General features: G+C 70.7%; 50 protein-coding genes and 1 pseudogene (1 of these 51 cut by a window edge). 28 read left to right on the top strand and 23 right to left on the bottom strand.

Features of this window, described 5'->3' with window-relative positions; all coding sequences use genetic code 11:
* Positions 1-258: 258 nt before the first annotated feature.
* On the bottom strand, positions 259-750 hold the full coding sequence (locus tag ACTRO_RS48335) for a hypothetical protein (RefSeq protein WP_034268555.1): 492 nt from the start codon (positions 748-750) through the stop codon (positions 259-261).
* A gap of 598 nt (positions 751-1,348) precedes the next feature.
* On the opposite strand from ACTRO_RS48335, the gene ACTRO_RS51540 reads away from it, so the two are divergent.
* Entirely contained in the window at positions 1,349-2,464 is a 1,116-nt protein-coding gene (locus tag ACTRO_RS51540; protein ID WP_425394892.1) for a pentapeptide repeat-containing protein, read from the top strand.
* A 929-nt stretch (positions 2,465-3,393) separates the two neighbouring features.
* Here the strand turns inward: ACTRO_RS51540 and ACTRO_RS30330 are convergent.
* Positions 3,394-3,912 (bottom strand): PH domain-containing protein, encoded by a 519-nt coding sequence (locus ACTRO_RS30330; RefSeq protein WP_051451626.1) that lies wholly within the window; start codon positions 3,910-3,912, stop codon positions 3,394-3,396.
* 124 nt (positions 3,913-4,036) lie between these two features.
* Positions 4,037-4,885, bottom strand: a complete 849-nt coding sequence (locus ACTRO_RS30325) for a biotin--[acetyl-CoA-carboxylase] ligase (RefSeq protein ID WP_034268553.1) — start codon at positions 4,883-4,885, stop codon at positions 4,037-4,039.
* 96 nt (positions 4,886-4,981) lie between these two features.
* Between ACTRO_RS30325 and ACTRO_RS30320 the strand changes: the two genes are divergently transcribed.
* The 7 genes from ACTRO_RS30320 to ACTRO_RS47625 all read left to right on the top strand — a co-directional run bounded on the left by ACTRO_RS30320 (position 4,982) and on the right by ACTRO_RS47625 (position 12,343).
* The gene (locus ACTRO_RS30320; protein WP_034268550.1) at positions 4,982-6,550 is read left to right on the top strand and encodes an acyl-CoA carboxylase subunit beta; all 1,569 of its coding nucleotides are present in this window, start codon (positions 4,982-4,984) and stop codon (positions 6,548-6,550) included.
* A gap of 260 nt (positions 6,551-6,810) precedes the next feature.
* Positions 6,811-7,122 carry an acyl-CoA carboxylase epsilon subunit gene (locus ACTRO_RS51140; RefSeq protein WP_425394865.1) on the top strand — a complete coding sequence of 104 codons (312 nt, stop codon included), beginning with the start codon at positions 6,811-6,813 and terminating at the stop codon, positions 7,120-7,122.
* Positions 7,123-7,341: 219 nt separating this feature from the next.
* The gene (locus ACTRO_RS30315; RefSeq protein ID WP_034268547.1) at positions 7,342-7,959 is read left to right on the top strand and encodes a Maf family protein; all 618 of its coding nucleotides are present in this window, start codon (positions 7,342-7,344) and stop codon (positions 7,957-7,959) included.
* Between the two features lie 234 nt (positions 7,960-8,193).
* Positions 8,194-9,120, top strand: coding sequence for a polysaccharide deacetylase family protein (locus tag ACTRO_RS44160; RefSeq protein ID WP_245594534.1), 927 nt, complete (start codon positions 8,194-8,196; stop codon positions 9,118-9,120).
* 57 nt (positions 9,121-9,177) lie between these two features.
* Positions 9,178-10,347, top strand: a complete 1,170-nt coding sequence (locus ACTRO_RS30305; RefSeq protein ID WP_034268544.1) for a YncE family protein — start codon at positions 9,178-9,180, stop codon at positions 10,345-10,347.
* A 105-nt stretch (positions 10,348-10,452) separates the two neighbouring features.
* Complete coding sequence (locus tag ACTRO_RS30300) at positions 10,453-11,904, top strand: threonine/serine exporter family protein (RefSeq protein ID WP_157436545.1); 1,452 nt, start codon at positions 10,453-10,455, stop codon at positions 11,902-11,904.
* Positions 11,905-12,184: 280 nt separating this feature from the next.
* Complete coding sequence (locus tag ACTRO_RS47625; protein ID WP_157436544.1) at positions 12,185-12,343, top strand: hypothetical protein; 159 nt, start codon at positions 12,185-12,187, stop codon at positions 12,341-12,343.
* A 56-nt stretch (positions 12,344-12,399) separates the two neighbouring features.
* Here the strand turns inward: ACTRO_RS47625 and ACTRO_RS51535 are convergent.
* Positions 12,400-12,615: pseudogene (locus ACTRO_RS51535) on the bottom strand (hypothetical protein); the annotation flags it as partial.
* Here ACTRO_RS51535 and ACTRO_RS30290 point away from each other — a divergent pair.
* Entirely contained in the window at positions 12,509-13,237 is a 729-nt protein-coding gene (locus tag ACTRO_RS30290; protein WP_034268539.1) for a hypothetical protein, read from the top strand. The pseudogene ACTRO_RS51535 and the gene ACTRO_RS30290 sit on opposite strands and share 107 nt — an antisense overlap.
* A gap of 58 nt (positions 13,238-13,295) precedes the next feature.
* Here the strand turns inward: ACTRO_RS30290 and ACTRO_RS30285 are convergent, their stop codons facing one another.
* The gene (locus ACTRO_RS30285; RefSeq protein WP_051451623.1) at positions 13,296-13,973 is read right to left on the bottom strand and encodes a rhomboid family intramembrane serine protease; all 678 of its coding nucleotides are present in this window, start codon (positions 13,971-13,973) and stop codon (positions 13,296-13,298) included.
* A 231-nt stretch (positions 13,974-14,204) separates the two neighbouring features.
* Here ACTRO_RS30285 and ACTRO_RS30280 point away from each other — a divergent pair, with 231 nt between their 5' ends.
* A complete protein-coding gene (locus ACTRO_RS30280) occupies positions 14,205-15,971 on the top strand; it encodes an acetyl/propionyl/methylcrotonyl-CoA carboxylase subunit alpha (RefSeq protein ID WP_034268537.1) in 1,767 nt (588 codons plus the stop codon).
* A gap of 51 nt (positions 15,972-16,022) precedes the next feature.
* Here the strand turns inward: ACTRO_RS30280 and ACTRO_RS30275 are convergent, their stop codons facing one another.
* A complete protein-coding gene (locus tag ACTRO_RS30275; protein ID WP_084316627.1) occupies positions 16,023-17,423 on the bottom strand; it encodes an NAD(P)H-quinone dehydrogenase in 1,401 nt (466 codons plus the stop codon).
* Positions 17,424-17,554: 131 nt separating this feature from the next.
* On the opposite strand from ACTRO_RS30275, the gene ACTRO_RS30270 reads away from it, so the two are divergent.
* The 3 genes from ACTRO_RS30270 to ACTRO_RS30260 are packed head-to-tail and all read left to right on the top strand — an operon-like array spanning position 17,555 to position 21,387.
* The gene (locus ACTRO_RS30270) at positions 17,555-18,838 is read left to right on the top strand and encodes an MFS transporter (protein WP_051451622.1); all 1,284 of its coding nucleotides are present in this window, start codon (positions 17,555-17,557) and stop codon (positions 18,836-18,838) included.
* Complete coding sequence (locus tag ACTRO_RS30265; protein ID WP_084316626.1) at positions 18,831-19,646, top strand: purine-nucleoside phosphorylase; 816 nt, start codon at positions 18,831-18,833, stop codon at positions 19,644-19,646. Before ACTRO_RS30270 ends, ACTRO_RS30265 begins: the two co-directional genes overlap by 8 nt.
* Before the next feature lie 13 nt (positions 19,647-19,659).
* Positions 19,660-21,387 carry a phospho-sugar mutase gene (locus ACTRO_RS30260; RefSeq protein ID WP_051451621.1) on the top strand — a complete coding sequence of 576 codons (1,728 nt, stop codon included), beginning with the start codon at positions 19,660-19,662 and terminating at the stop codon, positions 21,385-21,387.
* 73 nt (positions 21,388-21,460) lie between these two features.
* On the opposite strand, the gene ACTRO_RS44155 is transcribed toward ACTRO_RS30260, so the two are convergent.
* Positions 21,461-22,144, bottom strand: a complete 684-nt coding sequence (locus ACTRO_RS44155) for a PH domain-containing protein (protein WP_157436543.1) — start codon at positions 22,142-22,144, stop codon at positions 21,461-21,463.
* Between the two features lie 244 nt (positions 22,145-22,388).
* Between ACTRO_RS44155 and deoC the strand changes: the two genes are divergently transcribed.
* From deoC to ACTRO_RS30240, 3 genes are read left to right on the top strand one after another with little or no spacing between them, the layout of a single operon-like run.
* Positions 22,389-23,285, top strand: coding sequence for a deoxyribose-phosphate aldolase (gene deoC / locus ACTRO_RS30250; RefSeq protein WP_034277379.1), 897 nt, complete (start codon positions 22,389-22,391; stop codon positions 23,283-23,285).
* Between the two features lie 8 nt (positions 23,286-23,293).
* On the top strand, positions 23,294-24,727 hold the full coding sequence (locus tag ACTRO_RS30245; RefSeq protein WP_034268532.1) for an aldehyde dehydrogenase family protein: 1,434 nt from the start codon (positions 23,294-23,296) through the stop codon (positions 24,725-24,727).
* Positions 24,720-25,694 carry an aldehyde dehydrogenase family protein gene (locus ACTRO_RS30240; protein ID WP_034268529.1) on the top strand — a complete coding sequence of 325 codons (975 nt, stop codon included), beginning with the start codon at positions 24,720-24,722 and terminating at the stop codon, positions 25,692-25,694. The genes ACTRO_RS30245 and ACTRO_RS30240 overlap by 8 nt, the downstream gene beginning before the upstream one ends.
* Before the next feature lie 110 nt (positions 25,695-25,804).
* Here ACTRO_RS30240 and ACTRO_RS30235 read toward each other — a convergent pair whose 3' ends face one another.
* Together ACTRO_RS30235 and ACTRO_RS30230 are read right to left on the bottom strand one after the other, a co-directional pair.
* A complete protein-coding gene (locus ACTRO_RS30235; RefSeq protein ID WP_034268527.1) occupies positions 25,805-26,662 on the bottom strand; it encodes a hypothetical protein in 858 nt (285 codons plus the stop codon).
* 136 nt (positions 26,663-26,798) lie between these two features.
* Positions 26,799-27,431 (bottom strand): SigE family RNA polymerase sigma factor, encoded by a 633-nt coding sequence (locus tag ACTRO_RS30230; protein WP_051451619.1) that lies wholly within the window; start codon positions 27,429-27,431, stop codon positions 26,799-26,801.
* Positions 27,432-27,679: 248 nt separating this feature from the next.
* Here ACTRO_RS30230 and ACTRO_RS30225 point away from each other — a divergent pair, with 248 nt between their 5' ends.
* The 5 genes from ACTRO_RS30225 to ACTRO_RS44145 all read left to right on the top strand — a co-directional run bounded on the left by ACTRO_RS30225 (position 27,680) and on the right by ACTRO_RS44145 (position 33,934).
* Complete coding sequence (locus ACTRO_RS30225; RefSeq protein ID WP_034268524.1) at positions 27,680-28,366, top strand: response regulator transcription factor; 687 nt, start codon at positions 27,680-27,682, stop codon at positions 28,364-28,366.
* Between the two features lie 37 nt (positions 28,367-28,403).
* Positions 28,404-29,969: a sensor histidine kinase gene (locus ACTRO_RS30220; RefSeq protein WP_051451618.1), complete on the top strand. Its 1,566-nt coding sequence runs from the start codon at positions 28,404-28,406 to the stop codon at positions 29,967-29,969.
* A complete protein-coding gene (locus ACTRO_RS44150; RefSeq protein WP_169739966.1) occupies positions 29,966-30,580 on the top strand; it encodes a GerMN domain-containing protein in 615 nt (204 codons plus the stop codon). Before ACTRO_RS30220 ends, ACTRO_RS44150 begins: the two co-directional genes overlap by 4 nt.
* 39 nt (positions 30,581-30,619) lie before the next feature.
* Complete coding sequence (locus ACTRO_RS30210) at positions 30,620-31,750, top strand: adenosine deaminase (RefSeq protein ID WP_051451616.1); 1,131 nt, start codon at positions 30,620-30,622, stop codon at positions 31,748-31,750.
* 243 nt (positions 31,751-31,993) lie between these two features.
* A complete protein-coding gene (locus tag ACTRO_RS44145; protein WP_051451615.1) occupies positions 31,994-33,934 on the top strand; it encodes a cellulose-binding domain-containing protein in 1,941 nt (646 codons plus the stop codon).
* Between the two features lie 50 nt (positions 33,935-33,984).
* On the opposite strand, the gene ACTRO_RS30200 is transcribed toward ACTRO_RS44145, so the two are convergent.
* The 8 genes from ACTRO_RS30200 to ACTRO_RS30165 form a co-directional block, all read right to left on the bottom strand.
* The gene (locus ACTRO_RS30200; protein WP_034268521.1) at positions 33,985-35,643 is read right to left on the bottom strand and encodes an SWIM zinc finger family protein; all 1,659 of its coding nucleotides are present in this window, start codon (positions 35,641-35,643) and stop codon (positions 33,985-33,987) included.
* Between the two features lie 16 nt (positions 35,644-35,659).
* Positions 35,660-36,958 (bottom strand): thymidine phosphorylase, encoded by a 1,299-nt coding sequence (locus ACTRO_RS30195; RefSeq protein ID WP_034268518.1) that lies wholly within the window; start codon positions 36,956-36,958, stop codon positions 35,660-35,662.
* Between the two features lie 33 nt (positions 36,959-36,991).
* Positions 36,992-37,390, bottom strand: a complete 399-nt coding sequence (locus ACTRO_RS30190) for a cytidine deaminase (RefSeq protein WP_034268515.1) — start codon at positions 37,388-37,390, stop codon at positions 36,992-36,994.
* Between the two features lie 4 nt (positions 37,391-37,394).
* Positions 37,395-38,675, bottom strand: a complete 1,281-nt coding sequence (locus tag ACTRO_RS30185) for an ABC transporter permease (protein ID WP_034268512.1) — start codon at positions 38,673-38,675, stop codon at positions 37,395-37,397.
* Positions 38,672-39,946, bottom strand: a complete 1,275-nt coding sequence (locus tag ACTRO_RS30180; RefSeq protein WP_051451614.1) for an ABC transporter permease — start codon at positions 39,944-39,946, stop codon at positions 38,672-38,674. Before ACTRO_RS30180 ends, ACTRO_RS30185 begins: the two co-directional genes overlap by 4 nt.
* 70 nt (positions 39,947-40,016) lie before the next feature.
* Complete coding sequence (locus ACTRO_RS30175; RefSeq protein WP_034268509.1) at positions 40,017-41,603, bottom strand: ABC transporter ATP-binding protein; 1,587 nt, start codon at positions 41,601-41,603, stop codon at positions 40,017-40,019.
* A 127-nt stretch (positions 41,604-41,730) separates the two neighbouring features.
* The gene (locus tag ACTRO_RS30170) at positions 41,731-42,840 is read right to left on the bottom strand and encodes a BMP family lipoprotein (RefSeq protein ID WP_034268507.1); all 1,110 of its coding nucleotides are present in this window, start codon (positions 42,838-42,840) and stop codon (positions 41,731-41,733) included.
* Between the two features lie 634 nt (positions 42,841-43,474).
* Positions 43,475-44,704: an amidohydrolase gene (locus tag ACTRO_RS30165; protein WP_034268505.1), complete on the bottom strand. Its 1,230-nt coding sequence runs from the start codon at positions 44,702-44,704 to the stop codon at positions 43,475-43,477.
* 426 nt (positions 44,705-45,130) lie between these two features.
* On the opposite strand from ACTRO_RS30165, the gene ACTRO_RS30160 reads away from it, so the two are divergent.
* Positions 45,131-45,973: a trypsin-like serine peptidase gene (locus tag ACTRO_RS30160; RefSeq protein WP_051451613.1), complete on the top strand. Its 843-nt coding sequence runs from the start codon at positions 45,131-45,133 to the stop codon at positions 45,971-45,973.
* Positions 45,974-46,012: 39 nt separating this feature from the next.
* On the opposite strand, the gene ACTRO_RS30155 is transcribed toward ACTRO_RS30160, so the two are convergent.
* On the bottom strand, positions 46,013-47,599 hold the full coding sequence (locus ACTRO_RS30155) for an acyl-CoA mutase large subunit family protein (protein WP_034268502.1): 1,587 nt from the start codon (positions 47,597-47,599) through the stop codon (positions 46,013-46,015).
* Between the two features lie 282 nt (positions 47,600-47,881).
* Here ACTRO_RS30155 and sdhC point away from each other — a divergent pair, with 282 nt between their 5' ends.
* The 4 genes from sdhC to ACTRO_RS30135 all read left to right on the top strand — a co-directional run bounded on the left by sdhC (position 47,882) and on the right by ACTRO_RS30135 (position 51,377).
* Complete coding sequence (gene sdhC / locus ACTRO_RS30150) at positions 47,882-48,304, top strand: succinate dehydrogenase, cytochrome b556 subunit (RefSeq protein ID WP_084316625.1); 423 nt, start codon at positions 47,882-47,884, stop codon at positions 48,302-48,304.
* Positions 48,305-48,318: 14 nt separating this feature from the next.
* Positions 48,319-48,759: a succinate dehydrogenase hydrophobic membrane anchor subunit gene (locus ACTRO_RS30145; RefSeq protein WP_034268496.1), complete on the top strand. Its 441-nt coding sequence runs from the start codon at positions 48,319-48,321 to the stop codon at positions 48,757-48,759.
* A gap of 94 nt (positions 48,760-48,853) precedes the next feature.
* A complete protein-coding gene (gene sdhA, locus ACTRO_RS30140) occupies positions 48,854-50,644 on the top strand; it encodes a succinate dehydrogenase flavoprotein subunit (protein ID WP_051452535.1) in 1,791 nt (596 codons plus the stop codon).
* A 1-nt stretch (position 50,645) separates the two neighbouring features.
* Positions 50,646-51,377 carry a succinate dehydrogenase iron-sulfur subunit gene (locus ACTRO_RS30135; protein ID WP_034268495.1) on the top strand — a complete coding sequence of 244 codons (732 nt, stop codon included), beginning with the start codon at positions 50,646-50,648 and terminating at the stop codon, positions 51,375-51,377.
* A gap of 89 nt (positions 51,378-51,466) precedes the next feature.
* On the opposite strand, the gene ACTRO_RS30130 is transcribed toward ACTRO_RS30135, so the two are convergent.
* Positions 51,467-51,934, bottom strand: coding sequence for a hypothetical protein (locus ACTRO_RS30130; protein WP_034268494.1), 468 nt, complete (start codon positions 51,932-51,934; stop codon positions 51,467-51,469).
* 246 nt (positions 51,935-52,180) lie between these two features.
* Between ACTRO_RS30130 and ACTRO_RS30125 the strand changes: the two genes are divergently transcribed.
* A complete protein-coding gene (locus ACTRO_RS30125; RefSeq protein WP_034268491.1) occupies positions 52,181-52,630 on the top strand; it encodes a hypothetical protein in 450 nt (149 codons plus the stop codon).
* Between the two features lie 988 nt (positions 52,631-53,618).
* Here ACTRO_RS30125 and ACTRO_RS30120 read toward each other — a convergent pair.
* Positions 53,619-53,906, bottom strand: coding sequence for an SCO4848 family membrane protein (locus ACTRO_RS30120; RefSeq protein WP_034268488.1), 288 nt, complete (start codon positions 53,904-53,906; stop codon positions 53,619-53,621).
* Positions 53,907-53,916: 10 nt separating this feature from the next.
* Positions 53,917-54,729: an alpha/beta hydrolase gene (locus ACTRO_RS48325; protein WP_034268486.1), complete on the bottom strand. Its 813-nt coding sequence runs from the start codon at positions 54,727-54,729 to the stop codon at positions 53,917-53,919.
* 202 nt (positions 54,730-54,931) lie between these two features.
* On the opposite strand from ACTRO_RS48325, the gene ACTRO_RS48320 reads away from it, so the two are divergent.
* Positions 54,932-55,255: an LPXTG cell wall anchor domain-containing protein gene (locus ACTRO_RS48320; protein ID WP_034268483.1), complete on the top strand. Its 324-nt coding sequence runs from the start codon at positions 54,932-54,934 to the stop codon at positions 55,253-55,255.
* Positions 55,256-55,341: 86 nt separating this feature from the next.
* Here the strand turns inward: ACTRO_RS48320 and ACTRO_RS30105 are convergent, their stop codons facing one another.
* Positions 55,342-56,790: a choice-of-anchor A family protein gene (locus ACTRO_RS30105; protein WP_051451612.1), complete on the bottom strand. Its 1,449-nt coding sequence runs from the start codon at positions 56,788-56,790 to the stop codon at positions 55,342-55,344.
* 52 nt (positions 56,791-56,842) lie between these two features.
* On the bottom strand, positions 56,843-57,162 hold the final stretch of the coding sequence (locus ACTRO_RS30100; RefSeq protein ID WP_051451611.1) for a YihY/virulence factor BrkB family protein. 598 nt of this gene lie beyond the right edge of the window; only the last 320 of its 918 coding nucleotides appear in the window; the start codon falls outside the window, past its right edge; it ends in the stop codon at positions 56,843-56,845.

Genomic DNA, 57,162 nt, shown 5'->3' with positions numbered 1-57,162 from the left:
AAACAAACGGGGAGGGAGTGACATGAGAGCCGTAAGGCGCATCGGAATGTCGGGGGACGTGGGGTCCACCACCCAGGGGCGTGAGGTCGCCCGGCGGGTTCTGGGGCTGAGGGGTGTACCGGGCATCCTGGGGCTGGGCCCGGTACTGCGCGCCCAAGGGCTGCTGGGGCCCGGGACCCGGGTAGTCAAAGCGGGGATGGTGCGCGGCGTGACCAGGCGCGGATTCGCGTCCTGGAAACTCGGTCCGAGGATCGGGACCTACGAAGCCAGGCACAGGTTCGTGCGGCGGGTAGTCGGGGCGAAGATGGTGTGCCGGGTAGCCGGGCCCGGGCCCGGGGTCGGGTCCCCGGTACTCGGGCCGCGGGTCGTGGCCCGCAAAACCGGGTTGGAGCTCGCGTCCCGGGTAGTCAGGGCGAAATTCGCGGCCGGCAAAGCCAGGCCAGGGCTCGCCTCCTGCATCCACGGGGCGAGGTTCGAGGCCGCCCGCAAAGCCAGGCGCGGGCTCGACTCCCGGGTACGCGGGGCGAGGAGGGTCGGCCGCGAAGCCGGGCCCACGCTCGCTTCCCGCTTCCACAGGGCGAGGTTCGGGGCCCGCGACACCTGGCCCGGGTTCGCGTCCTGGGTAGTTCGCGCCAGGAAGGCCTCCGGCGTAGCCAGATCCGGGTTCGTAGACGGGGAACTCCGGGCGAGGCAGGGGCATAGCGCCTTGATCCGGCGGACGGTACTGCGCACCTGGAGGCTCAGCTCCACGCCGCGGATCCGGCGGCTGCAGGTACGGCTGCGGCTGCGGCCAAAACGCTGGGGCGGCCGGCCTCTGCAGTCCATCCGCACCATCGGCGGTCTGCGCCTCCGGAAAGGGAGGAGGCAACGGCTGGCTGTACGCGGACAGCTGAGGATTGTAAGGGGGCAACGGCGGCTGCAGGGCGAACGGAGGCCGCAGCGACGCATCGTCGAAGTTCAGCGGCGGGTGGGGGGCGAAGACTTGGTGCGCGTGCGAGGTGGATCCGAAAGGCGGTGGCGTGGCCGGCGCGCCTGGCAGGGCCGACGCACCATTCGGTGCTGCCGCGTCTTGCCCGCCCGCCGGCATGGGTCTGTACTGATCGGCGTCGCCCTCGCGTGGATCGTTCTGGCCTGTATCGCGCAACTCTGCATCCCGCGCCTCAAGTCCGCGCTGTCCGGAATCACGTCGGCTGACTGCATACTGCCCAGTATCACCATAGCCAGCCTGACGCTGGCCCGCGTCACCATTGGCAAACTCTCTACCTTGAATCCCATAACCGGGCTCACGCCAGCCGGATTCGATTCCCGCCGACAGAAGCCGTCCAAGATCGGACTCGGTTGGGTGGTGATGCTCAAGACGGCCGTCGCTGGCACGCTGCTGATGTGGATCGCCGCTGTTCGGCTCGCGCGGACCTGGGTCGGCCCAGACCGGCGGACGCTCGCTCTCGACCTGGTCGCCATGTGCCGACTGAGATCCGCTGGGATCGCCAGGGCCTGGTTGACGCTGTCCCGAGTTGCGGGAGTCTGGCTCGTACAGTCCCAGACCTCGACGACTGATTCCCTGATCCTTCGCGTCGGGTATGCGGACGTCGAAGCGGACGGTGTCGAACACGCTCGCATCCAGCTGCCCTGCCCCCGCGGATCCATATACGGGTTCCCGACGGGCTGCGTCACGCGCGCTCGCGTCGCGACCAGCGTCCCGCTGATCTGTGACGGCCGGCTCGGTGGCAGTAAGGCGGCGTTCCATCTCGCGCCGACCGACCTCGAAGTGGTCCATCTCGCGTGGGTCCGCAGCTCGTTGATTGCCGACGTCATGACCGTGCTGACGCGGCAACACCTGTCGTATTCGAGGGGCCGGCGAGGCCCCGCCTCGCGGTCCCGACTCTCGCGGTCCCGACTCTCGCGGTCCCGACTCTCGCGGTCCCGACTCTCGCGGTCCCGACTCTCGCGGTCCCGACTCTCGCGGTCCCGACTCTCGCGGTCCCGACTCTCGCGGTCCCGACTCTCGCGGTCCCGACTCTCGCGGTCCCGACTCTCGCGGTCCCGACTCTCGCGGTCCCGACTCTCGCGGTCCCGACTCTCGCGGTCCCGACTCTCGCGGTTCTTGTTCCCGTGGGCTGGGCTTCCACAGATCGGCATCGCGCGATCCTGCGTCACGCCGTCTGGGGTCTCCGGCAGACCACGAAGGCACGGCGCGCTCGGGCCTCGGCACGCCCTGGTCGCCCAGAGCACTGCCCCGCCCCTCGGTATCGCCGCGGCCCGACCGGTTCACCCGCCCGCCCCTGCCTTCCGCGCTCGGCCACCACCGAGCACGCTAGGTCTTTCACATCCCGCGCGCCGCCGGGCAGATCGCCCTGCCGCGCACCCCACCGCTCATCCCGGCTTTCTCGCGACGCCCGGGTGCGGCAACACGTCCTCAATTCTGCGCGTCCGCGATGGACCGCTCACGTCACTCGGAGTGTGAGCTCTGTTACACCTACGATACGGCACCGTCCGCCTTGATCGTCACCGGCCCTGCGGTCGCGCGGCGGCAACGCATGTGCGGAGGACATCAGAGGTCGAATAGTTCCAGGTCGGGGTCGCTCGGCTGGACAGACAGCGCGGCCAGCCAAACAGCCGGAGAGCACGCGCGGGAAGATCGCACGTCTTTGCGAGAAGAAGTGCAGGCCGGGAGACGACCCGGCTGGACCGACGGCGCGGGTGAACGGGAGGACGGCGCGAGCTGGAGGACGTTCGGGCCGGGAGGGAGGACGGCAGGCGGGCCGGAGACAAGCGGGTGAGACGGCAACGACGGTGGACCGGCAACGGTGCCCGAGGGTCCCAGCGCGAGACCAACGCTCGTCGCGGCTGCGGGCGGTCGAGTGGTCAAGCGGTCGACCAGTTGAGCGGACGAGCGGTCGAGCAGCCGACGCGGCGGAGGTCGGAGAGACCACGGCGCCACGGCGCCACGAGGCTGCGACGCTTCGGGGCTGCAGGGTTGCGAGACTGCGGGACTGCGGGACTGCGGGACTGCGGGACTGCGCGACTGCGCGACTGCGCGACTGCGAGGCACAGCTCATCGGACTAACAGAAAGCCACAGCGGCCACAGACCGTGGACAGCGCCCCCTGCGCTGCCGCTTCTTGGTCCATGACCGCTGAGGCCAGGTGGCGAGGCCGCCGAACGTCGTCGGCCACACCTTATGTCTTATGCCGCTATGCCTTCGTGCCACAGTGCCAGCCGCCACAGTGCTGGATGCCTCCGCGCCGGATGCCGCAGTGGCGGATGCCACTTCGCCGGCCGGCTCTGGGCTGGAACCCGTCGCGCTGGGGGCGATGGCCCTCTCGTCCTGGGGGGCGTGCCCAGTCCTCGGGGCCTCGGGGCTCCAGACCTCGGCTCCAGCCGCGGGCTTCGGTCAGCTGTGCCGGGCGTCCGCGGCCGGGTCGCCCGATATCAGCGTGCTGATCTCGCGCTGGGTCTCCTCGACGCGCGGGATGTCGTTGAGGAGGACCTGGCCGTGCTCGCCCGCCGACTCGACGACCAGGGTGCCGCAGCCGAGCATCCGGTCGAGGAGGGAGTCGTGACGGAAGGAGACGTCGTTGATCTTCTCCAGCGGCAGGTCGCGGCCGACACGGTGGACGAAGCCGAGGCGGATGATCAGGCGGCGGTTGGTCACCACGTAGTTGCTGAACAGCCAGTGCAGCCAGGGACGCACGACGAAGTAGATGATCACACCGAGCGCCACCACGCCGACGGCTATCCAGCTCGCTTCGCCTGAGGTCTTACTCGGGCTCGGCAGGATCGTCAGCAGGAAGCCCGCCGCGCCGCACGTGATCACGAGCGTGATGATCGGCAGCACCAGCGCCTTCCAATGCGGGCGCAGCTCGAGGTCGATACGCTCGCCCTCACTCAGAAGTCGAGTCGGGTAACTCATCTTGTGATTCCTCTCCCCCTCGAGTCGGTTCGACCCAGGTGACCATGGCTATGGTGATACGTGTGCGCCCCATCCTGGCATGGCCGAGCATTAAATATCCATGGCCAGCCTTATGATCTGATGATCAGTTAGCGTCCTCCGGCCGCAGGTGGACCACGTCTCCGGCGCCGATGGCCACTTCCTCCTGGTCAGCCGTGGTCACTAGGAGCGCGCCGGCCGGATCCAGGCCGGTCGCGACGCCGATGACGTCGCGCTGGCCGGGGAGTTCGGCGCGGACGCGGCGGCCGAGCGTGGCGCAGGATTCGCGGTAGGCCTCGGCGAGGCCGGCGGCTCGAGCGTCGCCTCCGGCCTCCGCCCAGCGGCCGTACCAGGTGCCGAAGGACCGAAGCAGCGCGCGCAACAGCGGGTCACGGTCGGTCGACTCGGCGCCGGCGAGCGCGAGGGAGCCGGCTTGCGGCACCGGCAGCTCGTTCTCGCGCAGGGTCACGTTCAGGCCGATCCCGACCACTATCGCGTTCTGCCCGGAGACGGTCTCGCACAGGATCCCGCCGAGCTTCCGGTCTTCCGCCTCGCCCTGCGCGACCACGATGTCGTTGGGCCATTTGAGCGCGACCTCGAGTCCGGCGGTGCGGCCCACGGCCTCGTGGGCGGCCACGCCGGCCAGCAGCGGCAGCCAGGTCCAGGCGCCCAACGGCACCTCGGGGCGCAGCAGGATCGAGACGAACAGACCCGAGCGCGGCGGGGCGCTCCACGTTCGGCCGAGCCGTCCGCGGCCGGCCGTCTGTTCCTCGGCCACCACCACGCTCGCGTGCGGGGCGCCGTCCTCGGCCGCGGCGGCGAGCGCGGTGTTCGTCGACTCGACGCTCGGCAGCACCCGCAGGGCCGAGACGAACCCGCCCGGCGCCATGAGCGCGCGCTGCAGGCTTCGTTCGTCCAACGGTGGTCGGTCGAGATCGTTGTAGGCAGAGACCATGCGTCGAGCCTACGACGGCAGGATAGATTGACGGCGAAGGCGCTGTTCGTTTCTCGAGGGAACCCTCGAGGGCAACCCCGGGAGTCTCAACCAGCCATGACTGAGCACATCGACATCCACACGACCGCGGGCAAGCTCGCCGCGCTGCAGGCCCGGCTCGACGAGGCGGTGCATGCCGGGTCCGCTCGGGCGGTGGAGAAGCAGCATGCCAAGGGGAAGCTGACCGCGCGTGAGCGGATCGAACTGCTGCTGGACGAGGGCTCCTTCCAGGAACTGGACGAACTGACCAGGCACCGCAGCACCAACTTCGGGATCGAGAACAACCGCCCCTACACGGACGGCGTGATCACCGGCTACGGCACCGTCGACGGCCGGCCGGTGTGCGTGTTCTCCCAGGACTTCACCATCTACGGCGGCTCGCTGGGCGAGGTCAACGGCGAGAAGATCTGCAAGGTCATGGACCTCGCGATGAAGATCGGCTGCCCGCTGGTCGGCATCAACGACGGCGGCGGCGCGCGGATCCAGGAAGGTGTGGTCGCGCTCGGCGCCTTCGCCGACATCTTCAAGCGAAACGTGCACGCGTCCGGCGTGATCCCGCAGATCTCGCTGATCATGGGCCCGGCGGCCGGCGGCGCGGTCTACTCCCCCGCGCTGACCGACTTCGTGGTCATGGTCGACCAGACCTCGCACATGTTCATCACCGGCCCCGACGTGATCAAGACCGTCACCGGCGAGGACGTGGGCTTCGAGGAGCTCGGCGGCGCGCACACGCACAACACCAAGTCCGGCAACGCGCACTACCAGGCCGCGGACGAGAAAGACGCGATCGAGTACGTCCGGGCGCTGCTGTCCTACCTGCCGCAGAACAACCTCGAGGACGCGCCAGTCTACGAGGCGGACGACGACCTCGAGCCGGACGTCGAGCTCAATACTCTGATCCCGGACTCGGCCAACCAGCCGTACGACATGCACACGGTGATCGAGCACGTGCTCGACGAGGGCGACTTCCTCGAGGTGCAGCCGCTGTTCGCGCCGAACATCCTCGTGGGCTTCGGCCGGGTCGAGGGCCGCAGCGTGGGCGTGGTGGCGAACCAGCCGATGCAGTTCGCCGGCACCCTCGACATCGACGCCTCGGAGAAGGCCGCGCGCTTCATCCGCACCTGCGACGCGTTCAACGTCCCGGTGCTCACCTTCGTCGACGTGCCCGGCTTCCTGCCCGGCACGGACCAGGAGTGGAACGGCATCATCCGCCGCGGCGCGAAGCTGCTCTACGCGTACGCCGAGGCCACGGTCCCGCTGGTGACCGTGATCACGCGCAAGGCCTTCGGCGGCGCGTACGACGTGATGGGCTCGAAGCACCTGGGCGCCGACATCAACGTGGCCTGGCCGACGGCGCAGATCGCGGTGATGGGTGCGCAGGGCGCGGTCAACATCCTGCGCCGCAAGGAGATCCTGGAGTCCGAGGACGTCGAGGCCACTCGGGCCCAGCTGATCACGGAGTACGAGGACGCGCTGTTCAACCCGTACATCGCGGCCGAGCGGGGCTACGTGGACTCGGTCATCGAGCCGGCTCACACTCGCGCCTTCGTGGTCCGCGCGCTGCGGACGCTGCGCACCAAGCGCGCGACGCTGCCGCCGAAGAAGCACGGAAACATCCCGCTGTGATGGGGAGAGAGCGGATGAGGCGAGTGGGAGGGCGCTAGCGAAGCGAGCGGAAGCACGCTAGCGAAGCGAACTGGAGTACGCCGGTGAAGCGAGCGGAAGCACGCTGGTGAGGCGCGCGACGGTGGGCGCGGGCGCACGACGGCGGGCAGCGGCGGAGGCAACTGCGCCCGCGACTGCGACTGCGGCTTCGGCTGCGGTAGGGACTTCGGGAGCAACGGCAGCGATGCGCGCGCGAGTGCGAGGATGCGACGGGAGCAGTAGTGGTGACGGAGACGACGCCGACTGTGACGACGACGGAAGCGGCGCTGACAGAAGCAGCGACGACGGAAGCGGCTGAGGCGAGCTCAGCTGGGACGTTGCGGGTGGTGGCCGGGCAGCCGACTGCCGAGGAGCTTGCGGCTCTGGTCGTGGTGCTGGCGGCTCGTGCGGGCGCGGCTTCGGGGGCGGGGGCTGCTGAGGCGGATGCGCCGCGCTCGGTGTCTGCCTGGACGGATCGCTCGCGGTACGTGCGGTCGAGCCGGTCAGGCTTCGGCACTCGCACCGGCTGGCGGGCGTCCGCGCTTCCGAACTGACACACCTGTAACGCGTCTATATAAGCCTTATAGATCGGCCGATGGATCGCCCTTCGGTGGTCGCGGAAGCCGACGATGCGCCAGCCGACGGCGTCGGCGTCATCCGGCGGCCGGGGCGACGCCCGACCTCGACGCTGTATCCTGCGAAGCCCGGCGTGAAGCACGCGACGAACCAAACTCGAAGCAGGGTCCCCCTGCCTCGCCCCGCGAAGGAGCCGCATGCGTTTCATCCTCGCTTCCCAGTCCCCGGCTCGGCTCGCTGTGCTGCGCGCGGCGGGGCTGGCGCCGGAGCAGATCGTCAGCGGCGTCGACGAGGATGCGTTCCGCGCCGACTCGCCGGCGGAGCTCGCTCTGCAGCTGGCCATCGCCAAGGCGCAGACGGTGGCGGCGCAGGCGGGGGCGGGGGCGGTGGTCGTCGGGTGCGACTCGGTGCTGGACTTCGAGGGGGATGCGCTCGGTAAGCCCGCTGACCTGGACGACGCGCGGCAGCGGTGGCGGCGGATGCGGGGGAAGGACGGGGTGCTGGTCACCGGGCACTGCGTGGTGGACACGCGGGCGGGGGCTGATCCGGACGTCTGGCGGGTGGCCATCGACGTCAATCCCACCATGGTCCGCTTCGCCGAGATCTCGGACGAGGAGCTCGAGGCCTACCTTGCCAGCGAGGAGCCGCTGCACGTCGCGGGGGCGTTCACGCTGGACGGGCTCGGCGGCTGGTTCGTCGAGTCCATCGTGGGCGATCCGTCCAACGTCGTCGGCATCTCGCTGCCGCTGCTTCGTCGGCTGCTCAACGAGGTCGGGGTCTCGGTGGCAGAGCTCTGGCGGACGCATCACGTCTGAGTCACGGAGCCACGGAGGTGCGGGAGGTCAGAAGTGCAGAGGCGCGGGAGGCGCGGGAGCACTTCGCGAAGCGGCGCGACCGGCACCTCGGAAGAGCAGCAGCGGCGGGAAGTCGGCCATAGGCCCTCGGTGACGGGTATCTGACGGACTATCGGCTACGCCGTACGTATGATCAGACCACTCCGGTGGGTGGCGCAGGTCTCGATCTGACTGTCAATCACATAAAGTCGCCATGTGACTGCGTCCCGCAAACCCCCCACCGCCGCCTGGTCGCGGCGCAGGGTGCTGCGCTCGCTCACGCTGCCCACCCTGCCGCTTCCGCTGCTCGGGCTCGACGGGTGCAGCGACAGCGCCGCTCCGGCTGAGACTGCGGGCGGTTCGGGGCGCGGCGGTTCGGGGCGTGTCGGTCCGGCCGCGGCCGGGCGCACACCCGGCGCACCGCATCCGCAGCCGCACCCCGCAACCTCGGGGTCGGCCTCCACCACCGAACCGGATTCCGGTTCCGATTCGCCCGACCTGCGCGCCGACGGCGCCACGCCCGAGGTCTCGCAAGCGACCCGGGTGAGTGACGTGGTCGCGCTCACCTTTCACGGCGACGGGTCGCCCGAGCTCGCCAACGCCCTGCTGACGGAGGCGGAGCGGGCGGGGGCCAGGTTGACCGTGCTCGCGGTCGGGCATTGGCTCGCCCGCTATCCGCAGATGGCCGAGCGCGTCCTGCACGGCGGGCACGAGCTCGGCAATCACACCGAGAACCATCTCAACATCGACCATCTGCCGGAGGCGGTCGCCTACAGCGAGATCGAGCTCTGCGCGAAGCGGCTGGAGAAGCTCACCGGCTCGCGCGGGCGCTGGTTCCGGCAGTCGCAGGGGCAGCACGCCACGCCCGAGGTACGGGCGGCGGCGCAGCGGGCGGGGTACACCACCCTGCTCTCCTACGACCTCGATCCGCTGGACTACCGCGATCCCGGCAGCAACGCCGTCGTGCACAACGTGCTCTCCCGCATCCAGGGCGGGGACGTGGTGTCGATGCACCTCGGGCATCCGGGCACGGTCACCGCCCTGCCGCTGATCCTGGACGGCCTGCGCCAGCGGGGACTGCGCGCGGTGACCGCCTCCGAACTCTTCCCGATCTCGCCCTCACCCACCATCGTGCCCTCCTAGCCTCTCCGGGCACCCGACTCCCCCGTTCGACCTTCTCAGAACTCACAGAGGTATCCGGTGAAGACCACCTCACGTCGTCTCTTCCTCGGTGCGGGCGCCGTAGCGACCGTGGCCGTGATCTACGCCCTCAACACGCTCGGGTCCGGCCCGTCCGCGGCCGTCGGCAGGTCGGCCGCGGCTCCGGGGGTGCAGATGCGGGCCGCCGCCATCGCCGGCATGCCCGAGTACGACCCGAAGGACCTCTACGCCTACGACCGGCCGAACGAGCTCTCGCCGGTCGTGCGCGACTTCCCCTCGCTGATCTACGTGCCCAACAGCGAGTCCGACACCGTGACGGTGATCGACCCGAAGACCTACAAGGTGATCCGCACGGTGCCGGTCGGCGAGCAGCCGCAGCACGTGGTGCCGGGCTGGGATCTCAAGACCCTGTGGGTCAACAACGACAAGGGCAACACGCTCACCCCGATCGACCCGGCCACCGGGCAGTTCGGCACGCCGGTGTCCGTGCACGACCCGTACAACCTCTACTTCACCCCGGACGGCAAGTCCGCGGTGGTCATGGCCGAGCAGGACAAGCAGATCGTCTTCCGCGACCCGCACACGATGGCGGTGCAGCAGGCGCTGGACGTGCCCTGCGCGGGGGTCAACCACGCGGACTTCTCGCCGGACGGCAGCTACTTCATCGCCTCCTGCGAGTTCTCCGGCACGCTGCTCAAGGTGGACACGCTCAAGCACACGCTGCTGGGCGTGATCAACCTCAAGAGCGGATCGATGCCGCAGGACGTGAAGATCTCGCCGGACGGCTCGGTCTGGTACATCGCGGACATGGCCGCGAACGGCATGTGGACACTCAACGGCGACGACTTCAAGCTCACCGGGTTCATCGAGACCGGGCTGGGCGCGCACGGGCTCTACGTCAGCCGCGACTCGCAGAACATGTACGTCACCAACCGGGGCGAGGGCACGATCAGCGTGTTCGACTTCGCCACCCGCGTCGTGAAGCAGAAGTGGAGGATCCCCGGCGAGGCCAGCCCGGACATGGGCGGGGTCTCGGCCGACGGCAAGGTGCTGTGGCTCTCCGGGCGCTACAACTCCGAGGTGTACGCGCTCTCCACCGACGACGGACGGCTGCTGGCGCGCATCCCGGTGGGCAGCGGGCCGCACGGGCTGTGCGTCTACCCGCAGCCGGGACGCTACTCGCTGGGCCACACCGGCGTGTTCCGCTGACGTGCCCGCGGCGGCGCCGGCGGGACGGCCGGTGCCGCCGCAAGGGATGAGGCGGGCGGGGAGGAAGGGAGCCGAGGGGCGTCCGGGCCGGTTAACCTGATCCGTGTGACAGGGCAGGGGCCGGAGAGCGCTTGGCAGGACCAGATGCGGGCCCTGCTGCGGACCAACCCGTCCGAGCGGCCGGGCGAACCGCGGCTCGAGACGGCGCCGGGCGCGGGGGACCTGGAGTCCACCGGCACCCATCCGCAGACGCCGAACGTGCGCCGGGTGCTCGATCTCGCGCTGCGGCTCGGCGAGCTGCTGCTGGCCTCCGGCGAGGCGGCCGAGGACGTCGAGGCCGGGATGCTCGCGGTGGCGCACGGGTTCGGGCTCGAACGCTGCGACGTGAGCGTCACCTTCACCCTGCTGACCATCTCGCACCAGGCCACGCTGGCCGATCCGGCCTGGACCGCCTCGCGCAGCGTGCGCCGGCGCGGCTCGGACTACACCCGGCTCGCCGCGGTGCACGACCTGATCCGGGACGTCAGCGCGAACGAGGTGTCGGTGGAGGAGGCGTACGGGCGGCTGCTGCGGATCCGGCGCAACCGGCACCCGTACCCGGACTGGATGCTCGCCGCGAGCACGTCGCTGCTCGCGGGCGCGGCCTCGGTGCTGGTCGGCGGGCACTGGACGGTCTTCCTCAGCGCCTGCGCGGCCGCCCTGGTGGGCAATCAGCTCTCCTGGTGGCTGGCCACCCGCGGACTGCCCGAGTTCTACCAGTACGTGGCGGCCGCGATGCCCGCCGCGGCCGCCGCGATCGCGCTAGACCTGGTCCACGCCGACGTCCTGTCCTCGGCCGTCATCACCGGCGGGCTCTTCGCCCTGCTCCCCGGCCGCGCCCTCGTCGCCGCCGTCCAGGACGCCCTCACCGGCTTCTACATCACCGCCGCCGCCCGGCTGCTCGAGGTCCTTTTCATCGTCATCGGCATCATCTGCGGGATCAGCCTCGTGTTGCGGGCCGGGATCGCCTTCGGCATCGTCCTCAACCCGGCCGACACCCTCGTCATCCCCTCCCGGCCCTTCCTGCAGACCCTCGCCGCCGCTCTGCTCGGGCTCACCTTCGCCGTCATCCTGCAGGTCCGCCGGGAGGTCCTCGGCTACGCCGTCGTCAGCGCCGCCTTCGCCTGGATCTGCGACGCCGGCCTGCGCCAGGCCGGGCTCACCCAGGCCGTCGCCGTCACCGTCACCAGCGTCCTGCTCGGGCTCGGCGGGCAGCTCATCGCCCGCCGCGGGGTCACCTCCGGACTGCCCTTCACCATCCCCGGGCTCGTCGCCCTGCTGCCCGGCTCCGCCACCTACCTCGGCGTCCTGTTCATCGTCCGCGGCCAGACCGGCCTCGGCTTCAGCCAGCTCTTCTCCGCCGCCTCGGTCGGGCTCGGCCTCGCCGTCGGGGTCAACCTCGGCGGAGAGCTCGCCCGGCTCATCCTGCCCGCCCGGCTCGGCCAGATCCGCCGGGCCGGGGCCGACTTCGCCGTCCGGGCCCGGCCCGTCGGCAGCCGAGTCTGGTTCCGGCGCTGAGACCTCGGGTTCCGGGCGGGTGTGCGAGAACTGTGTCACCTTGACCGCGCGCAGCTGCTCGGGCACGGGCGATTCGACCGGCTTGGGCGCCGTGGCCGTCTGCGCCGAGGCGAGCACGAGGACCGGCTCCGCCACCCGGGCCTGCGCGAACTGCGCCGCCGGGACGGCCTGCCGCGGCAGGACGCCGGGACCCATCACGGTCGGCACGGGCGAGGGGACCACCCGGGACCGCTCGCGCACGTGGCGGTAACGCACCTTCCTGCGGTGGCGGCTCACCAGGGTGAGCACCATCATGCCGAGCGCGCACAGCAACGCCAGCCCGAGCACGCCGGCGCCGACGAACTTGGCGTCCTGGCCCACCGAGGCGTGCGACGGGTCCGCCTTCGTACTCACCGCGCCGGAGCCGGTCCGCGCGCTCTTGCCGCCGGTCGGCAGGTAGTTCCAGCTGATCTGCGAGTAAGTGACCGTCAGGTACTCGGTCTTGCCGCTCTGGTACTCGGAGATGAAGCCCGCGTTGGTCAGCGCGAAGTCGATCCGCTGGTAGCCCTGGCCCGCGGCGACGTCGAGCCGGGCGCAGGCGAAGCGGTCGCCGGAGCTCGCGGCCATGGCCAGGTTCGCCGACTGGGCGTCCACGGTGCGGGTGAGGGTGAGCGTGGAGAGGTTCGAGGCGTCCGGCGGGGGCAGCATCGCGCCCGGGCCGACCGAGGCCACCCGCAGCCAGCCGCCGTATCCGCGGTCGGTCGAGTCGCCGGGCACCTGCGGCAGGTTCAGATCCGCGCCGCTCGTGGGGGCGGTGGTGTCCGCGACGCACGGGCCGGCACTCGTGACCGGCGCCCGGGAGGTGAGCGTCTGCGGCGTGAAGGTCGAGGAGTATCTGACCTGCGGGGCGCCCCCGGCGCGGTGGGTCGAGACGCCGGAGGAGTGGCTGGTGTTGGACACGACCGGCGCGGACGTGTGCACCACCGGGCTCGACGTCGAGGGCCCTGTGCTGCTGCCGGCGACGACGGTGGTGCCCACGATCGGCTGGGTCGGCACGCCGTGGGTGCGTCCGGGCGTTGCGGCGGCGGCCGGCGTGGCCGGGCCGACCAGCGTGATCAGCACGGTGGCGATGCCGGCGGCGGCCGTGAGCGAGGCTATCGGGGCGAGCAGGCGACGCCGTACGGGGCGCGCGATGCGGTCGGAACGCGGCACGGGAGGCATGGACTTCCGGGTCGGGGACGGTGGGATCGGGGGCTGCACGGGTCCGGCACCGGGTCGGCGCTCGTGGAGATCAGCGTTTTTGCATGGAAGCGGGCTCTATGAAGACAGACGCGTGAGCGACGCGGTCGGTTGACGGGGTTATGGATTCGAGACGCGAGCTGATTCCGAAGCGTGATCCTGCGGGCGTGCTCTCAGAGGTACGGCGCGGGGAACGACGGGGCCGCCGGCGGGGTGGGCAGGCCGGGATCCTGCTGAACCGGCCTGCGCCCGAGCAGGATCGCCGCGCCGATGCCGCCGAGCAGTCCGGTCAGGTGGCCCTGCCACGAGATGTGCATCGCGGTGACCTCGGCGGAGGGGTAGAGCAGGACGAGCGTCCACTGGTAGTAGAGCGCGACGAGCACGCCGAGCACGATCTGCCAGACGGCCTGCCAGACCGAGTGCGCGAAGAACCCGCGGGCCACCAGGTAGCCGAGATAGCCGAAGATCAGCCCGCTGGCACCGACGACGGCCACGCCGGAGGGGCCGAGCAGCCAGTAGCCGATGCCGCCGAGCAGCACGATCAGGGCGGTGACGTTCGCCCACCGGCGTAGCCCGTCCAGCGCGACCAGGAAGGTGGTGACCGCCAACGGGACCGTGTTGCTCTCGATGTGCTCCATCGAGGCGTGCAGGAACGGCACCGCGATGATGTGCGGCAGGCTGCCCAGCTGACGTGCGACCAGGCCGAAGGATCCGTCCAGCCGATAGCCGTCGGCCGCGTTGAACCCCTGCACCGCCCAGATCGCCGCCAGCGTGGCCAGCGTCACCGCGAGCGCGGTGCGCACGCTGTAGAACGCTGACCTTCCGCGCAGCACCATCGTGTTCGACGACATCGCCCGCTCCTCCTCGCCCCGGCCCCGCCCGCGCGCCACGCCGTACGCGGGTGCCGCCTGACCGGCACCCCTTCTCTTCGCACCATAGCGCTCCGACGCCTCCTGCGCCCCGCTCTTGTCCGGTGCGTACAAAACCGGGTCGCACGGTCAGACGAGGTCCCCCGCGCGGACCGGCCTCGACCTTGCCTACACTCAAGGAGACTTCGAGTAGTAGTGACAAGGGAGCCACACGTGCATAAGGTGCTGATCGCGAACCGGGGCGAGATCGCCGTGCGGGTCGCTCGGGCCTGTAAGGACGCCGGTATCGGCAGCGTCGCGGTGTACGCGGACCCGGACCGCGACGCGCTGCACGTACGGGTCGCGGACGAGGCCTACGCGCTCGGCGGGGCGACCTCGGGCGAGACCTACCTCGCCGTGGACAAGCTCCTGGACGTCGCCGCACGCGCGGGCGCCGACGCCGTGCACCCCGGCTACGGGTTCTTGTCCGAGAACGCCGAGTTCGCCCAAGCCGTCCTCGACGCCGGCCTGACCTGGATCGGCCCGCCCCCCGCCGCGATCCGCGCCCTCGGCGACAAGGTCGCGGCCCGCCACATCGCCCAACGCGCCGGCGCCCCCCTGGTCGCCGGCACCCCCGACCCGGTCGCCGACAGCCACGAGGTCACCGCGTTCGCCCAGCAGCACGGACTACCCGTCGCGATCAAAGCCGCGTTCGGCGGCGGCGGACGCGGCCTGAAAGTCGCCCGCACCCTCGAGGAGATCCCCGAACTGTTCGACTCCGCCGTACGCGAAGCCGTCGCCGCGTTCGGCCGCGGCGAATGCTTCGTCGAGCGCTACCTCGACCGCCCCCGCCACGTCGAGACCCAATGCCTCGCCGATACCCACGGCAACGTCGTCGTCATCTCCACCCGCGACTGCTCCCTGCAACGCCGCCACCAGAAACTCGTCGAAGAAGCCCCCGCCCCCTACCTCAGCCAAGCCCAGACCGACGAGCTCTACCGCGCCTCCAAAGCCATCCTCCAAGAAGCCGGCTACGTCGGCGCCGGCACCTGCGAATTCCTCGTCGGCCAGGACGGGACCATCTCCTTCCTCGAAGTCAACACCCGCCTACAGGTCGAACACCCCGTCAGCGAAGAAGTCGCCGGCATCGACCTGGTGCGCGAGATGTTCCGCATCGCCGACGGCGAACCCCTCGGCTACCACGACCCCGTCCTGCGCGGACACGCCATCGAATTCCGCATCAACGGCGAAGACCCCGGCCGCGGCTTCCTACCCGCCCCCGGCACCGTCACCACCTACCGGCCCCCCACCGGACCCGGCGTCCGCCTGGACTCCGGCATCGAACAAGGCGCACAGATCGGCCAGAACTTCGACTCCCTGCTCGCCAAACTCATCATCACCGGCCGCACCCGCACCGAAGCACTCGAACGCTCCCGCCGCGCCCTGGCCGAATTCGAACTCGAGGGCATGGCCACCGCCCTCACCTTCCACCGCGCCGTCGTGCACGACCCCGCCTTCGCCCCCACCGACCCCGCCCAGCCCTTCACCGTCCACACCCGCTGGATCGAAACCGAGTTCGACAACACCATCCCCCCCTACCCAGGCCCCCTGGGCGAGCCCGCTGAGGAGACCGGACGCGAGACGGTCACCGTGGAGGTCGGCGGCAAACGCATCGAGGTCGTCCTGCCCGCAGGCCTCGGCCTAAACGCCGGCACCCCGACCGCCACCGGCGCGAAGAAAGCCGCCAAACGCGCCGGCACCGGCGCGAAGAAAACCGCCGCCACCGGCGACGCCCTGACCTCCCCCATGCAGGGCACCATCGTGAAAGTCGCCGTCGAAGAAGGCCGACAAGTCGAAGCCGGCGAACTGATCGTCGTCCTCGAGGCCATGAAGATGGAACAACCCCTCAACGCCCACAAAACAGGCACCATCGTCGGCCTGACCGCCGAAGTCGGCGCCACCGTCACCGCAGGCGCCACACTCTGCGAGATCAAAGACTGAGGAAACTCAGCGAGCTGCGCGAGCGGGGGCCGTTCCCATCGGGGACGGCCCTCAGTCCTCGTGGTCGCTGTGCAGCCGGCGCGCGGCCTCGGCGATGGAGCCGGACAGCGACGGGTAGACCGTGAACACCGAGGCGACCTGGTCCACCGTCAGGTGCAGGTCCACCGCCATCGAGACGGAGTGGATCAGCTCGCTGGCACGCGGAGCGACTATCACACCGCCGAGCACGGTGCCGGAGCCGGGGCGGGCGTAGAGCTTGACGAAGCCGTCCATGAAACCGAGCATCTTGGCCCGCGGGTTCGTGGCCAGCGGCAGCTTCACCACGTCGAAGCGCGGGTCCCCGCTCTCCGCGTTGAAGGTGGTGCGCCCGACGGTGGCGATCTCCGGCGAGGTGAAGATGTTCGCGGACACCCGCTTGAGGTTGATCGGCCAGACCGCCTCGCCGAGCGCGTGGTAGACCGCGATCCGGCCCTGCATCGCCGCGACCGAGGCGAGCGCGAGCAGGCCGGTGCAGTCTCCGGCGGCGTAGACGTTCGAGGCGGTGGTGCGCGAGACGCGGTCGACCACGATGTGGCCGGACGGCGTGGTCTGCACCCCGGCTTCGGCCAGGCCGAGGCCCTCGGTGTTCGGCAGCGAGCCGACGGCCATCAGCACGTGCGTGCCGGTGACGGTGCGCCCGTCCTCGAGGGTGACCACGACGCGGTCGCCCTCGCGCACGGCCGAGGCGGCGCGGGAGCGGCCGAGCACGCGCATGCCGCGGCGCTGGAAGACCTCTTCGAGCACCCGCGCGGCGTCCTCGTCCTCGCCGGGCAGCACCCGGTCGCGCGAGGAGACCAGGGTGACCTGGGAGCCGAGGGCCTGGTAGGCGCCGGCGAACTCGGCGCCGGTGACGCCCGAGCCCACCACGATCAGCTCGGCCGGAAGCTCCTCGAGCCGGTAGAGCTGAGTCCAGGTCAGGATGCGCTCGCCGTCGGGCTGGGCCGAGGCCATCTCGCGCGGGCGGGCGCCGGTGGCCAGCAGCACCGCGTCGGCCTCGAGCAGGAGGTCCTCGCCGTCCGGGGCGGCCACCTCGACCGCGACGGTGCCGCCGCCGTCCGCGGCCAGCTTGGCGAAGCCGCGCACGATCTCCACCCCGGCCTTGACCAGGTCCTCGGTGATGTCCTCGGACTGCTTGGCGGCCAGCGCGAGCACCCGCTCGTTGACCCGGGCCAGGTCCACCGTGGTGACGGTGCCGCCGTCGACGCCGAGCGCGGGGGCGTCCTGGATGGTGGTCATCACGTCGGCGGTCGCGATCAGCGTCTTGGACGGAACGCAGTCGGTGAGCACCGCGGCGCCGCCGACGCCGTCCCGGTCCACCACCGTCACCTGGGCGCCGAGTCGGGCGGCCACCAGCGCCGCCTCATAGCCGCCGGGTCCGCCGCCGATGATCACGATTCGAGTCACGTGCTCTATTGTCCCATGCGGCGGTCCTCGGAAATCCGCTGGCCCGGCCCGGCGGAGCGGCGCTAGCCTCCGAGGTTCCCGGCACGGCCGCTCCTCGGCCGGCCGCGTCCGCCTGCACCGAGAGAGCGATGAGGTAAGCGATGTCCAGGTCCCTGCGCGAGGATTTCGGCGTGCTGCGGCACCGGGACTTCCGGATACTGCTCGGCGACCGCCTGCTGGCTCCGCTCGGCTTCGCCTTCTCGCTGGTGGGCGCTTCGTTCGCGGTGCTGGACGTGACCGGCTCGACCGCGGACCTCTCCTATGTGCTGGCCGCCCAGCTCGCCCCTTCGCTGGTCTTCATGCTCTTCGGCGGGGTGGCCGCGGACCGGTTCCGGCCGCAGTCGGTGATCATCGCCGCGAACGTGCTGGTGGCTCTCGGCGAGGGCGTCTTCGGCCTGCTGGTGCTGCTGCACGCGGCGAACCTGCCGCTGATGATGGTGCTCGAGGTCTGCACCGGCACCGGCATCTCGCTGTTCTGGCCGGCCTCGACGGCGCTGCTGCCGAAGATCGTGCCGTCGGACGAGCTGCAGTCGGCCAACGCGCTGTCCCGGCTGGTGATGAACGGCGCGTCGATGGGCGGCGCGGCCGTGGCCGGAGTGACGGTGGCGGCGGTCGGGCCGGGCTGGGCACTGTCCGTGTGCGGATTGGCCATGCTCGGCACGGTGCCGCTGCTGACCTCGCTGCAGGCGCAGGCCAACATCCGCCCCCAGGACGCGCCGGGCGTGTGGCACGAGCTGCGGGAGGGCTGGCACGAGTTCCGCTCGCTGCGCTGGGTGTGGGCGACAGTGCTCGAATACCTGGTGATCAACGCCTGCTGGTACGGCGGGCTGTACGTGCTCGGACCGGCGATAGCCCGGCAGCATCTGGGCGGGCCGGCCGCGTGGGGCTGGCTCAACGCGGCGTTCTCGGTGGGGCTGATCGTCGGCGGCGCGGCGGCGCTGCGGCGCATGCCGAAGCGGCCGATGCTCGCGGTGGCGGGGCTGCCGGCGGCCTTCGGCCTGTCCTGTCTGGCGATCGGGGAGCTGTGGCCGATGTGGGCGCTGCTCGCGGTCTGGGCGTTCGCCGGGGTGTGCAACGAGTTCCTGGTGGTGAGCTGGAACGTCTCGCTGGCCCGGTTCGTCCGGCCGGACCGGCTGGCCCGGGTCTCGGCGTACGACGGGCTCGGCTCCACCCTCGCGATGCCGGTCGGCGCGCTGGCCGCCGGGCCGCTCTCGGCGCATCTCGGCGCCCCGCACACCGAGCTGATCGCGTTCATCGTCACCACGGTGGCGGTGCTGGCGACGCTCGCGCTCAAGGACGTGTGGACGATGCGCCTCGGCGACGCGCCGGACTGGAGCACCGTCGAGCCGGAGAAGGTAGCGACGTATGCTCTAGCGCGTGACTGAGGAAACGATTTCCGAACACCCGCGTGAGGCGGCCGCCCGGGCCGCGAAGAGGCTCGTGGACCTGCTCGGCGGTGTGCCCGATCTGGCCCTGGTGATGGGCTCGGGCTGGGTGCCCGCGGCCGACGCGCTCGGGGAGACCGAGGCCGAGTTCAGCGTGACGCAGCTGCCCGGCTTCACCGCGGCCGCCGCGCTGGGCCACGCCGGCAAGATCAGGGGCGTGCGGCTGGCCGAGTCCGGCAAGCTCGCGGCCGTGTTCCTGGGTCGCACGCACTTCTACGAGGGGCACGGCGTGGCCAAGGTGGTGCACGGCGTGCGCACGGTCGCGGCGGCCGGATGCCGCACCGTCGTGCTCACCAACGGCTGCGGCGGCATCAACGCCGACTACGTCGTCGGGCAGCCGGTGCTCATCAGCGACCACCTGAACCTCACCGCGCGCTCGCCGATCACCGGCGCCAACTTCGTGGACCTGACCGATCTCTACTCCCGCCGCCTGCGCGCGCTGTGCCGCGAGGTCGACCCCTCGCTCGTCGAGGGCGTGTACGCGCAGCTGACCGGGCCGCACTACGAGACGCCGGCCGAGATCAAGATGCTGCGGACGCTCGGCGCCGACCTGGTCGGCATGAGCACCGTGCTCGAGGCGATCGCGGCGCGCGAAGCGGGTATGGAGGTGCTCGGCATCTCGTTGGTGACCAACGCCGCCGCCGGCATGACCGGCCATCCGCTGAGCGCGCAGGAAGTCATCGACGCCGGGAACGCCGCGGCGAGCCGGATGGGCGTGCTGCTGCGCGACGTCCTCGGCCGGATCTGAGGAGATGTAAGGCATGAGTGAGACAGGCGAGACCTCCGAGATCTCCGAGCTGCTGGGCGAGATCGAGGCCTGGATGGATCAGGACCCTGACGAGGAGACCCGGGCCGAGCTGCGCGGGCTGCTGGAGGGGCTGCTGAGCTCGGCCACCAACCCGTCCGCGTACGCGGAGCTGGCCGACCGCTTCGACGGGACGCTCGAGTTCGGCACGGCCGGGCTGCGCGGCGAGCTCGGCGCGGGACCCAACCGGATGAACCGGGTCGTGGTCACCCGCGCCGCGGCCGGGCTGGCCGCGTACCTGAAGGCGAACGGGCACATCGACGAGCCGGTCGTGGTGGGCTACGACGCGCGGAAGAACTCGGACGTGTTCGCCCGGGACACCGCCGAGATCATGACCGGCGCGGGCATCCGCGCGCAGATGCTGCCGCGTCCGCTGCCGACGCCGGTGCTGGCCTTCGCGATCCGCCACCTCGGCGCGTGCGCCGGCGTCATGGTCACGGCGAGCCACAACCCGCCGCGGGACAACGGCTACAAGGTCTACCTGGGCGACGGGTCGCAGATCACCCCGCCCGCGGACAGCGAGATCGCCGACGCGATCGCCGCGGTGGGACCGATCAACTCGCTGCCGCGCGGCAACGGGGACGGCGAGGGCCGGGACTGGGAGACCCTCGACGAGACGCTGCTCGAGGCCTACCTGAACCGCGCCGTGGGCACGGTGCAGACCTCTGACATGGACGAGGACGCGGCGCTCGCACGCCGGTCCGCGCTCAAGGTCGTCTCCACCGCGATGCACGGCGTCGGCGGGCAGGTGCTGCTCGACGCCTTCGAGCGGGCCGGATTCCCGCGCCCGGTCCCGGTGGCGGAGCAGCAGGAGCCTGATCCGACCTTCCACACCGTGGCGTTCCCCAACCCGGAGGAGCCCGGCGCGATCGACCTGGCGCTGGAGCTCGCCGCGGCCGAGGACGCCGACCTGGTGGTGGCGAACGACCCGGACGCCGACCGCTGCGCCGTGGCGGTGCCGCTGCCCGGCGGCGGCTGGCGGATGCTGCGCGGCGACGAGGTGGGCGGGCTGCTCGGCGAGTACCTGGCCGAGCAGTACGCGGCCGAGGCGGACGAGGACGAGGCCGAGGCGAAGGTCGAGCCCGAGGAGCGGATCTTCGCCACCAGCATCGTCTCCTCCAGCCTGCTCGGGAAGATCGCGGCCGCGCACGGGCTCGGATATCAGGAGACGCTCACCGGCTTCAAGTGGCTGGCCAAGGTGCCCGGCCTGGCCTTCGGGTACGAGGAGGCGCTCGGCTACTGCGTCGACCCGGGCGGCGTGCGGGACAAGGACGGGATCACCGCGGCGCTGATGGTCGCCGAGTACGCCTCGAAGCTCAAGCAGTCCGGCCGCACGCTGCTCGAGGCGCTGGCCGACCTGGACGCGAAGTACGGCCCGCACCGCACCGACCAGCTCTCGCTGCGGGTGCAGGACCTGGACGTGATTGCGCGGATGATGGCCGCGCTGCGTCAGGACCCGCCGAAGGAGCTCGGCGGCCTGGCGGTGAGCCGGTTCGAGGACCTGTCGCAGGGTGCGGGCGGGCTGCCGCCGACGGACGGGCTGCGCTTGAGCCTTGAGGGCGGCGCGCGGGTGATCATCCGGCCGTCCGGGACCGAGCCGAAGCTCAAGTGCTACCTGGAGGCCGACTCGGCCGAGCGGCTGGCGGCGATCAAGGAGTCGCTGCAGCCGCTGCTGGAAGCCTGACGGCAGTGCCCGAACGCGCGGCGGGCCCGGACGCATCGTCCGGGCCCGCCGCGCGTTCGTCTCGGCAGGGTTCTCAGCGCACGATCGCCGCGACGATGAGGAAGACGACCGCGGCGGCCAGCGGCACGAGCGTGACCAGGCTCGGGCGGGCGGCGGCGGCCGGCTGCGCGCCGGGCCGGTTCTTCTCCAGCTCGCGGTGGCGCTCGATGCGCTCGTTCATCTCGGTCACCGCCTGGTCGGCGAACGAGAGCTTCTCGACATCCTCGAACCCGCCGCCGCGGCGGGGCGGACCCTGGTCCACGCCGTAGCTCGCGTTGCGCCGGCCCCTGGACAGCTCGCGCTCGTTGCGCACGCGCTCGCGCAGCCGGGCCCGCTCGGCCTTGCGCCGATCGCGCAGCGAGACCGGCACGGCCCACACGGTGTAGCGGGACTGCTCGGTGTGCACCTCGAAGGAGAGCCGCGCGACCAGCTTGGTCACCGCGGGCCACGGCACCGTGATCGTGCGCAGCGGGTTGCGCACCACCAGCCCGTCCTCGCGCGCGAAGGCGGCCGGGTAGACGCCGAAGGCGAAGGCCAGCACGGCCACCAGGACCAGCACGGCCGCGCCGACCAGGTCCGCGCCGCCCTCCTCGACGAGCAGGTCGATCGCCCCGCCGAGGCAGAACAGGGTCACGAGCGCGCCGCCGATCAGCGCGCCCACACCGCGGTAGACCGTGGGTTTCTCGGCCGATCCCGGCGAAGTGGCAGGGGATGTCATGATCTGGATTCTGCCCCACCCGGGCACCGCGGGTCCATGCGGCCCTCGGCGACGGTTCGGCAACGGCCGCGTCCTCGGCCCCCAGGGGGGTGCACGGCACGCTCGGAGAACGTTTACTGTGGGAGGCGTGAGCACCATCCAGGCGGCGACGCAGCCGCACGCAGAACCCGATCCGAGCGGGGCCGACCGGCACGGCCGCTCGCCGGTCGCCGACCCCAGCGGGGCGGCGGCGACCCCGGCGACCCTGCGCCGCTTCCTGCTCGGCCTGCCCGGGGTGGACAAGGTGGGCCTCGAGGCCCGCGCCGCCCGGCTCGGCACCCGGTCGATCAAGACCACGGCGAAAGCCGCGGGCATCGACCTGGCGATCCGGATGATCGACCTGACCACGCTGGAGGGCGCGGACACGGCCGGCAAGGTCCGGTCGCTGTGCGCGAAGGCCCGCCGCCCCGATCCGGCCGACCCCGCCTGCCCCTCCACCGCCGCGGTATGCGTGTACCCGGACATGGTCGCCGTGGCCAAGGAGCAGCTGGCGGGAACCGGCATCCGTGTGGCCTCGGTGGCCACCGCCTTCCCGTCCGGGCGGGCGAGCCTCGAGGTGAAGCTGGCCGACACCGCCTTCGCGGTCGCCGCCGGAGCCGACGAGATCGACATGGTGATCGACCGCGGCGCCTTCCTGTCCGGGCACTTCGCCGAGGTCTTCGACGAGATCGCCGCGGTGAAGGCGGCCTGCGGGCCCGCCCACCTGAAGGTGATCCTGGAGACCGGCGAGCTGGCGACCTACGACAACGTGCGCCGGGCCTCCTGGCTGGCCATGCTGGCCGGGGCCGACTTCATCAAGACCTCCACCGGCAAGGTGAACCCGGCCGCGACGCTGCCGGTGACGCTGCTGATGCTCGAGGCCGTGCGCGACTACACCGGCGCGACCGGGCGCAAGGTCGGGATGAAGCCCGCCGGCGGCATCCGCACCAGCAAGGACGCGCTCAAGTACCTGGTGACGGTCAACGAGACCCTGGGCGAGGGCTGGCTGGACCCGGACTGGTTCCGCTTCGGCGCCTCCTCGCTGCTCAACGACCTGCTGCTGCAGCGTCAGAAGCTCTCCTCCGGGCGCTACTCCGGCCCGAACTACGTGACGGTGGACTGAGACACAACATGGGGATCTTCGATTACGCACCCGCGCCCGAGTCGCGCGCGGTCGTCGATGTCAAGCCGAGCTACGACCTGTTCATCGGCGGCGAATTCGTCCCGGCCACCGGCGGGGTCTTCAAGAGCGTGAACCCGGCCACCGAGGAGGTGCTGGCCGAGATCGGGCTGGCCTCCGCGGCGGACGTGGACCGCGCCGTGGCCGCGGCCCGCACCGCGTACGAGCGCACCTGGTCCCGGATGCCGGGCGCCGAGCGCGGCAAGTACCTGTTCCGGATCGCCCGGATCATCCAGGAGCGCGCCCGCGAGCTCGCCGTGCTCGAGTCGATCGACAACGGCAAGCCGATCCGGGAGACCCGGGACGTGGACGTGCCGCTGGTGGCGGCGCACTTCTTCCACTACGCGGGCTGGGCGGACAAGCTCGAGTACGCCGGCCACGGCCCGGCGCCGCGGCCGCTCGGGGTGGCCGCGCAGGTCATCCCGTGGAACTTCCCGCTGCTGATGCTGGCCTGGAAGATCGCCCCCGCGCTGGCCTGCGGCAACACGGTCGTGCTCAAGCCGGCCGAGACCACGCCGCTGACCGCGCTGCTGTTCGCCGAGATCTGCCGCGAGGCCGATCTGCCGGCCGGCGTGGTCAACATCGTGACCGGCGCCGGCGAGACCGGCGCGGCGCTGGTGGCGCACCCGGGCGTGGACAAGGTGGCGTTCACCGGGTCCACCGCGGTGGGCCGCGCGATCGCCCGCACCGTGGCCGGCACCGACAAGAAGCTGACCCTGGAGCTCGGCGGCAAGGCCGCGAACATCGTGTTCGACGACGCGCCGATCGACCAGGCCGTGGAGGGGGTCATCGACTCGATCTTCTTCAACCAGGGCCAGGTCTGCTGCGCCGGATCCCGGCTGCTGGTGCAGGAGTCGATCCAGGACGAGCTGCTCGACGCGCTCCGCCGGCGGATGGCCACGCTGCGCCTCGGCGACCCGCTGGACAAGAACACGGACATCGGCGCGATCAACTCGGCCGAGCAGCTGGCCCGGATCACCGAGCTGACCGCGGCGGGCGAGGCCGAGGGCGCCGAGCGCTGGTCCCCGGCCTGCGAGCTGCCCGCGCAGGGCTTCTGGTTCGCCCCGACCGTGTTCACCAACGTCTCGGCCACCCACCGGATCGCCCGCGAGGAGATCTTCGGGCCGGTGCTCTCGGTGCTCACCTTCCGCACTCCGGACGAGGCGGTCGCCAAGGCGAACAACACCCCGTACGGGCTGTCCGCGGGCGTGTGGACGGAGAAGGGCTCGCGGATCCTGTCCATGGCCAAGCGGCTGCGGGCCGGCGTGGTGTGGGCGAACACGTTCAACAAGTTCGATCCGGCCTCCCCGTTCGGCGGATACAAGGAGTCGGGCTACGGCCGCGAAGGCGGTCTGCAGGGACTGGAGGCCTACCTCGATGTCTGAGAAGACCGAGAAGACCGAGAAGACGGCGAAGACTGCGCCGAAGAGCGGTAAGGCAACGGCACCTGCCGCGGCGGCGCCGAAGCCCCCGGCCGAGGCTCCGGCCTCCCGGCTCGCCGTGCGCAAGACCTACAAACTGTTCATCGGCGGGGCCTTCCCCCGCTCGGAGAGCGGACGGAGCTACCAGGTGAGCTCGGCTGACGGCGCGTTCCTGGCGAACGCCGCGCTCGCCTCGCGCAAGGACGCCCGGGACGCGGTGGTCAAGGCGCGCGGCGCGGTCTCCGGCTGGTCCGGCGCCACCGCTTATCTGCGCGGCCAGATCCTCTACCGGGCGGCCGAGATGCTCGAGGGGCGCCGCGAGCAGTTCGTCGCCGAGGTGCGCGCGGTCGAGGGCGGGACCGAGGCCGCCGCGGCGGCGCAGGTCGACGCGGCGATCGACCGCTGGGTCTGGTACGCCGGGTGGACCGACAAGATCGGGCAGATCCGCTCGGCCGCCAACCCGGTCTCCGGCCCGTTCTGGAACGTCTCCTCGCCCGAGCCGACCGGGGTGGTGGCGCTGTTCGCGCCGGAGCGCCCGTCGCTGCTCGGCGTGGTCTCGGTGCTCGCGCCGGCGATCGCGACCGGCAACACCGCGGTGCTGGTGGCGCCGGACTCTGCCGCGCTGCCCGCGATCAGCCTGGCCGAGGTGCTGGCCACCTCCGACCTGCCCGGCGGCGTGGTCAACATCCTGACCGGGCGCCCGGCCGAGCTCGGCAAGCCGCTGGCCGACCACCTCGACGTGGACGGGCTGGACCTGGCCGGGATCACCGACCCGGGCTTCGCCGTCGAGCTCGAGCAGGCGGCCGCGGAGAACCTCAAGCGGGTGCTGCGCCCGTCCGCCGCGCCGGCCGACTGGTCCGCGCACCCGGGCACGCTGCGGCTGACCGCGTTCCTGGAGACCAAGACGGTCTGGCACCCGGTCGGCGGCTGAGACGCGTTCAGCCGCCGTCGGAAACGCTGAGGCGCCGTCGGAGACACCGCGGGCCCGGCACCTCGGAGTGATCCGAGGTGCCGGGCCCGCGGTGTCGTCGCGTGCGAGGCCTACTGCCAGTTGCCCACGCCGAACGGAGGCTGCTGCTGGTTCGGGTCGCCCTGCCCCTCCGGCGGCATCGGCCGGGTCGGCGGGGGCTGCGGCGGGTTCTGGCCGGCCGGCTGCCACGGCTGCGGGGACGGCGCGTACTCCTGCATGGTCGGCGGCACCGGCGGGATCATCTGGGTGCGCTGGTCGCCGCCCGGAGCACCCTGGCCGCCCTGACCGCCCGGGACCGAGTACGAGCCGGTCGCGGACTGCTGCGCCTGCAGGGTCGGCGGGCCGGCCGGGTTCTGCGGCGGCAGGTACGCGGTCTGGTCGTTGGCCTGGCCGGGGCTCCAGTTGAACCCGGCCGGGGCCGGACCGCCCGGCTGCGGCTGCTGCGGGCCGCCCTGGCCGCCGCCGCCCTGCGGCCCGCGGAAGCCGCCGACCTGCGCCGGGGCCGGGGCGTGCGCGGACTGCCAGGTGAGCCAGGTGTACCAGGCCGCGAGGCCCAGCACGATCAGGCCGGCCACCCCGCGCAGGAAGTAGGCGAACTTGTCCGTGCCGCTGCCCGTGGCGCCCAGCCCGGCGAAGAACGCGACCAGGCCGAACAGGCCGCCGGCCGCGGCGGTGATCAGCGAGATCAGGGTGACCAGCCGGGCCTTGCCGAGCGGAGCGCCGGCGTGGTTGGCCAGGTACACCGCGATCGCCAGGGCCAGGGCCACTTCGAAGCTCAACAGGGCCGAGGCCTGGCCGGCCGCGATGTCGGAGAAGCTGCCGTTGCCGGTGAACAGCAGCACGATCACCGCGGCGAGTTCGGACAGCGCCGCGAAGAGCGCGGCCCCCAGGGCCGCGGGTTCACGCAGCCTCTTGATCGCTTCTGTCATGAGAACGTGGTTTCCCTGCAGTTCGGTTTTCTTCTGACCTGCCAAGGATTGCAGAATCGGCGGTGGTCTTTAAACCCGCGTCAGCGCAGTCGCCCGGTCGCACCGGGTCACCCGTCTCCGGGTTCTTAAACGCCGCTCAGGCCGCGGCGGGCTCGAGCCACTGCGCGTCGGAGGTGACGTACCCGGCCAGCGGCCGCAGCGAGGGGTCGTCGCGCAGCTTGCGCAGCGCCCGCCACAGCGCGGACTTCACCGTGCCGACGGACACGCCCATACGCTCGGCGATCTCGGTGTCCGTGTACGAGCCGTAGTAGCGCAGGGAGAGCGCCTCGCGGTCGCGGGCGGAGAGCCGGCCGAGGGCGCGAGCGACCGCCACCCGCATCTCCACCTGGGTCATCGACTCGCCGTCGTAGGGGCGCTCGGGCAGCTCGTCGGTGGGGTACTCCTCCACCCGGCGCTTGCGCCACTGGGAGATCTGGTGGTTGGTCATGGTCCGGCGCAGGTAGGATCCCACGACGGCCTTGTCCTCGATCCGGTGCCAGGCCTGGTAGGTCTTGAGCAGGCCTTCTTGCAGCAGGTCCTCGGCCTCGGTGCGGTCGCCGGCCACCTGGTGGGCGGTGCGCAGCAGGGCGGAACGGCGTTCGGCGACGTACGCGGCGAAATCTCCGGGAATCGTGGCCGAAGCGTTATCGATCGTCCGGGAACCGCGCGCGCCGGGGGGCGCGTCTGCATTCTCGGCGGGGACAGGAAGGGTCAGAGTTGGGAAGCTCATGGCTACTACCCTGGTCCCCGCTCTTCATCGCCCAGTCTGTTTCGCGTCACAGCTTTGCCACAGGGCCGGGCGCGCGACGCGAGCCGGTCACCTCGGGTGCGAGCCCGGACACGCCAGGTGATCTTCGGCCGCCGCAATCTCACCCGTAGCGTCCGGGCGGTCACGCTGCGTCGAAGCTGATGCGATTCAGATCTCGGACCACGCGTACGGCTACCGCAGACAGGCGTTTCATCGGTAAAAATGGGTAGGTGCCTAGTCTCCTGCTCGTCGAAGACGATCCCTCCATCCGGATGGCGATCGAGCTCGCGCTGACCCGCCAGGGTCACCGCGTGACGACCGCCGCCACCGGTGAGGAGGGTCTGGAGCTGTGGCAGACCCAGCGTCCCGAGCTGGTCGTGCTCGACGTGATGCTGCCCGGTCTCGACGGCTTCGAGGTGTGCCGCCGGATCCGGCGCACGGACCAGGTCCCGATCATCCTGCTGACCGCGCGCAGCGACGACATAGACGTCGTGGTGGGGCTGGAGTCGGGCGCTGACGACTACGTGGTCAAGCCGGTGCAGCCGCGGGTGCTCGACGCGCGGATCCGCGCGGTGCTGCGGCGCCACGGCGGATCCTCGCCGGACCAGGCGGACGTGGCCGTGTTCGGGGACCTGTCGGTGGACCGCTCCGCCATGATCGTCTCGCGCGCCGGGGTGCCCATCTCGCTCACCCCGACCGAGCTCAAGCTGCTGGTCGAGCTCTCCCGCCGGCCCGGCCAGGCGCTCTCCCGGCAGCAGCTGCTGCGCCTGGTGTGGGACCACGACTACCTGGGCGACTCCCGGCTGGTGGACGCCTGCGTGCAGCGGCTGCGCGCCAAGGTCGAGCTGGTGCCCGGCGACCCGCAGCTGATCCGCACCGTCCGCGGCATCGGATACCGCTTGGACCCGCCGCGGTGAGCCCCGGCACGGTGCGGCGCCGAGCGGAGTGTGCGCGGTGAGCCGGCGTTCGGACGCCGGGCGCTCCGCGCGCCACGGCGTGGGCTGGTGGCGCCGCGGGCTGCACCGGCGCGGCCTGCGGCTGACCGGGATCCGGCCGCGGCTGTTCGCGGGCTTCGCCGCGGTGGCCGTGATCACCGCCGTCATCATCACCAGCGCCTCGTACTACCTGAGCCGCACCGCGATGCTCGACCGCACCCAGCAGACCGCGGTGAGCAACCTCAACGAGGACTTCTCCGCGTACGGCGCCGAGCTGGAGGCCGCGGGGGCCTCCGGCGGGAGCAACGACGCCCAGGTCAACGCCGCCCTGCACACGCTCTCCAACCTGATGGCCAAGAACGGCTACGCGGTGCTGGTGCTGAGCCCGGCGGTCGGTTCGGTCGCGAGCAACCCGAACCTGACCGAGGTGCCGGCGGACCTGCGCGCGGCCGCGAGCGCGCACATGGTGCAGGAGCGCACCACGATCGACGGCGTCCCGTACGTGCTGACCGGCGCGGCGCTGGACAAGACCGGCATGCAGGTGTTCACCTTCACCGACCTGAGCCAGGAACAGCACGTGCTGGACAACCTGGTGCTGATCGGCGCGGTCTCCACCCTGCTGGCGCTGATAGGCGCCACCGTGGTGGCCTTCTTCGCCTCCCGCAACATCCTGCTGCCGATCCGCCGCCTCGGCATGGCCTCGCGCCGGCTCGGCCACGGCGACCTCGAGGTGCGCCTCGACGTGAGCGGCACCGACGAGCTCGCCGAGGTCTCGCGCACCTTCAACGAGACCGCCCGGGCGCTGGCGCAGTCGATGGAGGAGCTGCGCGCGATGGACGCGGCCTCGCGCCGCTTCGTCGCGGACGTCTCGCACGAGCTGCGCACCCCGCTGACCGCGATGACGGCGGTGACCGAGGTGCTCGAGGACGTCGAGGACGCCGACCCGACCACGGTCTCCGCGGCGCACCTGATCGCCAACGAGACCAAGCGGCTGGCCCGGCTGGTCGAGGACCTGATGGAGATCTCCCGGATGGACGCGGGCACCGCGGGCATGCGGGTGGAGGAGATGAACCTGCCGGAGCTGATCGAGGCGACGATCGAGGCCCGCGGCTGGACCGAGAAGGTGCGGGTGCACGCCCCGGCCGTACTGCCGGTGCTGGTGGACGCGCGCCGGATCGACGTGGTGCTGGCCAACCTGTGCGGCAACGCGCTCAAGCACGGCGGCGAGCCGGTGGACCTGACCGTGCACGAGTACCCCGACATGGTGCTGATCGAGGTGTCCGACCAGGGCCCGGGCATCCCGGCCAACGCGCTGCCGCACATCTTCGAGCGCTTCTACAAGGCGGACAAGGCCCGCGGCCGCAGCGAGGGCAGCGGCCTGGGCCTGGCCATCGCGTGGGAGAACGCCCGGCTGCACGACGGCGAGCTCGCCGCGCGGAACCGCCCGGAGGGCGGAGCCGTCTTCACCTTCAGACTTCCCCGACACCGCCCGGCGCCGGGGGACATCCCCGATCAGCGCGCGGAGAGCCTGCTCTCGGCGTCCGGACGTCACGAGGTGCGCCAATGGGAGGCGAGGAGCCGGTGAGGGCATCGCTGCACGCGGGTCGCGCGCGACGGCGCGGGCTCGCGTCGGCCGCCGGCGCCGCCGCGCTGCTGGCCACCGCCGGCTGCGGGATCGAGTCGACCGGGGTGCAGGTGGTCGGCGCTCCGCCGGCCGCGCAGGCGGCCGGGAACCTGCCCGGCGCCGGACCGAGCGCGGGCGAGTACGCCTACTCCCTCTACTTCTACCGCGAGGGCCGGCTGGCCTCGGTCACCCGGCTGGCGTCCACGCCGGTGGACCAGCAGACCGTGGTGGACGCGGTGATCGGCGGCCCGACCAAGCAGGAGCTGGCCAAGGGCTACAGCTCCGCGATCCCGGACGGCCTGAAGATAGTGGACCTGACCGCGCAGGGAGAGGCCTGGGCGTATCAGTTCTCGGATGAGCTCGGCCGGCAGGAGCGGGCGCAGATAGTGTGCTCGATCCAGGCGAACCTGCCCGCGCCCTCGGTGGCCACGGTCTACGGCAACGCCAAGCTGACCTGGAACATCTGCTGGGAGGACTTCCTCGACCTGGGCGCGCCGCCGTACCTGCCCAACGCCGCGGACCAGAGCGCCTCGCCGACGAGCACCTTCGGGCAGGCCTCGCCCGCCCAGTAGTGGGGGCCGGACCGGTGCGTACTCGCGTACCCTGGTCCGATGACCGAGAACAACGCGCACTTCGGGTCCGGCGACGCGCCGGCACTGACCGAGGATCAGATCCGCCGGGCGCCCAAGGTGGCGCTGCACGATCATCTCGACGGCGGCCTGCGGCCGGCCACGATCGTCGAGCTGGCGCAGACCGCGGGGTACGAGGGCTCGCTGCCGACCACCGACCCGGCGGCACTGGGCACCTGGTTCCGCGACGCCGCCGATTCCGGTTCCCTGGTTCGTTATCTCGAGACCTTCGACCACACCGTGGCGGTGATGCAGAGCGCTGAGGCGCTGCGCCGGGTGGCGGCCGAGGCCGTCCAGGACCTCGCGGCCGACGGCGTGGTCTACGCCGAACTGCGCTACGCGCCGGAACAGCACCTGCGCGGCGGGCTGAGCCTGGACGAGGTGGTCGAGGCGGTCAACGCCGGCTGCCGGGACGGCGAGGAGGCGGCCCGCAACGCCGGGCACCCGATCCAGAGCGGCACGCTGGTGACCGCGATGCGGCAGAACACCGAGCCGGGCCACAGCCTGCGCATCGCCGAGCTCGCGGTGCGCCACCGGGACTCCGGCGTGTCCGGGTTCGACATCGCCGGGCCGGAGCTGGGCTTCAGCCCCGACCTGCACGCGGACGCCTTCCGCTACCTGCGCGAGCAGTTCTTCCGGTTCACCATCCACGCGGGCGAGGCGGACGGCCCCGAGTCGGTGGCGGCGGCGGTGCGCCAGGGCGCGGCCCGGCTCGGCCACGGTGTGCGGCTGATCGAGGACGTGACGGTCTCGCCGGAGGACGGCACGGCCGAGTTCGGCCGGCTGGCCGCGTACGTGCGCGACTGCCACATCACCCTCGAGGTGTGTCCGACCTCGAACCTGCAGACCGGGATCGCCGACAAGATCTCCGCGCACCCGATCCAGCGGCTGAGCGAGCTCGGCTTCACCCTCACCGTGAACTGCGACAACCGGCTGATGAGCGGCACCTCGATGTCGCGCGAGCTGGGGCTGCTGGTGGAGGCGTTCGACTGGGACCTGTCGGACCTGGAGCTGATGGCGCTCAACGGGATCGAGGCGGCGTTCCTGCCGCAGGACCGCCGGGAAGAGCTGACCGACCTGATCATCGAGGACTACCAGAACCTGCGCGGCTGAGCCCGCGGGCGCCGTCGGACCGCGCCGGGGAGAACTCCGGCGCGGTCCGGCGGGACCTGCTAAGAACCGGTTAAGATCCATGCCGCAGCATGTAGTTTTCAGCCCGCGGTGTACGAACGGATCGGACCGGGCCGCTGCTGGCGCGACGCAAGACCCTGCCACAGACCCCATCGAAAATTGACCCTTTCGGGACCGACGTCGAGGTTAGCGCTAACAATTTCGGCTACCCGAAAGGGGATCTCGATGCGAGGTCCAACGCGCACGCGGCTGGGGCGCGGCTTCGCCGCCGCCACCGCCGCGCTGCTCGGCGCCGGCGTCCTGATCGGCGCGAACGACCTGCCCGCCAGCGCCGCGAGCGGCTGCCAGGCGAGCTACACCGTCTCCTCCAGCTGGCCCGGCGGCTTCGGCGCCGCCGTGTCGGTCACCAATCTCGGCAGCGCGATCAGCTCCTGGAACGTCACCTGGGCCTTCCCGGGCAACCAGCAGATCACCCAGATCTGGAACGCCACCGACACGCAGTCCGGGGCGAACGTCACCGCGACGAACGTCTCCTACGACGGTTCCGTCGCCACCGGCGCGAGCCTGAGCTTCGGCTTCAACGGCTCCTACTCCGGCAGCAACGCGAGCCCGAGCCAGCTCTCGCTCAACGGCGTCGCCTGCACCGGCACGGTGACCTCGTCCTCGGCGAGCTCGACGCCGTCCCCCTCGGCGTCGGCCTCGGCGTCGCGGTCCGCTTCGCCGTCGCCCTCGGCGTCCGCGTCGGCGTCCGCGTCGGCCTCGCCGAGCCCGTCGTCGAGCACTTCCTCCCCTCCCCCGGCCAACCAGGGCACGTGGCAGGCCGCGCCGGTCAACCCCTCCACCGGCGGAGCCGCGACGTTCCTGTGGCTGATGACCGACGGCAGCATCCTGTCGAACGGCTCGAACCTGAGCCAGTGGGTCAAGCTGGTGCCCGACGCGCAGGGCAGCTACGCGAACGGCACCTGGCAGACCCTCGCCTCGAGCCCCTACGGCCTGGGCGCGGCGCAGGAGCACATCCTGCCGGACGGCCGCTTCTACCAGGCCGGCGGCGAGTACGTCTACGAATACCCCTCCGGCAGTTCCGCCAACGACCACAATGCGGTCCAGCTCTACAACCCGGCCACCAACACCTGGTCGCTGGGCCAGGAGGGCCTGTACGGCAACCTCTACGACACCGGCAGCGCGACCCTGGCCAACGGCAGCATCGTCGCCTCGGACGAGGAGCAGGCCAAGACGCAGATCTTCAGCCCCAGCACCAACTCCTGGACCGCCGCCGGGTCCCGGCCGGCCTCGGCCGGTGAGGACGGCTGGGTGACGCTGCCGGACGACTCCGTCGTGGCGATGAGCGCGGGCGGCCAGTACCGCTACAACTCGAGCACGCAGACCTGGATCAAGCTCCCGGCCGCGCCCTCCGGGTTCGAGAACGGCTCGGTGGACCCGGCCATGACGACCCTGATGTACAACGGCAAGATCCTGGTCATGGGCGGCAACTCCTCGGCCGTCTACACGCCGGGCAGCACCGCGAGTTCGTCCGGCAGCTGGGCCCAGGGCCCGGGCATGCTCGACGGCAGTTACGTCGACGACTCGTACACGGTGCCCGAGGTCAACGGCGACGTTCTGGTCGACACGATCAAGTGCAGCTGGCTCACCAACGCCTGCGGTTCGGCGTCGGGTCCGATGCTTCAGGAGTACAACCCGAACACCAACGCCTTCACCCAGATCGCGGAGCCGCCGGACGGCTCGGGCCAGGCGGTCAACTTCATCAACCTGCCCAACGGCCAGGTGCTCGCCGCCGCGGGCGACCGCGACTGGATCTACACCCCGGTCGGCACGCCGCAGAACTCCTGGCGCCCGACCGTCGGCTCCGTCTCCGCGAACGGCGGCGGTTCCTATCATCTGACCGGCACCCAGCTCACCGGCCTGGTGACGGTCGGCGAGGACGACTATCAGGACCCGCAGAACTTCCCGATCGTCTACCTCAAGAACTCCGCCGGCAACGTCTACTACGCCAAGACCTCGAACTTCAGCACGATGGCGACGAGCACCCCGGGTGAGGCGGAGACGACCGACTTCACCGTGCCCTCGAGCCTGCCGCACGGCACGTACAGCCTGTACGTGTCCGCCAACGGCATCTCCTCGCTCGCCGCCTACTCGTTCACGTACTGAGCCCTGTCCACGCACTGAGCACTAAGCACTGAGCGCTGAGCCCTCAGAACTCAGGCCAGACCCGCCGCGTCCAGGAGCCGGATCAGATTGCGCTTGCGCTTCTGCTCCGTCCGGAAGGCGGCCAGGTACGCCGCGAACCCGCCCGGAGTCCCGAGCACCGCGTGGCAGGCCTGGACGCCTTGCAGCAGCTCCAGGACGCGGCGGTAGGCCTCTTCGCCGGTCTGCGTCCGCAGGGACTCGAGCGCACGCTGATACACCTCGAGCGCCTCGGCCGGCCGGCCCTGCCGGATCAGCGCCGCGAGCTTGAGTCGCTGCGGCTCGCTCGAACCCCTGCGCGCCTGCTCCCAGGCGCCCTCGAAGTCGCCTTCGGCGATCAGCACGTCGATCAGCACCGGGCCCATGCCGTAGCGCGCCAGCGGACCCTGCTTTGCCGCGTCCCGGCGCAGCAGCGCCATCGCCCGGCCGCGCTCGGCCTCCCACAGGCCCATCGCCGTAGCCGTCTCGCGCAGCAGCTCGTAGTGCGAGACGGTCAGCTCGGCCGAGAAGCGCTCCCGCCGCAGCCGCAGCAGATCCTTGAACCGGCCGGCCTGCGTATAGCGCAGCGCCACGAACTCGACCAGGTCGGTGCCGACGAAGCCGGTGCTCTCGCGCAGTCCGGTCTCCGCCCACTTGAGCGCCTCCTCGTCCCGGCCGGCCCCGTCGAGGTCGATCGCGATCCGCAGGTGCTGGCGGCCGTAGGAGTCGAGGTCGCGGGAGAGCAGGGTGACGAGCTCGTCGAGGTCGCCGCCGCGGCGGACGAGCTCCTCCATGAACCGCCGCTCCCGGGCCCCCTTGGGATTGCGCTCGTAGGCCGCGGCGACCACGTCGCGCAGGTGCGCGAAACCCTTGGCCCCCAACAGGTCCGTGTACTCGCCGACGTCGTGGCCCAGGTCCAGCTCGTCCGCCAGGTTGTGCTCGGCGAGGTGCCGGGCCAGCTCCAGCGGATCCGGCCGGGCGGCCCGGGCGGCGCGCAGGTGCAGCGGCAGCAGGTCGGTGACCGCGGCGTAGATCGAGCCGTTCGCGTCCTCGGCCGTGGCCAGCGCCTCGATGGCGAAGCCGGCCGCCTCCCGGCACACCAGCATGGCCTCCTCGGCCGCGCCCGCCTCGATCAGGCCCTCGATCGCGTGTCCGGCCTCTTCCACCCGGACCGCGTACGCGTCGCCGTCCTCGTAGTCGATGAACTCGCGCCCGCCGCGCCGCAGCAGCTGGCGCACCAGGCCGTGCACCTGCCCGGCGTCCTGCCCCGCCTGCGCCACCCGCAGCTCGAACCGGCGCCGCAGCTCCCGGTCGCCGCGTATCAGTACCCGCAGTTCTTCGCGCAGCTCGGCCTCGGTCAGCGACTCGAGCCAGGCATCGAGGTCGGGCCGGGCCGGGCCGGTCGCGGCGGTCGGGCCGCCGGCCGCCCAGGCGGCGAGCACGGCCAGGCCCACGGCCACGCAGTGCTTGCAGAAGTTGCCCTCCTGCCCCCACGGGCACGAGCACTGCCCCGCGAGCGCACCGCGCTCCCGGCTGAGGGTGACGTCGTACTCGAAGGAGCCCACGACGATGGCGTCGACCGCGTCCGGGCCGATGTCGAGTTCTTCCACGCAGTCGCGGTAGTTGAGTCCGCGCTCGAATCCCATCGGGCCGGCCGCGTTCCGCAGGTCGTCCTCGATAAACGCCAACGCCATAAGGAGATAGTACTGGTCAGGCGATGCGATCCAGGATGAGTGGGCGAGATCGGATCGCCTCGGCTTCGCGCGCCCGGCCGGAGCCGGCCCGCTCGATCCGCCAGGCGCCCTCGAGCGCCGCCAGCGCCGCGTCGAAGCGCTCCGGGGTGTCCGTGTTCAGCGTCAGCAGCGGCTGACCGGCGCTCACCTCGTCGCCCGGCTTCGCGTGCATCACCACACCGGCCCCGGCCTGCACCGGATCCTCCTTGCGGGCCCGGCCGGCGCCCAGCCGCCAGGCCGCGACGCCCACCTGCAGCGCGTCCAGGGAGACGAGCGTGCCGGAACTCTGCGCCGTCAGCACGTGCTGCTCCCGCGCCACCGGCAGCTCCGCGTCCGGGTCTCCGCCCTGCGCCCGGACCATGCGCCGCCACACGTCCATCGCCTTGCCGTTGCGCAGGTTCTCGGCCGGGTCCACGCCGTCGATCCCGGCGTTGGCCAGCATCTCGCGTGCCAGTGCCAGAGTCAGCTCGACCACGTCCGCCGGGCCGCCGCCGGCCAGCACCTCCACCGACTCGCGCACCTCCAGCGCGTTGCCCGCGGTCAGGCCGAGCGGCGTGCTCATGTCGGTGAGCAGCGCCACCGTCTTCACGTCGTGGTCGGTGCCGAGGGAGACCATCGTCTCGGCCAGTTCGCGGGCCCGGTCGAGGTCCTTCATGAACGCGCCGGAGCCGACCTTCACATCCAGCACCAGCGCGCCGGTGCCCTCCGCGATCTTCTTGGACATGATGGAGGAGGCGATCAGCGGTATCGACTCCACCGTGCCGGTCACGTCCCGCAGCGCGTAGAGCTTCTTGTCCGCCGGGGCCAGTCCGTCCCCGGCCGCGCACACCACCGCTCCGGTCTCCCGCAGCACACTGAGCATCTCCGCCTCGGACAGCTGCGCCCGCCAGCCCGGGATGGACTCGAACTTGTCCAGCGTGCCGCCGGTGTGGCCGAGCCCGCGACCGGACAGCTGCGGCACCGCCGCGCCGCAGGAGGCCACGAGCGGGGCCAGCGGCAGCGTTATCTTGTCGCCCACGCCGCCGGTCGAGTGCTTGTCGGTGGTGGGCCGGCCGAGTCCGGGCAACTCCATCCGGATCCCGGTGCGTATCATCGCCTCGGTCCAGCGGGAGACCTCGCGCCGGCTCATCCCGTTGAGCAGGATCGCCATCGCCAGCGCGGACATCTGCTCGTCCGCCACGGTCCCCGCGGTGTAGGCCGGGATGAGCCAGTCGATCTGCCGGTCCGTCAGCTCCCGCGACTCCCGCTTGGCGATGATGATGTCGATGACGTCCACAGCGCTCCTGATGCCTTGCCTAGCTTGAAGTTGTCAGTCCCGCACGGCGAGATGCTGCGGACCGAAGGCCTGCGGCAGCACCTCGGTCATCGGCTGGATCCCGCGCGGGGTGTCCACCAGCAGCTCGTCGCCGCCGAACTCGTAGAGCAGCTGCCGGCAGCGCCCGCACGGCATCAGGCAGTTGCCCTGCCCGTCCACGCAGGCGAAGGCCACCAGCCGGCCGCCGCCGGACATCCGCAGGTGGGAGACCAGCGAGCACTCGGCGCACAGCGTCACGCCGTACGAGGCGTTCTCGATGTTCGCGCCCGAGACCACCCGGCCGTCGTCCACCAGCGCGGCGGCGCCGACCGGGTAGTCCGAGTACGGCGAATACGAGTACTGCAACGCGTCGCGTGCCGCGTCGCGCAGGGCCGCCCAGTCGACCTCGACCATCGGCTCAGCCCTTCTTGAACGGCTTGTTCGACGCCGCCGGCGGCCGCGCCTTCGCGCCGATGACGGCGACCACGAAGATGGTGATCGCGTACGGCGCCATCTGCAGGAACGCGCTCGGGATCGGCGTGTTGAGCGGGGAGAGGAAGTACTGCAGCGAGATCGCGAAGCCGAACATCAGCGAGGCCCCGAAGGCGCCCAGCGGAGTCCAGCGCCCGACGATCAGGGCCGCGATGGCGACGTAGCCCTTGCCCACGCTCATGTCCTTGCCGAACTGGCCGGTGTTGCCGACGGTGAACCACACCCCGCCCAGGCCCGAGAGCAGGCCGGAGTAGAGCAGGTTCTGGTAGCGCAGCCCCAGCACCTTGATGCCGACGGTGTCGGCGGCCAGCGGGTGCTCGCCCACGGCCCGGGTGCGCAGGCCCCAGCGGGTCTGGTAGAGCATGTACCAGAGCAGCGGGACGACCAGGTACGCCGCGTAGAACACGATGTTCTGGTCGAACAGCGGCCCGATCACCGGGATCGAGGCCAGGCCCGGGATGCGCCAGGGCGTGAACAGCGGCGGGGTGTTGTACTCGGCGCCGTTGGTGGCCATCAGCCGGTCGTAGAAGAACCCGGTCAGGCCGGCGGCCAGCACGTTGATCACGACGCCGAGCACGACCTGCTCGATCAGGTAGCGGTTGGCGAAGAAGGCCAGCAGCATGCTCATCGCGGCGCCCGCGGCCATGCCGGCGATCAGGCCCACCCAGACGCTGCCGGTCATCGAGGCGGTCAGCGCGGCGGTGAAGGCGCCGGCCAGGAACTGGCCCTCCACCGCGATGTTGACCACGCCGGAGCGCTCGGCCAGCAGCGCGCTCATCGAACCGAGCACCAGCGGCACCGTGGCCAGCGCGGTCTGCAGCACGACGCTGGGCACCGGCAGCCCGGCCGACTGCCCGGCCGCCGCCCACACCAGGAAGGCGAGCACCATCGCGACGAAGTAGACCGCGGCGATCCAGCGCTGCGCCGCCTTGGACACCGGCGCGAACGCGGTGGCCAGGCCGCACAGCACGGCCAGCGCCGCCAGCGCGAGCGCGAGCGCCTTCGCCGGGATCGAGAGCTGGTAGGTGCCGGGGTTCTGGCCGAAGCCGATCAGCGTGTGCACGCCGTCGCCGGTGCGGGTGCCGAGACCGAAGGCCCACAGCCCGAACGCGCCCACCAGGACCTGGGCGATGCCCGACCTCAGCTTCGTGCGGTCCGTCGCGCTCTGCGCGATCTCGGCGTGCGGGGTGATGGTGGCGGTGGTCACGCGGCGGCTCCAGCGGTAGCGGCGTCGCGCGAGCGAAGCCGGAAGATCTCCTTGATCAGCTGCGGGGCGGAGACGAAGATGACGATCAGGGCCTCGATGACGTTGATGATGTCGGTCGAGATCTGGTCGTTCGCCTGCATCACCGAGCCGCCCGCCTGGAACGCGCCGTAGAGCAGCGCCGCCAGCACCACGCCCCAGGGCTTGGTGCGGCCGAGCAGTGCCACGGTGATCGCGTTGAAGCCGAGCCCGGCGTCGATGTTCGGGCTCAGCGAGTTGTTGTTCGGGTTGTTCAGGCCCAGCACCTGGGTGACCCCGATCAGGCCCATCAGGCCGCCGGAGATGACCATCGCCCAGATCTGCACCCGCGCCACGCTGATGCCGCCGGTGCGGGCCGCGGCCGGGTTCAGGCCCACCGCGCGGATCTCGAAGCCCAGCTTGGAGCGGCGGAAGAACCAGGCCGTGATCGCGGTGGCCACCAGCGCGATCACCAGGCCGAAGTCGGTGCTCAGCTCGGAGCCGAACAGGTGCGGGAGCACCGCGTTCGGCCCGGCCGGCTTGGAGATCGACTGACCGGCCTTGGTCGGGTCGTGGAAGGCCGAGGTGGTCAGCAGGTAGTTCGACAGGAAGAAGAACATGATGTAGTTGAGCATGATCGTCACGACCACCTCGTGCGCCCCGCGCTTGGCCTTGAGCCAGCCGACCAGGGCGCCGAGCAGCACGCCACCGACGATGCCGGCCAGCACCGCCACGGTCAGCTGCAGCGCGCCGGGCAGCGCGGTCCAGGAGAAGGCCACGTAGGTGCACAGGATCGCGCCCGCGATGGTCATGCCCTGGCCGCCGATGTTGAACATGCCGCCGCGGAAGGCGACCGTCACCGCGAGGCCGCCGAAGATCAGCGGGGTCGCGTCCTCGAGCGTGTTGGTGATCGGCCCGAAGAACTGCGAGGGGGTGCCGTTGACGAAGGCCGGGTTGAAGATCGAGCCCTTGAACAGGTCCGAGTACCCGTGCGAGACGTCGTGCCAGGCGGTGTCGAAGAAGTCCGAGGGCCGGGAGAAGAAGTAGCCCAGCTCGCGCATCGCCGCCGCGTCGGATATGACGATCAGGATCGCCCCGACGAGCAGCGCCAGCACGATCGCGAGCAGCGTCACCAGCGGCGTGCTCTGCGCGGTGAAGACGTTGCGGGCCAGCCGCCCCCAACTGGACGGCGCGGTCTCCGGGTTCTCCGGCTCGGCGGCGGCCACGGGGGCGTCGTTCGATTCCTGCGTGCTCATCGTGTCACCTCTCGAGCGATCGCGGGGCCGCACGCGTGCACTGCGCCGAATGATTCGCTCGCAAGCTCGCTCATGAGTCCTCACCGTCCGAGGGGTCCGAGGGGTCCGTGGTCGTGTCGTCGCCGGTGGCCGAACCCTGATCCCCGTCGGCGATCCCCGCCATCAGCAGGCCGATCTTCTCGCGCGGGGTGTCCGCGGAGACGGTGCCCACGATCTTGCCGCGGTACATCACCGCCACCTTGTCCGAGAGCGCGAGGACCTCGTCGAGCTCGGTGGAGACCACCAGGATCGGCCGGCCGAGGTCGCGCTCGGCCACGATGCGCTTGTGGATGAACTCCATGGCGCCGACGTCGACGCCTCGGGTGGGCTGCGAGGCCACCAGCAGGCTCAGCGGCCGGGAGAGCTCCCGCGCCACCACCACCTTCTGCTGGTTGCCGCCGGAGAGCTTGCCGGCCGGGTGCGCCGGGTCGGTCGGGCGGATGTCGAACTCGGCGATGCGCTCCCCGGCGTTGCGTTCCACCTCGCCGAGGTCGACCGAGAGCCGCTTGCCGAAGGGCGCGGTCTTGTAGAGGTCGAGCACCAGGTTCTCCGCCACCGAGAACTCGCCGACCACGCCGTCGTGGCCGCGGTCCTCCGGGATGAAGCCGACGCCGGCGTCGAGCACCTCGCGCGGGCTGCGGCCGAGCAGCTCCCGGCCGTCGAGCCGGATCGAGCCGGACTCCACCGGGACGAGGCCGAGGATGGCCTCGGCGAGCTCGGACTGGCCGTTGCCCTGCACACCGGCGATGCCCAGGATCTCGCCTCCGCGCACGGTGAACGAGACGTCGTCCACGGCCGCGTTCCCGTGCACGTCGCGGATCGTGAGACCGTCGACCACCAGTGCCTCGGCGCCGGGGGCGGCCGGGGCCTTGTCCACCACGAGCTGCACCGAGCGGCCCACCATCATGGCGGCCAGCTCGTTCTCGCTCATCGACGGATCGGCGCTGCCGACCACCTCGCCGCGCCGGATGACGGTGATCCGGTCGGCGATCGCCTTGACCTCTTTGAGCTTGTGGGTGATGAAGACGATGGACTTGCCGGCCTTGCGCAGCGAGTCCATGACCTTGAACAGGTCCTCGATCTCCTGCGGGGTGAGCACCGCGGTCGGCTCGTCCAGGATCAGCGTCTGCGCGTCCCGTACCAGGGCCTTGACGATCTCGACCCGCTGCTGCACGCCCACCGGCAGATCCTCGATCCGGGCGTCCGGGTCGAGCGGGAGCCCGAAGCGCTCGGAGATCTCCTTGACCTTGCGCCGGGCGGTGCGGTGGTCGAGCACGTTCAGCGGGCCCTTGGCCGTGCCGAGCTGCGCTTCGTCGCCGAGGATAACGTTTTCCGCGACGGTGAAGACGGGCACCAGCATGAAGTGCTGGTGCACCATGCCGATGCCGGCGGCGATGGCGTCGCGCGGTCCTGAGATCGCCCGGGCCGTGCCGTCGATGACGATCTCGCCCTCGTCCGGCTGGTAGAGCCCGTACAGGACGTTCATCAGGGTGGACTTGCCCGCGCCGTTCTCCCCGAGCAGGCAGTGGATCTCCCCGGGCTCCACGGTCAGGTCGATGTGGTCGTTGGCGACCAGCGACCCGAACCGCTTGGTGATGGAGCGTAGTTCCAGACGCACCGCTTCACCCGTCTCTCAAGCTTGCTTCGTCTTCATTGACTACTTTTTGATGTGCCGGGCTTCCGTCGAGCACATCCGTCGGGTGCGCAGCGCGCCGCGCACCCGACGGGGCGAGCTAGCGACCGGGTCAGGAGGACGCGGTCGGCTGGCTCGTCGAGGTGATCTTGATGCTGCCGTCGATGATGGCCTGCTTCACGGTGCCGAGCTCCGTCTGCAGCGCCGCCGGCACCTTCGAGGACCAGTCGTGGAACGGCGCGAGGCCGGTTCCGCCGTTGGCCAGCGTGCCGATGAACGCGGTGGAGGAGAACTTGCCGTTGTAGGCGTCGGTGACCGAGGTGTTCACCGCGGTGGCGATGCCCTTGGTGACCGAGGTCATGATCGAGGAGCAGTAGCTGGCGTTGGACTCGCAGCCGTCGTCGTCGACCCAGATCGCGTTCAGCTTGCCGTTGCTCGCCTGCGCGGCCTGCAGCGCGCCGATGCCGGTGCCGCCGGCGACCGGGAAGACGATGTCCGCACCCTGGCTCTGGAAGGTCTGCGCGATCTGCTTGCCGCCGGCCTGGTCACCGAAGGGGTTGGCCGAGGTGTCGAAGGTGCCCTGCTGGGTCTTCTCGCTCCAGCCGAGGACCTGGACCTTGGTGTGGTGCTGCTGGTTGTAGTACTGCACGCCCTCCCAGAAGCCGTCCATGTAGACGGTGACGGTCGGGTACTTGGCGCCGCCGAAGGTGGCCACCTTGCCGGTCTTGGTCATGCCCGCCGCGAAGTAGCCGCCGAGGAACGCGCCCTGCGCCGTGTTGAACTCCAGGCCCTGGATCTGGGTGCCGGAGGAGGCGTTGTCCACGATCGCGTACTGCTGGCTCGGGTTCTTCTTCGCCGAAGCGGTGGTGGCGTCGGCCATGGCGAAGCCGACCGTGACTATGTACTTGCAGCCCTTGGCGACCAGGTTCGAGATGTTGCTCGTGTAGTCGTTTTCCGTGGTCGACTGGACGTACGAGACCGAGACCTTGCCGCCGGACGCCTTGGCCGCGTCCTGCATGCCGGCCCACGACTCGGCGTTGAACGAGTGGTCGTCGATACCGCCGGTGTCGGTCACCATGCAGGCGCTCCAGTTGGCCGCCGCCGCGGATGCGCTGCCTCCGCTGGTGCTGCCGCCCGAGGTAGAGACCGGAGCCGAGCCACACGCCGATGCCGCGAGGCCTACCGCGGCGAGCGCGGCGCCGAGCTTGAGCGTCTTCTTCACCCTGTTGCCTCCTGAGTACGGCCCAACGCCCCGGCCCGAGGGGGCTGTCGCACGACGCTGGGAAACCTGAGAGAAGTCTTGGCCGAGTCCGACCACGTGCAGAGAATAGATCCCGAGGGGGTTCGTTTTGAGCTGGTCCCTCCGGAATTGCACGGAACGAGATGGCTCCGGTGGAAAGTCGAGATGAATCCGTGATGCACGGTACGGGGCGGACCCGAAACCCATCACAACCCGCGAGCATTCCGTCACGAATAGTGTCTTCGGAGGGGCCTCGCGGCCTCGGCTCGGAAAACGTTACCAAGAGGCGTCGCGCGCGGATAGACCCGGAACTCGGGGCGGCGCCGGGCGGGGTCGGTGTACGGCCCGGAGCTGGGATCTCGGGGCTGAGGTGAGCATCCGTCAGGTCGGCATCGGCCGTCCGCCGACGGCCGCGGCCGGCCTGACGGGCCGTTCGCGGGGCGCCGCCGACGGCTTCCCCGGCAATCGATCTCGCAATGATGCGGGCGCGGTCACGGCCGTTGCGTCACGTGGATTCCCCCGAAGCACGGCACCGCGCCCCCGCGCCGCCGTCACCCGTTTTCCGGGCCGCGCAGCCTCAAGCCGCCCGGCCCGCCGTGGTCGGATCCACGGTCGCTCAGCCCATCGCCAGTTCGGTGAAGAACCGCACGCCGATGGCGATGGCCGACTCGTCCGCGAGGAAGCTCGGCTGGTGCAGGTCGCGCTGGACCGTGTCGCCCGGGGTGCGCACGCCGAGGCGGGCCATCGCGCCGGGCACGTGCCGCAGGTACCAGGAGAAGTCCTCGCCGCCGAGCGACTGCTCCACCACCACCACGTTCTCCGGCCCGCAGATCCGGCCGGCCGCCACGCGCATGTCCTCGATCGTCGGCTCGTCGTTGACCACCGGCGGAACCCCGCGGACGTAGTCGAGCTCGGTCTTCGCGCCGTACACCGAGGCGATGGAGTCGATCAGCTCGAGCACCAGGTCCGGTGCGTCCACCCAGGCCCGCTCGTCCATGCAGCGCACGGTGCCGTGCGCCTCGCCGGCCTGCGGGATCGCGTTCGGCGCCTGGCCGGCGTTGATCGAGCCCCACACCAGGGACAGCCCGTGCCGCGGGTCCACCCGGCGGGAGAGCGCCGCCGGCAGCTCGGTGACCAGGTGCGCGAGCGCGTGCACCAGGTCCACCGTCAGCTGCGGGCGCGAGGTGTGCCCGCCCGGGCCGCTCAGGCGCACGGCGAGCTTGTCGCAGGCGGCGGTCAGCGGGCCGATGCGCAGGCCCACCCGGCCCGCGTCCACCCGCGGGTCGCAGTGCAGCGAGACCGCGCGGCCGACGCCCTCGAGCGCGCCGCCCGCGATCATGTCCAGCGCGCCGCCGGGCATGACCTCCTCGCTCGGCTGGAAGATCAGCCGCACCGGCGGGACCGGCAGGCCCTGGGCCGCGGCCTCGGCCAGCGCCAGGCCGGTGCCGAGCACGACGGTGGTGTGGATGTCGTGGCCGCAGGCGTGCGAGACCCCGTCGGTGACCGAGCGGAAGGTCAGGCCCGGCGCCTCCTGGATCGGCAGGGCGTCGAGGTCGGCCCGGATGGCGAGGCGGCCGGAGAAGCCCGCGTGCGCCGCGCCCTCGCCAGGGCGGGCGCCGATGTCGCAGGTCAGGCCGGCTCCGCTGGGCTGCACGCGGGGCTCGAGCCCGGCCTGGCGCAGTCGCTCCGCGACCACGGCGGTGCTGCGCAGCTCCTGGCGGGCGAGTTCCGGATGGGCGTGCAGATCGCGGCGGATCTCGATGAGCTCGGCGATACGCGCGGCGGTCAGTGCGCTCGCGGGGTGCACGGGCGCTTCGTGATACGGGACAGCGAGGTTCCTGACCATTCCCCAACGGTAGACCCGTCAATCGTCTCTGAGACGCGTTTTTGCCCCCAGTTGACCCCTCCGGGGGCCACAAATGATCCGACAGGACTATCTCGCGCCACCGCAATCCGCCCTCGGATGCGCCGAGTGCGCCGGGGTCACCGAGGGTAGCGGAACGGCCCGCCGGGAACGCACTAACCGAAAGCTTTCGCGCGTGCCCTGGGAGGCCCCATGACCCAATCCCCCACCCCGCAGGAGTCCGCCTGCGGCTGCAGCGGCCGGGGTTGCAGCTGCAACCCGTGCCGGTGCAACCCGTGCGGCTGCGGCTCGCACAAGCAGGAAATCCGGATCGAGCCGGCTCCGGAGCGTGCTCCGGGGACCTGACCAAAGCCGAATCTCACTCGTACGGCGGAGAGTAGCCGGGGTCCTGACGGGGCATCAGGCTCCGTGCCGCTGATCCCGCTGCTCTCCGCCAAGATCCTCGCCCCGGTCGTGGCCGCCAGTGCGCTCACGGCCGCCGCTACGGCGCGCACCACGACCGCGGGCACCCTTCCGCCGGATCTGCCGGCGCCGCCCGCCCTGGTCAGCGCGACCTCGCTCTCCTCGCCCCGGGCCGGGGCGGCCTTCGCCGGCCTGCCGCAGGTCGGCGCGCTGGTGTGGCAGAACCTCGACGGCACCCCGGGCAAGCGGCTGTGCTCGGCCGTCGCCGTGGACAGCCCCAACGGAGACCTGATCGCGACCGCCGCGCACTGCGTCGCCGGCGTGCGCGCGACCGTGGGCGGCCCCATGGCGGTGGCCTATCTGCCGGGCTGGGACGGCAGCTCGACGCCCTACGGCGTCTGGTACCCGACGCGCGTGATCCGGGCCAAACAGTGGAGTGCGTCGAAGGGCGGGAACCCCGACTTCGACATTTCCTTCCTCACGGTCTTCCGCAAAGACGACCCGCGTCCGCTGGAGACGGTCACCGGGGCCGAGCGCTTCGGTGCCATCCCCGCCCCGGGCACCCTCACCGTCCAACTCGGCTACGCCGACGACGGTCAGGCCCCGCTCGTCTGCCGCTCCACCATGGGCTTCCACTCCCGCACGCAGCTGCGGGTCGTGTGCGACGGCTTCCCCGCCGGCACCAGCGGCGGCCCGCTGCTGACGAACGTCGACCCCTCGACCGGCATCGGCACGCTCGTCGGCGTCGTCGGCGGCTACCAGCAGGGCGGCGCCGGCCCCGCGATCAGCTACGCGGCGGCGTTCACCCCCGCGATCCAGTCGCTCTACCGGGAAGCCTCGCGCTACTGAGGCCTCCCGACCGAGCCTCCCGACTGAAGTACGCGCAGGTCAGAATGCGTCGCGCGGAATGTAGGTGCCCCAGACCTCGCGCAGCGCGTGCGAGACCTCGCCGACGGTGGCGCAGGCCCGCAGCGCCTCCTTCATCGGATACAGCACGTTCTCCTCGCCCTCGGCCGCACGCTTTATCTCGTCGAGCGCGCGACTCACATCGCCGTTCGAGCGCTCCGCGCGCAGCTTGGCGAGCCGCTCGGTCTGCTGCTGGCCGATGGTCGGGTCGACCCGGAGCGGCTCGTAGGGCTCCTCCTCGTCGAGCGCGAACCGGTTGACGCCCACGACCACGCGCTCGCCGCCGTCGATCTGCTGGGTGATCTGGTAGGCCGAACGCTCGATCTCGGTCTTCTGGAAGCCGTGCTCGATCGCCGCCACGGCGCCGCCGAGGTCTTCCACCCGCCGCATCAATACGTCTATCTCAGCCTCGAGCGCGTCCGTCATCGACTCGACCACGTACGAGCCGGCGAACGGGTCGACCGTCTTCGTCACGTCCGTCTCGTAGGCGATCACCTGCTGCGTGCGCAGGGCGAGGCGCGCGGCCTTCTCCGTCGGCAGCGCGATCGCCTCGTCGAACGAGTTCGTGTGCAGCGACTGCGTGCCGCCGAGGACCGCGCCGAGCCCCTGCAGCGCGACCCGGATCAGGTTCACCTCCGGCTGCTGGGCCGTCAGCTGGACCCCCGCGGTCTGTGTGTGGAAGCGCAGCATCTGCGACTTCGGGTCCTTCGCGCCGAACTCGTCGCGCATGACGCGGGCCCAGATCCGCCGGGCCGCGCGGAACTTGGCGACCTCCTCGAGCAGCGTCGTGCGGGCGACGAAGAAGAACGACAGGCGCGGGGCGAACTCGTCCACGTCCAGCCCGGACTTCACCGCCGCGCGCACGTAGGCGATGCCGTCGGCGAGGGTGAAGGCGACCTCCTGCGCGGGCGTCGCCCCCGCCTCGGCCATGTGGTAGCCGGAGATCGAGATCGTGTTCCACTTCGGGATCTCGCGCTGGCAGTATGCGAACACGTCCGCGACCAGCCGCAGCGAGGGCGCCGGCGGGAAGATGTAGGTGCCGCGGGCGATGTACTCCTTGAGGATGTCGTTCTGGATCGTCCCGGTCAGCTGACTCGGCGCGACCCCCTGCTCCTCGCCGACGAGCTGATAGAGCAGCAGCAGGATCGAGGCCGGAGCGTTGATCGTCATCGAAGTGGAGACCTTCTCCAGCGGGATCCCGCCGAACAGGGTCCGCATGTCCTCGATCGAGTCGATCGCCACGCCGACCTTGCCCACCTCGCCCTGCGCGATCGGCTCGTCCGAGTCGTAGCCCATCTGCGTCGGCAGGTCGAAGGCCACCGACAGTCCGGTCGAGCCGTTCGCGATCAGCTGCTTGTACCGGGCGTTGGACTCCGCGGCCGTGCCGAACCCCGCGTACTGACGCATCGTCCAGGGCCGGCCGGTGTACATGCTCGGGTACACGCCGCGGGTGAACGGATACGCGCCCGGCCGCCCCAGCCGGGCCGCCGGATCCCAGCCCTCGAGCGACTCAGGGCCGTACACCGGCTCGAGCGGAAGCCCTGACTCGTTCGTCGCGGCAGAAGTCATCGAAGATCCCATCCGGGCGGTGGTGCGGGGTAGGCGCGGGTCGCCTCCCGGTTTCGGAGCGTACCGAGAAAGGCTACCGACGGGTAGCCCGGCTCACTCGACAGGACTCACTGTCGTGCGAATCACACGCCCATGAGATCCACTAGTGAGGAGATTTGTCCGCGATGTCCGATGCGAGATCGCTCACAAAACCCGCCCGATGGTCATCGGACCACCCCGAGGGGTGGTTAACCTGACGGCCGACGAGGACGCGACGATCAGGAAAGGGGCAGGGCGGAGCCCATGGCCACTACAACGTCTGGCGCGGGAGCGAGTTCCCGGTCCGGTAAGAAGGGCACGCTCTACCGCGGCCGCGAGGGCATGTGGAGTTGGGTGGCGCACCGCATCACCGGCGTCCTGATCTTCTTCTTCCTGTTCGCGCACGTACTCGACGCCTCTCTGCTGCGGGTCTCGCAGAGCGACTACAACAGCGTGATCGGCACCTACAAGAACCCGATCACCAACTTCCTCGAGTACGGCCTGACCGCGGCGATCGTCTTCCACGCGTTCAACGGCCTGCGGATCATCGCGGTCGACTTCTGGGCCAAGGGCGCGCGGCACCAGAAGAAGCTGCTGTGGTGGGTCGTGGGCGTCTGGGTGGTGCTGATGGCCGGGATGTTCTATCCCATCCTGGCGCACTCGCTGCACCGGATCTTCGGGTACTGAGAGGGATTGCCATCATGACGACGACCCCCGCGATCGAGGCTCCGCGCACCCCGGGCGCCGGCTCCAAGCTGCGCACCCGCCGCAGCCCGCGCTCCGGCCGGACCAACTTCGAGCTCTACAGCTGGCTGTTCATGCGGTTCTCCGGCCTGCTGCTGACCTTCCTCGTCCTCGGCCACCTGTTCATCATGCTCGTGCTCGACGGCGGCGTGGAGAAGATCAACTTCGCCTTCGTGGCCGGCCGCTGGGCCTCCCCGTTCTGGCAGGTCTGGGACCTGGTCACGCTGTGGCTGGCCACCCTGCACGGCACCAACGGCCTGCGCACCGTGATCAACGACTACGCGGAGCGCGACGGCTCCCGGGTCGCCCTCAAGACGGTGCTCTACACCGCGGCGATCTGGATGGTGTTCCTCGGCAGCCTCGTCATCTTCACCTTCACCCCCGACATCAAGGCCTGAGGCGCGCTCCACCATGACTGAGACGAACGAGACGACCTACCAGGTCACCCCGCCGAACGTCGGCGGCGACGAGTACAAGTACACCTACACGGACATGGTCACGGCGCCCTCCACCCGCGGCACGTACCCGGTGCACACCTACGACACCGTGATCGTCGGCGCCGGCGGCGCGGGCATGCGCGCGGCCCTCGAGGCCGGCACCCGCTCGCGCACCGCCGTGCTCACCAAGCTCTACCCGACCCGGTCGCACACCGGCGCGGCCCAGGGCGGCATGTGCGCCGCGCTGGCCAACGTCGAGGAGGACAACTGGGAGTGGCACACCTTCGACACGGTCAAGGGCGGCGACTACCTGACCGACCAGGACGCCGCCGAGATCATGTGCAAGGAGGCCATCGACGCGGTCCTGGACCTGGAGAAGATGGGCCTGCCCTTCTCCCGCACCCCCGAGGGCCGGATCGACCAGCGCCGCTTCGGCGGCCACACCCGCGACCACGGCAAGGCCGCCGTGCGCCGGTCCTGCTACGCCGCGGACCGCACCGGCCACATGATCCTCCAGACGCTGTACCAGAACTGCGTCAAGGAGGGCATCGAGTTCTACAACGAGTACTACGTGCTCGACCTGCTGCTCGGCGAGCCCGGCGAGGACGGCGTACGCCCGACCGCGGGCGTGGTGGCCTACGAGCTGGCGAGCGGTCAGATCCACATCTTCCGGGCCAAGGCGGTCATCTTCGCCACCGGCGGCTTCGGCAAGGTGTTCAAGACCACCTCCAACGCGCACACCCTGACCGGCGACGGCATGGGCATCATCTGGCGCAAGGGCCTGCCGCTGGAGGACATGGAGTTCTACCAGTTCCACCCGACCGGTCTGGCGGGCCTCGGCATCCTGCTCACCGAGGGCGCCCGCGGCGAGGGCGGCATCCTGCGCAACGCCGACGGCGAGCGGTTCATGGAGCGCTACGCCCCCACCATCAAGGACCTCGCCCCGCGCGACATCGTCGCCCGGTCGATGGTGCTCGAGGTGCGCGAAGGCCGCGGCGCCGGTCCGCACAAGGACTACGTCTACCTGGACCTGACGCACCTTCCGGCCGAGCAGATCGAGGAGAAGCTCCCGGACATCACCGAGTTCGCCCGTACGTACCTCGGCGTGGAGCCGACCACCGAGCTGGTCCCGGTCTACCCGACCGCGCACTACGCGATGGGCGGCGTGCCCACGAACGTGCAGGCCGAGGTGCTGCAGGACAACAACCAGGTGGTGCCGGGCCTGTACGCGGCCGGCGAGGTGGCCTGCGTGTCCGTGCACGGCTCGAACCGCCTGGGCACCAACTCGCTGCTCGACATCAACGTCTTCGGCCGCCGGGCCGGCCTGGCCGCGTCCGAGTTCGTCAAGACCGCGCCGCTGGTGCCGATCGCCGAGGACGCCGCCGAGGGCGTCGCCGAGATGATCGAGCGGCTGCGTGCGGCGAAGGGCACCGAGAAGGTCGCCGCCATCCGCACCGAGCTGCAGCGGACCATGGACGACAACGCGGGCGTCTACCGCAACGAGGGCACGCTCAAGCAGGCCCTCGACGACGTCAAGGCCCTGCAGGCGCGGTACGCGAACGTGGCGGTGCAGGACAAGGGCAAGCGGTTCAACACCGACCTGCTCGAGGCGGTCGAGCTCGGCTTCCTGCTCGACCTCGCCGAGGTCCTGGTGATCGGCGCGCTCAACCGGAAGGAGTCGCGCGGCGGCCACGCCCGCGAGGACTTCCAGGACCGCGACGACGAGAACTACATGAAGCACACGATGGCGTACCGCGAGGCCAAGGAGGACGGCTCGTACGAGATCCGTCTGGACTGGAAGCCGGTCGTGGTGACCCGTTACCAGCCGATGGTGAGGAAGTACTGACATGCCGGCCGCAACCTCCGACCCTCAGGCGATGACCATCACCGTCCGGGTGAAGCGGTACGACCCGGATACCGAGGAGCACCGCTGGGACGAGTGGCAGGTCGAGGCGCTGCCGACCTGGCGCATCCTGGACGCGCTGCACGAGATCAAGTGGGACCGGGACGGCACCCTGACCTTCCGCCGCTCCTGCGCCCACGGCGTGTGCGGCTCGGACGCGATGCGGATCAACGGCCGCAACCGGCTCGCGTGCAAGAGCCTGGTCAAGGACCTGAACCCGGACAAGCCGATCACGGTCGAGCCGATCCAGGGCCTGCCGGTGATCAAGGACCTGGTCGTGGACATGGACCCGTTCCTGCAGGCCTACCGCGACGTCAAGCCGTTCCTCATCGCGCACGGCAACGAGCCGACGAAGGAGCGCCTGCAGTCGCAGAAGGACCGCGACCGCTTCGACGACACGACCAAGTGCATCCTGTGCGCCGCGTGCACCACCTCGTGCCCGGTGTTCTGGACGGACGGCCAGTACTTCGGCCCCGCCGCGATCGTCAACGCGCACCGCTTCATCTTCGACTCGCGCGACGACGCGGCCGAGGAGCGCCTCGAGATCCTCAACGAGCGCGAGGGCGTCTGGCGCTGCCGCACCACGTTCAACTGCACCGAGGCGTGCCCGCGCGGCATCCAGATCACCCAGGCGATCGCCGAGGTCAAGCGCGCGCTGATCACCCGGCGGTTCTGAGGCCGGGCTGACGCTGGAATCGACTGACGCAGCGGGGCGCGGAGAGCACTCTCCGCGCCCCGCTGCGTCGGTTCCGCGCTCGCGCTACGTCAGCGTCCGTAGATCCAGATCGACATGCCCCGCAGTATGCCGATGGCGAAGGCGACCCCGCACAGCACCACGAAGGTCGCGAACTTGGCGATGAACGGCACGGGCAGGTCGTCCGCCGCAGCCGTCCCCCCGCGCCGCTGGCGAAGCAGGAAGATGACGGAGTTCACGCCCAGCAGCGACACGACCGAGTAAGCGAAGAGCCACGGGAAGATCCCGTGCGCGTAGGCGGTCTTGGGGTCCACACAGTCGGACACGCAGCCGGCAGGCGGGTAGGCAGGTTGCTGCATATAGCGCAGCAGCGCCCAGAAGAACGGCCAAGAAAGCGCCACCACCCGCACCATCAGCCGCACCCCCAGCGGCCACAGCGGAACGGCATGCGCCGGCACCGGCCTCGCCGCGACGACGGGCAGCGGCAAGCCGAGATCGGGCACCTCCCAAGGCTCGCTGTCGTAAGCGTCGCCGACCATCCCGCCCCTCCCCAAGCGCGGCCCGCCCCTGCTTGGAGCATCCACGGTGAAGCAGATGGTGGCACCGAGGCGGTCAGCGGTCAACGGTTCCGAAGGACGGGCGCGGGCGGAGTTCTCTTCGGAGCATGGGCTGGGAGATCAGCCGTCAGCGGGCACGGTGGCCCCAGAGCTGTCAGTGGTCGATGTCATCCTGGAGTCACCTCGGCGATGGCCGCGGCTCGATGTCCGACCAGGGGAGGGGATCAGATGGGTACAGCAGAGATCTTCTACGAATACTCCTGGAGTTCGCCCGAAGAATTCGGGTTCACCCTGGACGACTTCTACGCCTTACTCACGTGGCAAGACGACCAGATTGAGCAGCTGGTAGCCGCCGCGTGCGGCAAGCCTCTTCACTCACTCCGGTCCGATGACGGGCGGAGAGAGACACTGGCGGCCGAGATCGCGATCGGCGCATTGATGGGAGACCACGGCAGCGATAACGGCGACGTGGTGTGCCCGCACCTGCGCGCCGCCGCCGCTCCAACCTGGTGGGCGGACCACTTCGGCCGCGGGAACCCCATCGAACTGTCGAAGTTGCGCGATACCGACCCCGAGTGGAAGACGACGTTGGACTGCTACCTCGCCGCACACGACATCGAGCCGCCCCAAGGCGAGAATCAGCCCGGCTGGTGGGTGGTCGCCGATGACCATGTATAACGAACAGCTCAGAACTCAGGCGTACCGGGCGTCGCCCTGGTTCGTGTGACCGCCCGCGCACCCGTTGCGTAGGTGGGTCGGCTGGGGTTTCAGGAAAAAGATCGCCTCCGGCGGGGGCCCTCGCTCGGAGAGTGCCGGAGGCTTACCGGCTGGGGTTCTGGGTGGTGGTGGGGTCGGGGCGGGTCTCTCTCCTCGCCCGGGCCCCGGAGGCAATCAGGAACCCCGCCCCTGGCGAGATCCCTGCGGGAGGTCGGTGGCCCGGTCCGGTAGCGATTCGAGTCGATACAGTATTCTGCATTAGCGCGAATCGCGCGATCTATTCAACTCTCATCTGCCACCTATTTCAACGCACGATAATCCCCGTGAGTTCCCGTAGACTCCTTTTGTCGGAGCCGCGCTGTAGAATGGAGATGTGTCGGGAGCCTTATGGGAGTGGTTATGAAAAATCCTGCATCACATGTGCGGAGCCCCGCCTGCAGGATTTCCCCGCGAAGCGAACGGGCATCACGATCCGACAGGGCTCCCAACCCGGTGCGAGAATGTGCTGAAGAATTCTGCATCGGGTTCGGGCAGGAGCGGACCGGGCCACCGACCTCCCGCAGGGATCTCGCCAGGGGCGGGGCTCTCTCCTCGGTCGGGCAGGCGAAGCCCGATCGGGAAGCCGCCGGGAGGTCAAGCGGCGCGATGCAGAAACCAGCACGGCGGGAGCCACCGCCGCTTGACCTCCCGGCGGGTTCCTGATTGCCTCCGGGGCCCGGGCGAGGAGAGAGACCCGCCCCGACCCCACCACCACCCAGAACCCCAGCCGGTAAGCCTCCGGCACTCTCCGAGCGAGGGCCCCCGCCGGAGGCGATCTTTTTCCTGAAACCCCAGCCGACCCACCTACGCAACGGGTGGGCGGGCGGTCACACGAACCAGGGCGAAGCGAAGCGCACGCCGGCAAGCCCCCACGTGGCCCGCGCCGCGGCGCCTCGTCGAGGCAGAGAAGTCAGACCTTCTCGCGGTCGGGCTCGCCGGCCTGCTGCGGCGTCGCGACCGCGTTGCCGTCCTGAGCCTTGAGCGCGCGCAGGCCCTTCCAGCCCAGCCAGCCGATCGCCGTGCCCATGACCAGCGAGATGATCGCCAGCACGACGTGCACCATCAGGAAGCCGGTGGGGTGGTTGCCGTTCCACGCCCGCGGGTCGTTGTTGATGTTCTTGATCAGAGTGACCCAGATGATCCACGACCAGACGGCGAAGGCGATCAGCAGCCACGAGGCACGGCGAGACAAGCGCATGACAGACAGGCTACCTCGTCGCCCCTCCAGTTTTTACACGCGGTAGAAGTTTGCCTGCCGTGAGCACGAAGTTCGCGGTGGCTTCGATGACGGTGGGGAAGTGGGCGCCGCTCTCCGGGTAGTGGAAGGCGTGCTTGGCGTCCGGGTATTCGAGGAGCTTGCAGACGTTTCCGGCGCGGACCAGTGCGTCGCGGAAGCGGCGGACGGTCTCGATTGACTCGACTTCGTCGGCGGTGCCGTGCTGGATCAGGAGCGGCGGGGTGCCCAGGCGCACGTGCTCGATCATCGAGTACTCGGCGAGTCGGCCGGTGGCGATGCCGATCTGGCGCTCGAGGCGGGCGTGGACGGATGCGTCGAGGGAGCGCAGGTCCAGGCCGGCCGGGTTGAGGGCCACGAGGGTCGCAACGGCGGGGATGGAGGCGGCCGACGTGTCGGCGACCATGGCTGCAACGAGTGCGAGGTGGGCTCCGGCCGAGCTGCCTCCGGCGGCGAGGCGGTTGGGGTCGATGCCCCGCAGGGCGGCTAGCCGCTGGAACTCTGCGGTCGCGCGACGAACGTCGGCGACGCAGTCGTCGATGCTTGCCGCGCCTTGGCCGAGGAGCCGGTAGCCGGCGGACGCGGCGAAGATTCCGCGCGATGCGAGTTCTCGGCAGTGTGCTGCCAACGAGTCGGGCGAGCCCTTGTGCAGGGCGCCTCCGTGGAACAGGACGACTCCCGCGCTGACGTGCGCGCCTTCGGCCGGTTCGAAGAGCAGCAACGGGAGTTCGGTGCCGTCGGCGGCTCGGTAGCGTGTCGAGGATTCGCGGACGGCTGCCATGGCCATGGCTGATATCCGATCACTGGGTATGCACCCGGACAAGTGGATAAGTGCCCGATGGCGGGCTCCCGCCCGCTGCCGACACGCCACGAAAGAGTTCACTGGCGGCGACACGCGGAAGCGGCGACCTAGCCTCACGCGTATGTTGAGATCGACATCATTCTTGCACGGACCAGCGGCGACGTATTCGCTTGCCGGAGCTTGCGCGTTGTCGGCGGCGCTCGTGCTCTCGCCGTCTGCCGCCTTGGCCGCCGCGTCCGGCTCAGGCACGTCCGTGGTGGACCACATCAGCGGGATCACGTGCTCGGAGAGCACTTTCGCCGCACGCGACCTTCCCGGCAGCGGCACGGTCTGCGCCGCCCGACACCCTGTCACCGATGCAGACGCGGACGCGGACGCCCAGCTGGTCGCGATGCTGACGCTGCCGCCCACCGGTGTGCGCGTCGAGTACGTGATGCAGGCGGGCGGAGTGCTGCTCGCCGTCGGCACGACGCTGCTGCTCATTCGGCGTAAGCGTCGCGATCTGAGGTAGTGGGTAGTGCGCATGGCACGCGAACGGCCGGGGCAGGATCCTGCCCCGGCCGTCGAAGGTAGGTATTACATGCGCGTCAGGACGGATCAGTGCCTACGGGCCCTGCGCCGGTACTGGGCCGCGCCGAGGATCACCACTCCCCCGGCGACCAATCCCAGCGCCGGGTAGAACGCGCCGGGGCTGACGGACGCTCCGGTCGGCGGCAGTTTGCCGCACGGCCGGCGGTGGTGCCAGGGACGGTTCTGCCATTCGCCGGGCTTGCCCGAGTGGGTCGGCTCCGCGGTCTCGGTCGGCCAGGTCTTCGTCGGCTCAGGGGTGGCCGTGCAGGTCGGAGCCGGCGGCGTGGTGGGCGTCTCGGTCGGGGTCTCGGTGGGAGTCTCGGTCGGAGTCATGGTCGGGGTCTCAGTGGTGGGCGACTCGGTCGGCGTGAGTTCGCAGTCGACGATGCCCTTGAACGGGAAGTCGTGGATCTCGCCGCCGTTGTGGGTCGCGTCGCCGTGCACGAGCGTGTCCACGATCACGTTGCCCTGGATGTTCCCGTCGTTCTGGTCGACGAGGCGGGCGCTGGGCGCGTAGACGGTGCCGTCGATGCTGGCCGAGCCGGACAGCGTGAGGTTCGTGGTCTGCGGGAAGTTCCACAGCACGTAGGGCGCGGCGTCGCCGCTGAAGCCGGCCAGCGTGGTGACCTTCCAGTCGAAGTGGCCGCTGTCGTCGAGCACGTTGATCACCAGCGGGCCGTTCTCGGTCGGCAGGTTCCGCAGGGTGATGTTCGACAGCAGCGAGAGCTGCTGCTTCGTCACGGTCCACACGTTCGTGTGCGAGGTGTCGAGGGTGAGGTACGCCTGGGTGCCGGCGGGCCACGGCTGCGGGAGCGGGGTGGTGTCGTTCGCCTCGGTCGGGATGACCGTGTCCGGGCAGTCCGCCATGGCCTGCGAGCGCGCCTTGTAGAGGTCGAATACCGCATCGAAGTCGATGAGCCCTGATTGGACGATCGAATCGACAGGCTGGTCGGTGGTGAGTTCGACCCGCGGCGTCGAGTTGCGCTCGCCGCCGGTCGGTACGAGCTGCGTCGGGCCGCCGGTGCCGAGGATGTCGGTGCCGGTCTGGTCGCCGAGCTTCACATAGGTGTTGCTCTGCACCTGCACGATGCCCTGGCTGGTGCTGTCGGCCCAGTTGACTGCGCCGCCGATCAGCAGGCCGGTCGGCCGGTCGTCGCCAGGGACGACGAACGCCTCGTCGGTGGGCGGCTCGTGTGCGGCGACGTTGTAGTTGCCACCCGTGCCGCGCAGCACGAGGTTTCCACCGAGGGCCATCGTGCCCTCGTTCTCGTTGGACGCGACATAGGCGTCGTGGTGGACGAACGCGGTGAACCCGTCGTTGCCGGAGACGGGGTTGCCGATCGCCACGGGTTGCAGGTGCGGCAGATGGTCGGTGGCCGCGAACGCGGGCGTGCCGGACAGCGTGGCGATCGCCAACGCGGCCAGGGCCGCGGTCAGCGGTGGACTGAAAAGCTTTTGATGGTAACGGCGAGTCATACCTCGCAGGTAACCCCTCGCCGCCGCCGAGTCGGCTCAGGCGGGACCGTGCTCAGCCCTGATTCACCCGGTCGGACTTCGCCAGATGCGCTCGTTCGGCCTCGAGCGCGTCCTCGGTGCGGGTGGCCGTCCAGGCGGAGAGGAACAGGGTCGTGACGAAGGTGAGGTCGAACCAGACCAGCAGCGCGATGGGGACGCCGAACGCACCGTAGAGGGAGCGGCCGGCGACCGAGCTGAGGTACGAGCCGACCAGGCTCTTGGTGATGTCGAAGAGCACGGACGCGGCCAGCGCGGTACTGAACAGCACGCTGTGCGGCATGTACAGCCGCGGGATGCCGGAGAGGAAGTAGGCGAACATGATGGTCCCGGCGC

This window comes from Actinospica robiniae DSM 44927, assembly GCF_000504285.1.
GTDB classification, from domain to species: Bacteria; Actinomycetota; Actinomycetes; order Streptomycetales; family Catenulisporaceae; genus Actinospica; species Actinospica robiniae.
Note: the sequence above shows the minus strand (reverse complement) of the source record. Positions and strands in the feature narration are given on the sequence as shown.

Bases quoted from the DNA above. Each gene is read 5' to 3' on its own strand.
- ACTRO_RS51540 (WP_425394892.1), top strand. From the start codon at position 1,349: ATGCTCAAGACGGCCGTCGCTGGCACGCTGCTGATGTGGATCGCCGCT.
- ACTRO_RS30330 (WP_051451626.1), bottom strand. From the start codon at position 3,912: ATGAGTTACCCGACTCGACTTCTGAGTGAGGGCGAGCGTATCGACCTC.
- ACTRO_RS30325 (WP_034268553.1), bottom strand. From the start codon at position 4,885: ATGGTCTCTGCCTACAACGATCTCGACCGACCACCGTTGGACGAACGA.
- ACTRO_RS30320 (WP_034268550.1), top strand. From the start codon at position 4,982: ATGACTGAGCACATCGACATCCACACGACCGCGGGCAAGCTCGCCGCG.
- ACTRO_RS30315 (WP_034268547.1), top strand. From the start codon at position 7,342: ATGCGTTTCATCCTCGCTTCCCAGTCCCCGGCTCGGCTCGCTGTGCTG.
- ACTRO_RS30290 (WP_034268539.1), top strand. From the start codon at position 12,509: ATGGCCAGGTTCGCCGACTGGGCGTCCACGGTGCGGGTGAGGGTGAGC.
- ACTRO_RS30285 (WP_051451623.1), bottom strand. From the start codon at position 13,973: ATGTCGTCGAACACGATGGTGCTGCGCGGAAGGTCAGCGTTCTACAGC.
- ACTRO_RS30270 (WP_051451622.1), top strand. From the start codon at position 17,555: ATGTCCAGGTCCCTGCGCGAGGATTTCGGCGTGCTGCGGCACCGGGAC.
- ACTRO_RS30260 (WP_051451621.1), top strand. From the start codon at position 19,660: ATGAGTGAGACAGGCGAGACCTCCGAGATCTCCGAGCTGCTGGGCGAG.
- ACTRO_RS44155 (WP_157436543.1), bottom strand. From the start codon at position 22,144: ATGACATCCCCTGCCACTTCGCCGGGATCGGCCGAGAAACCCACGGTC.
- ACTRO_RS30245 (WP_034268532.1), top strand. From the start codon at position 23,294: ATGGGGATCTTCGATTACGCACCCGCGCCCGAGTCGCGCGCGGTCGTC.
- ACTRO_RS30240 (WP_034268529.1), top strand. From the start codon at position 24,720: ATGTCTGAGAAGACCGAGAAGACCGAGAAGACGGCGAAGACTGCGCCG.
- ACTRO_RS30235 (WP_034268527.1), bottom strand. From the start codon at position 26,662: ATGACAGAAGCGATCAAGAGGCTGCGTGAACCCGCGGCCCTGGGGGCC.
- ACTRO_RS30230 (WP_051451619.1), bottom strand. From the start codon at position 27,431: ATGAGCTTCCCAACTCTGACCCTTCCTGTCCCCGCCGAGAATGCAGAC.
- ACTRO_RS30210 (WP_051451616.1), top strand. From the start codon at position 30,620: ATGACCGAGAACAACGCGCACTTCGGGTCCGGCGACGCGCCGGCACTG.
- ACTRO_RS44145 (WP_051451615.1), top strand. From the start codon at position 31,994: ATGCGAGGTCCAACGCGCACGCGGCTGGGGCGCGGCTTCGCCGCCGCC.
- ACTRO_RS30200 (WP_034268521.1), bottom strand. From the start codon at position 35,643: ATGGCGTTGGCGTTTATCGAGGACGACCTGCGGAACGCGGCCGGCCCG.
- ACTRO_RS30190 (WP_034268515.1), bottom strand. From the start codon at position 37,390: ATGGTCGAGGTCGACTGGGCGGCCCTGCGCGACGCGGCACGCGACGCG.
- ACTRO_RS30180 (WP_051451614.1), bottom strand. From the start codon at position 39,946: ATGAGCACGCAGGAATCGAACGACGCCCCCGTGGCCGCCGCCGAGCCG.
- ACTRO_RS30165 (WP_034268505.1), bottom strand. From the start codon at position 44,704: ATGGTCAGGAACCTCGCTGTCCCGTATCACGAAGCGCCCGTGCACCCC.
- ACTRO_RS30155 (WP_034268502.1), bottom strand. From the start codon at position 47,599: ATGACTTCTGCCGCGACGAACGAGTCAGGGCTTCCGCTCGAGCCGGTG.
- sdhC (WP_084316625.1), top strand. From the start codon at position 47,882: ATGGCCACTACAACGTCTGGCGCGGGAGCGAGTTCCCGGTCCGGTAAG.
- ACTRO_RS30145 (WP_034268496.1), top strand. From the start codon at position 48,319: ATGACGACGACCCCCGCGATCGAGGCTCCGCGCACCCCGGGCGCCGGC.
- sdhA (WP_051452535.1), top strand. From the start codon at position 48,854: ATGGTCACGGCGCCCTCCACCCGCGGCACGTACCCGGTGCACACCTAC.
- ACTRO_RS30135 (WP_034268495.1), top strand. From the start codon at position 50,646: ATGCCGGCCGCAACCTCCGACCCTCAGGCGATGACCATCACCGTCCGG.
- ACTRO_RS30130 (WP_034268494.1), bottom strand. From the start codon at position 51,934: ATGGTCGGCGACGCTTACGACAGCGAGCCTTGGGAGGTGCCCGATCTC.
- ACTRO_RS30125 (WP_034268491.1), top strand. From the start codon at position 52,181: ATGGGTACAGCAGAGATCTTCTACGAATACTCCTGGAGTTCGCCCGAA.
- ACTRO_RS30120 (WP_034268488.1), bottom strand. From the start codon at position 53,906: ATGCGCTTGTCTCGCCGTGCCTCGTGGCTGCTGATCGCCTTCGCCGTC.
- ACTRO_RS48325 (WP_034268486.1), bottom strand. From the start codon at position 54,729: ATGGCCATGGCAGCCGTCCGCGAATCCTCGACACGCTACCGAGCCGCC.
- ACTRO_RS30105 (WP_051451612.1), bottom strand. From the start codon at position 56,790: ATGACTCGCCGTTACCATCAAAAGCTTTTCAGTCCACCGCTGACCGCG.